The 57,671-nt window shown below is 63.0% G+C and carries 47 protein-coding genes and 1 pseudogene (1 of these 48 running past the window's edge); 18 read left to right on the plus strand and 30 right to left on the minus strand.

Annotated features, from left to right (window positions below; all coding sequences use genetic code 11):
• The 5 genes from J6497_RS41980 to J6497_RS18230 form a co-directional block, all read right to left on the minus strand.
• Window positions 1-218 (minus strand): transposase (locus J6497_RS41980; protein ID WP_225709250.1); only part of this gene is annotated, 218 nt, incomplete at its 3' end.
• An 85-nt stretch (window positions 219-303) separates the two neighbouring features.
• Window positions 304-1,347 carry a Holliday junction branch migration DNA helicase RuvB gene (gene ruvB, locus J6497_RS18215; protein ID WP_225705661.1) on the minus strand — a complete coding sequence of 348 codons (1,044 nt, stop codon included), beginning with the start codon at window positions 1,345-1,347 and terminating at the stop codon, window positions 304-306.
• Between the two features lie 34 nt (window positions 1,348-1,381).
• A complete protein-coding gene (ruvA, locus tag J6497_RS18220; protein ID WP_225705662.1) occupies window positions 1,382-1,999 on the minus strand; it encodes a Holliday junction branch migration protein RuvA in 618 nt (205 codons plus the stop codon).
• Window positions 1,996-2,523 carry a crossover junction endodeoxyribonuclease RuvC gene (gene ruvC, locus J6497_RS18225; protein WP_225705663.1) on the minus strand — a complete coding sequence of 176 codons (528 nt, stop codon included), beginning with the start codon at window positions 2,521-2,523 and terminating at the stop codon, window positions 1,996-1,998. The genes ruvA and ruvC overlap by 4 nt, the downstream gene beginning before the upstream one ends.
• 209 nt (window positions 2,524-2,732) lie before the next feature.
• Entirely contained in the window at window positions 2,733-3,479 is a 747-nt protein-coding gene (locus J6497_RS18230) for a YebC/PmpR family DNA-binding transcriptional regulator (protein WP_225705664.1), read from the minus strand.
• A gap of 200 nt (window positions 3,480-3,679) precedes the next feature.
• Here J6497_RS18230 and J6497_RS18235 point away from each other — a divergent pair, with 200 nt between their 5' ends.
• The 6 genes and pseudogenes from J6497_RS18235 to J6497_RS18260 all read left to right on the plus strand — a co-directional run bounded on the left by J6497_RS18235 (window position 3,680) and on the right by J6497_RS18260 (window position 10,917).
• Window positions 3,680-5,437, plus strand: a complete 1,758-nt coding sequence (locus J6497_RS18235) for a methyl-accepting chemotaxis protein (RefSeq protein WP_225705665.1) — start codon at window positions 3,680-3,682, stop codon at window positions 5,435-5,437.
• 204 nt (window positions 5,438-5,641) lie between these two features.
• Window positions 5,642-6,013, plus strand: a pseudogene (locus J6497_RS18240) (c-type cytochrome); the annotation flags it as partial.
• 119 nt (window positions 6,014-6,132) lie between these two features.
• Window positions 6,133-7,296, plus strand: coding sequence for a LysR family transcriptional regulator (locus J6497_RS18245; protein ID WP_312010315.1), 1,164 nt, complete (start codon window positions 6,133-6,135; stop codon window positions 7,294-7,296).
• Between the two features lie 115 nt (window positions 7,297-7,411).
• Window positions 7,412-8,605 (plus strand): CaiB/BaiF CoA transferase family protein, encoded by a 1,194-nt coding sequence (locus J6497_RS18250; protein ID WP_225705667.1) that lies wholly within the window; start codon window positions 7,412-7,414, stop codon window positions 8,603-8,605.
• Complete coding sequence (locus tag J6497_RS18255) at window positions 8,602-9,546, plus strand: hydroxymethylglutaryl-CoA lyase (RefSeq protein ID WP_225705668.1); 945 nt, start codon at window positions 8,602-8,604, stop codon at window positions 9,544-9,546. Before J6497_RS18250 ends, J6497_RS18255 begins: the two co-directional genes overlap by 4 nt.
• A gap of 42 nt (window positions 9,547-9,588) precedes the next feature.
• Entirely contained in the window at window positions 9,589-10,917 is a 1,329-nt protein-coding gene (locus tag J6497_RS18260) for an MFS transporter (RefSeq protein ID WP_225705669.1), read from the plus strand.
• Here J6497_RS18260 and J6497_RS18265 read toward each other — a convergent pair.
• The 9 genes from J6497_RS18265 to J6497_RS18305 all read right to left on the minus strand — a co-directional run bounded on the left by J6497_RS18265 (window position 10,902) and on the right by J6497_RS18305 (window position 23,352).
• Entirely contained in the window at window positions 10,902-12,485 is a 1,584-nt protein-coding gene (locus J6497_RS18265; protein ID WP_225705670.1) for a hypothetical protein, read from the minus strand. The genes J6497_RS18260 and J6497_RS18265 overlap by 16 nt on opposite strands.
• A gap of 99 nt (window positions 12,486-12,584) precedes the next feature.
• Complete coding sequence (locus J6497_RS18270) at window positions 12,585-13,820, minus strand: CHRD domain-containing protein (protein ID WP_225705671.1); 1,236 nt, start codon at window positions 13,818-13,820, stop codon at window positions 12,585-12,587.
• Between the two features lie 264 nt (window positions 13,821-14,084).
• On the minus strand, window positions 14,085-14,735 hold the full coding sequence (locus tag J6497_RS18275; protein ID WP_225705672.1) for a LysE family translocator: 651 nt from the start codon (window positions 14,733-14,735) through the stop codon (window positions 14,085-14,087).
• Between the two features lie 150 nt (window positions 14,736-14,885).
• Window positions 14,886-16,511 (minus strand): ABC transporter ATP-binding protein, encoded by a 1,626-nt coding sequence (locus J6497_RS18280; RefSeq protein ID WP_225705673.1) that lies wholly within the window; start codon window positions 16,509-16,511, stop codon window positions 14,886-14,888.
• 11 nt (window positions 16,512-16,522) lie between these two features.
• Window positions 16,523-17,701, minus strand: coding sequence for an ABC transporter permease (locus J6497_RS18285; RefSeq protein ID WP_225705674.1), 1,179 nt, complete (start codon window positions 17,699-17,701; stop codon window positions 16,523-16,525).
• The gene (locus tag J6497_RS18290; RefSeq protein ID WP_225705675.1) at window positions 17,701-18,810 is read right to left on the minus strand and encodes a microcin C ABC transporter permease YejB; all 1,110 of its coding nucleotides are present in this window, start codon (window positions 18,808-18,810) and stop codon (window positions 17,701-17,703) included. Before J6497_RS18290 ends, J6497_RS18285 begins: the two co-directional genes overlap by 1 nt.
• Before the next feature lie 3 nt (window positions 18,811-18,813).
• On the minus strand, window positions 18,814-20,685 hold the full coding sequence (locus tag J6497_RS18295; protein ID WP_225705676.1) for an extracellular solute-binding protein: 1,872 nt from the start codon (window positions 20,683-20,685) through the stop codon (window positions 18,814-18,816).
• A gap of 14 nt (window positions 20,686-20,699) precedes the next feature.
• Window positions 20,700-22,595 carry an extracellular solute-binding protein gene (locus J6497_RS18300; RefSeq protein WP_225705677.1) on the minus strand — a complete coding sequence of 632 codons (1,896 nt, stop codon included), beginning with the start codon at window positions 22,593-22,595 and terminating at the stop codon, window positions 20,700-20,702.
• Between the two features lie 205 nt (window positions 22,596-22,800).
• The gene (locus tag J6497_RS18305; protein WP_225705678.1) at window positions 22,801-23,352 is read right to left on the minus strand and encodes a c-type cytochrome; all 552 of its coding nucleotides are present in this window, start codon (window positions 23,350-23,352) and stop codon (window positions 22,801-22,803) included.
• 204 nt (window positions 23,353-23,556) lie between these two features.
• Between J6497_RS18305 and J6497_RS18310 the strand changes: the two genes are divergently transcribed.
• Window positions 23,557-24,297, plus strand: coding sequence for a 3-deoxy-manno-octulosonate cytidylyltransferase (locus J6497_RS18310; protein ID WP_225705679.1), 741 nt, complete (start codon window positions 23,557-23,559; stop codon window positions 24,295-24,297).
• A 31-nt stretch (window positions 24,298-24,328) separates the two neighbouring features.
• The gene (locus J6497_RS18315) at window positions 24,329-25,189 is read left to right on the plus strand and encodes a prephenate dehydratase (RefSeq protein ID WP_225705680.1); all 861 of its coding nucleotides are present in this window, start codon (window positions 24,329-24,331) and stop codon (window positions 25,187-25,189) included.
• A gap of 12 nt (window positions 25,190-25,201) precedes the next feature.
• Here the strand turns inward: J6497_RS18315 and J6497_RS18320 are convergent, their stop codons facing one another.
• Window positions 25,202-26,221: an LLM class flavin-dependent oxidoreductase gene (locus J6497_RS18320; protein WP_225705681.1), complete on the minus strand. Its 1,020-nt coding sequence runs from the start codon at window positions 26,219-26,221 to the stop codon at window positions 25,202-25,204.
• Window positions 26,222-26,617: 396 nt separating this feature from the next.
• Here J6497_RS18320 and metF point away from each other — a divergent pair, with 396 nt between their 5' ends.
• Both metF and metH read left to right on the plus strand, forming a co-directional pair.
• Window positions 26,618-27,514, plus strand: coding sequence for a methylenetetrahydrofolate reductase [NAD(P)H] (gene metF, locus J6497_RS18325; RefSeq protein ID WP_225705682.1), 897 nt, complete (start codon window positions 26,618-26,620; stop codon window positions 27,512-27,514).
• A 4-nt stretch (window positions 27,515-27,518) separates the two neighbouring features.
• Window positions 27,519-31,373 carry a methionine synthase gene (gene metH / locus J6497_RS18330; protein WP_225705683.1) on the plus strand — a complete coding sequence of 1,285 codons (3,855 nt, stop codon included), beginning with the start codon at window positions 27,519-27,521 and terminating at the stop codon, window positions 31,371-31,373.
• Between the two features lie 23 nt (window positions 31,374-31,396).
• Here the strand turns inward: metH and J6497_RS18335 are convergent, their stop codons facing one another.
• Window positions 31,397-31,585: a hypothetical protein gene (locus tag J6497_RS18335; RefSeq protein WP_225705684.1), complete on the minus strand. Its 189-nt coding sequence runs from the start codon at window positions 31,583-31,585 to the stop codon at window positions 31,397-31,399.
• Window positions 31,586-32,405: 820 nt separating this feature from the next.
• On the opposite strand from J6497_RS18335, the gene J6497_RS18340 reads away from it, so the two are divergent.
• From J6497_RS18340 to J6497_RS18360, 5 genes are all read left to right on the plus strand, one after another.
• Entirely contained in the window at window positions 32,406-33,209 is an 804-nt protein-coding gene (locus tag J6497_RS18340; RefSeq protein WP_225705685.1) for a crotonase/enoyl-CoA hydratase family protein, read from the plus strand.
• Window positions 33,210-33,228: 19 nt separating this feature from the next.
• A complete protein-coding gene (locus J6497_RS18345; protein WP_376708228.1) occupies window positions 33,229-35,094 on the plus strand; it encodes a feruloyl-CoA synthase in 1,866 nt (621 codons plus the stop codon).
• A 20-nt stretch (window positions 35,095-35,114) separates the two neighbouring features.
• Window positions 35,115-35,876: an SDR family NAD(P)-dependent oxidoreductase gene (locus tag J6497_RS18350; RefSeq protein ID WP_225705687.1), complete on the plus strand. Its 762-nt coding sequence runs from the start codon at window positions 35,115-35,117 to the stop codon at window positions 35,874-35,876.
• Window positions 35,877-35,886: 10 nt separating this feature from the next.
• Complete coding sequence (locus tag J6497_RS18355) at window positions 35,887-36,306, plus strand: acyl-CoA thioesterase (protein ID WP_225705785.1); 420 nt, start codon at window positions 35,887-35,889, stop codon at window positions 36,304-36,306.
• 95 nt (window positions 36,307-36,401) lie between these two features.
• Window positions 36,402-37,553, plus strand: a complete 1,152-nt coding sequence (locus J6497_RS18360; protein WP_225705688.1) for an ABC transporter substrate-binding protein — start codon at window positions 36,402-36,404, stop codon at window positions 37,551-37,553.
• 22 nt (window positions 37,554-37,575) lie between these two features.
• On the opposite strand, the gene J6497_RS18365 is transcribed toward J6497_RS18360, so the two are convergent.
• The 3 genes from J6497_RS18365 to J6497_RS18375 are packed head-to-tail and all read right to left on the minus strand — an operon-like array spanning window position 37,576 to window position 41,119.
• Window positions 37,576-38,307: an ABC transporter ATP-binding protein gene (locus J6497_RS18365; protein WP_225705689.1), complete on the minus strand. Its 732-nt coding sequence runs from the start codon at window positions 38,305-38,307 to the stop codon at window positions 37,576-37,578.
• Window positions 38,304-40,073, minus strand: coding sequence for a branched-chain amino acid ABC transporter ATP-binding protein/permease (locus tag J6497_RS18370; protein ID WP_225705690.1), 1,770 nt, complete (start codon window positions 40,071-40,073; stop codon window positions 38,304-38,306). Before J6497_RS18370 ends, J6497_RS18365 begins: the two co-directional genes overlap by 4 nt.
• A gap of 5 nt (window positions 40,074-40,078) precedes the next feature.
• Window positions 40,079-41,119: a branched-chain amino acid ABC transporter permease gene (locus J6497_RS18375; protein ID WP_225705691.1), complete on the minus strand. Its 1,041-nt coding sequence runs from the start codon at window positions 41,117-41,119 to the stop codon at window positions 40,079-40,081.
• A 174-nt stretch (window positions 41,120-41,293) separates the two neighbouring features.
• Here J6497_RS18375 and J6497_RS18380 point away from each other — a divergent pair, with 174 nt between their 5' ends.
• Window positions 41,294-41,812: a MarR family winged helix-turn-helix transcriptional regulator gene (locus tag J6497_RS18380; protein ID WP_225705692.1), complete on the plus strand. Its 519-nt coding sequence runs from the start codon at window positions 41,294-41,296 to the stop codon at window positions 41,810-41,812.
• 109 nt (window positions 41,813-41,921) lie between these two features.
• Here J6497_RS18380 and J6497_RS18385 read toward each other — a convergent pair whose 3' ends face one another.
• The 11 genes from J6497_RS18385 to J6497_RS18435 form a co-directional block, all read right to left on the minus strand.
• Window positions 41,922-43,202, minus strand: a complete 1,281-nt coding sequence (locus J6497_RS18385; protein WP_225705693.1) for a glycerate kinase type-2 family protein — start codon at window positions 43,200-43,202, stop codon at window positions 41,922-41,924.
• On the minus strand, window positions 43,202-44,434 hold the full coding sequence (locus tag J6497_RS18390) for an ABC transporter substrate-binding protein (RefSeq protein WP_376708229.1): 1,233 nt from the start codon (window positions 44,432-44,434) through the stop codon (window positions 43,202-43,204). The genes J6497_RS18385 and J6497_RS18390 overlap by 1 nt, the downstream gene beginning before the upstream one ends.
• 138 nt (window positions 44,435-44,572) lie before the next feature.
• Entirely contained in the window at window positions 44,573-45,799 is a 1,227-nt protein-coding gene (locus tag J6497_RS18395; RefSeq protein WP_225705695.1) for an ABC transporter substrate-binding protein, read from the minus strand.
• Between the two features lie 166 nt (window positions 45,800-45,965).
• A complete protein-coding gene (locus J6497_RS18400) occupies window positions 45,966-47,195 on the minus strand; it encodes an ABC transporter substrate-binding protein (RefSeq protein WP_225705696.1) in 1,230 nt (409 codons plus the stop codon).
• 172 nt (window positions 47,196-47,367) lie between these two features.
• The gene (locus J6497_RS18405; RefSeq protein WP_225705697.1) at window positions 47,368-48,594 is read right to left on the minus strand and encodes an ABC transporter substrate-binding protein; all 1,227 of its coding nucleotides are present in this window, start codon (window positions 48,592-48,594) and stop codon (window positions 47,368-47,370) included.
• A gap of 137 nt (window positions 48,595-48,731) precedes the next feature.
• A complete protein-coding gene (locus tag J6497_RS18410; RefSeq protein WP_225705698.1) occupies window positions 48,732-49,961 on the minus strand; it encodes an ABC transporter substrate-binding protein in 1,230 nt (409 codons plus the stop codon).
• Window positions 49,962-49,991: 30 nt separating this feature from the next.
• Window positions 49,992-51,008, minus strand: a complete 1,017-nt coding sequence (locus J6497_RS18415; protein WP_225705699.1) for a branched-chain amino acid ABC transporter permease — start codon at window positions 51,006-51,008, stop codon at window positions 49,992-49,994.
• A 2-nt stretch (window positions 51,009-51,010) separates the two neighbouring features.
• Complete coding sequence (locus J6497_RS18420; protein ID WP_225705700.1) at window positions 51,011-51,889, minus strand: branched-chain amino acid ABC transporter permease; 879 nt, start codon at window positions 51,887-51,889, stop codon at window positions 51,011-51,013.
• Between the two features lie 12 nt (window positions 51,890-51,901).
• The gene (locus J6497_RS18425; protein ID WP_225705701.1) at window positions 51,902-52,615 is read right to left on the minus strand and encodes an ABC transporter ATP-binding protein; all 714 of its coding nucleotides are present in this window, start codon (window positions 52,613-52,615) and stop codon (window positions 51,902-51,904) included.
• The gene (locus J6497_RS18430) at window positions 52,612-53,412 is read right to left on the minus strand and encodes an ABC transporter ATP-binding protein (protein ID WP_225705702.1); all 801 of its coding nucleotides are present in this window, start codon (window positions 53,410-53,412) and stop codon (window positions 52,612-52,614) included. The genes J6497_RS18425 and J6497_RS18430 overlap by 4 nt, the downstream gene beginning before the upstream one ends.
• Before the next feature lie 72 nt (window positions 53,413-53,484).
• A complete protein-coding gene (locus J6497_RS18435) occupies window positions 53,485-54,348 on the minus strand; it encodes an IclR family transcriptional regulator (RefSeq protein ID WP_225705703.1) in 864 nt (287 codons plus the stop codon).
• A gap of 187 nt (window positions 54,349-54,535) precedes the next feature.
• On the opposite strand from J6497_RS18435, the gene J6497_RS18440 reads away from it, so the two are divergent.
• Together J6497_RS18440 and pimA are read left to right on the plus strand one after the other, a co-directional pair.
• Window positions 54,536-56,632: a 3-hydroxyacyl-CoA dehydrogenase NAD-binding domain-containing protein gene (locus J6497_RS18440; RefSeq protein ID WP_225705704.1), complete on the plus strand. Its 2,097-nt coding sequence runs from the start codon at window positions 54,536-54,538 to the stop codon at window positions 56,630-56,632.
• 160 nt (window positions 56,633-56,792) lie between these two features.
• On the plus strand, window positions 56,793-57,671 hold the 5' portion of the coding sequence (gene pimA, locus J6497_RS18445; RefSeq protein ID WP_225705786.1) for a dicarboxylate--CoA ligase PimA. The gene runs 816 nt beyond the window's last position; only the first 879 of its 1,695 coding nucleotides appear in the window; its start codon is at window positions 56,793-56,795; its stop codon lies beyond the right edge, outside the window.

Genomic DNA, 57,671 nt, shown 5'->3' on the forward strand with positions numbered 1-57,671 from the left:
GACAGTCCATACCATTGCTGCAGCAGCAGCGCCTTGAACATCACCAGCCGCGGGTAGGGCGGCGCGCCACGCTCCGGTTCCGGAAGGCCGCGCAGCACAAGCTCCACAGCCGCCCAATCGACCAGCTCGCCGATCCGCTTCAACGCTGGATTGCCTTTTCCCCGCCGCGATACCAGCGCATCTGCGAAGCTCGGTTGTCCAACCCGCCGATATGTCACTCCAGCCCCCTCTCCGATCCTCTCTTAGAGAATCGCAGATTCGCCCATTATGCAAAGCTCTCGCAAGCGGGAGAGGTGAACAAAATCAATCGTCGTCGTTGCCGAACAGGCCGAATTGCGAGGGATCGCGGGAGGGTTCGGCGAGGCCGAGATGGAGGAAGGCGTGCGAGGTGAGCAGCCGGCCGCGCGGCGTGCGCTGCAGATAGCCGCACTGAATCAGATAGGGCTCGATGATGTCCTCGATCGCATCGCGCGGCTCCGACAGCGCGGCCGCCATCGTCTCGACCCCGACCGGGCCGCCGCCATAGTTCATCGCGATGGTAGTGAGGTAACGGCGATCCATGGCATCCAGGCCGGCGACATCGACCTCGAGCGCGCTTAGCGCGTGGTCGGCGATGGCGCGGTCGACCGACGACGCGTCCGCGGCTGAAGCAAAATCGCGCACCCGGCGCAACAGGCGGCCGGCGATGCGCGGCGTGCCGCGGGCGCGGCGGGCGATCTCGTTGGCGCCGGCAGGGCTCATGCCGATGTTGAGCACGCGGGCGCCGCGGGTGACGATCTTCTCCAATTCCTCCTCAGTATAGAAATTCAGCCGGATCGGAATGCCGAAACGATCGCGCAGCGGATTGGTGAGGAGCCCGGCGCGCGTGGTGGCGCCGACGAGGGTGAATTTTGCAAGCTCGATCTTCACCGAGCGCGCCGCAGGCCCCTCGCCGATGATGAGGTCGAGCTGAAAATCCTCCATCGCGGGATAGAGCACCTCCTCCACCGCCGGGCTCAGGCGATGGATCTCATCGATGAAGAGCACGTCGCGCTCTTCCAGATTGGTCAGGAGTGCGGCGAGATCGCCGGCCTTTGCAATCACCGGACCGGAAGTGGCACGAAAGCCGACGCCGAGCTCACGCGCGACGATCTGCGCCAGCGTGGTCTTGCCGAGCCCGGGGGGACCGACAAACAGCACGTGATCCAGCGCCTCGCCGCGCTTGCGCGCCGCCTCGATGAAGATCGAGAGATTCTTGCGCGCCTGCGCCTGTCCGACGAAGTCGGACAGCGATTGCGGACGCAGCGCCGTGTCGCCGACATCATCGGCGCGGCGCTCGGGCGTGACGATGCGGGAGGGCGGGTTCATGTCGCCGACTCCTTGACGATCGTAGGGTGGGCATTCACTTCGCGAGCTCCTTCAGGCCGAGGCGAATGAGCTGCGCGGTCTCGGCGTGCTCACCGGCGCTGCGCGAGGCGGCGGCGATGGCGGCTGCGGCCTGCGGCTGGCCGTAGCCGAGATTGATGAGAGCCGAGATCGCATCCGCCACCGGGCGCGGCGCGCGCTCGTTATCGATGGCGCCGGCGAGATGCACGACAGCGGGATCGACGTTGGCAAAGGCCGGCGCCTTGTCCTTAAGCTCGCTGACGATACGCTCGGCGACCTTCGGCCCGACGCCCGGCGTGCGCGCCACCGCGGCCTTGTCGCGCAGCGCGATCGCATTCGCGAGTTCGGAAGGCGGCAGCGTGCCGAGCACGGCCAGCGCGACCTTGGCGCCGACGCCTTGCACGGTCTGCAAGAGGCGAAACCATTCGCGCTCGTTGTCGGTGCGGAAGCCGAACAGCTTGATCTGGTCCTCGCGCACATAGGTCTCGATGGAGAGCACCGCGGCCTCGCCGGGCGACGGCAGCGCCTGCAACGTGCGCGCGGAGCAATGCACCTGATAGCCGACGCCGCCGACGTCGAGGATCACGTAGTCCTCGCCGTAGGAATCGATCAGGCCTTTCAATTTGCCGATCATAGGCTCGCGACCCTCAGCCGCAGCGCGGTGCTTTGGCGGTGATGGGCGTGTGTGATCGCGACCGCGAGCGCGTCCGCGGCGTCGGGCGATTGCGGCTCGGCCTTGGGCAGCAGGATCTTCAGCATCACGGCAATCTGGTTCTTCTCGGCGTGTCCGGCGCCGACCACGGTTTTCTTGACCTGGTTCGGCGCATATTCGGCGACCTCGATGCCGAACATTGCAGGCGCCAGCATGGCGACGCCGCGGGCTTGGCCGAGTTTCAGCGTTGCGACGCCGTCCTTGTTCACAAATGTCTGCTCGACCGCAGCCTCCGCCGGCTTGAAATCGCCGAGCACGGCGGCCAGTCCTTCATGGATCGCAAGCAGGCGGCCCGCCAGCGGCAGCCGGTCCGACGGCTCGATCGAGCCGCAGCCGACGAAAACCAGCCGGTTGCCCTCGACCTCGATCACGCCCCAGCCGGTGCGGCGGAGACCCGGGTCGATCCCGAGGATGCGGACGGGGTGGCGAATCGGCTGGACTGTCATGGGACAGTGATAGCCGCTGGGTTTCGAGAACGAAACACAAACGGAGAGGTCATCCCCTGCCCGGTCGTCATATCCTGCCTCGCCGTCAGACCCCGCGAAGGCGGGATATCCAGTGGTCGCCGGCGCCTGTGAGAATCTCGACCCTGAGTGATTACTGGATCGCCCGCCTGCGCGGGCGATGACAGCGGAGTATGAGGCTGAATGCGGCGTTACCCGCCCATCTTCGCCATCAGCGCGTCCGAGATCTCGAAGTTGGCGAACACGTTCTGCACGTCGTCGTGCTCGTTCAGCGCATCGATCAGCTTCAACAGCTTTTCGCCGGTCTCGTCGTCGACGGCGACGGTGTTTTGCGGCTTCCAGGTCAGCGCTGCCCTGCGCGGCTCGCCGAATTTCGCTTCCAGCGCCTTGGCGACCTCGCGGTAGGATTCCGGCGAGGCGTAGATCTCGTGGCCGCTTTCGCTCGAGACCACGTCGTCGGCGCCGGCTTCGATCGCAGCATCCAGCATGGCGTCGTCGGAGGCGACGCTGTGGTCGTATTCGATGATGCCGGTGCGGTCGAACATGAAGGCGACCGAGCCGGTTTCGCCGAGATTGCCGCCGGCCTTGGTGAAGTAGGAGCGGATGTCGGAGGCGGCGCGATTGCGGTTATCGGTCAGGGCCTCGACGATCACGGCGACGCCGCCGGGGCCATAGCCCTCGTAGCGGATCTCGTCATAGTTCTCGCCCTCGCTACCGAACGCCTTCTTGATGGCGCGCTCGATATTGTCCTTCGGCATGTTTTCCGCCCGCGCGGCGACGATCGCGGCGCGCAGCCGGGGGTTCATGGCGGGGTCGGGGGTGCCGAGCTTGGCCGCGACGGTGATTTCGCGGGCCAGCTTGCCGAACAGCTTCGACTTCTGGGCATCCTGCCGGCCCTTGCGGTGCATGATGTTCTTGAATTGGGAATGGCCGGCCATGCAAGGTCCCTTGGGAATCGTCTTTCAAATAGGGGGTGAGGCGCGGCCTTATAGGCCCCCGACGGGCCAAAATCAAAGACTTGCGGTCCGATCTGGCCTATCGACCGTGCCGTCTGGCGGAAAATCAGGCAGCCGTTAACCACGACTTCACGCACGAATGGGAGAATCCGGCAGGCCATTTCAACTTGCAAGAGAACCCCATGGCGGCGTTCGGTTTGTTTCGCAAGCGAGTGCCGGCGACGGCGGCCGAGCCGACCGTTCCGGCCGCAGCGGCGGCAGTGCCGGCCGATAGCGCCTCCCCGGATACCGGCTCAGCCAAGGAAATCCTGGAACTGCTGGAACTCGAACTCGGCGGCATGATCCGGCAGCTCGAACGCGCCGCCCAATCGGTGGCCGGCGGGGCGGAGGCGACCGCGGCGACGCTTGCGACCATCCGCGAGCGCACGGATGCGCTGACCGGCCGCACCAATGCGGCGCAGACCACGGCTCAGACCTTCTCGCAGGCCGCCGACAAGTTCACCGATTCGGCGCAAGGGATCGGCGCGCAGGTGCGCGACGCCGGCCGGCTCGCCGACGAAGCGGGCGCAGCGGCCCGCGAGGCCCGCGCCAATGTCGACCGCCTGCGCGAATCCTCCGCCGCGATCGGCAACGTCGTCAACCTGATCGCGCAGATCGCGCGGCAGACCACCCTGCTCGCCCTCAACTCGACCATCGAGGCCGCGCGCGCCGGCGCCGCGGGCAAGGGGTTTGCGGTGGTTGCGACCGAAGTGAAGGCGCTGGCGGTGCAGACCCAGGGCGCCACCGAAGAGATCGCCAGGAAGATCGAGGCGCTGCAGAAGGACGCCGCGGGCTCGGCCGATGCCGTGCACCGCATCGCGCAGGCGATCGAGGCGATCCGCCCGGTGTTCGAGCATGTCAGCGGCGCGGTAGCCGAGCAGCACCAGACCACCGGCGAGATCGTGCAAAATGCCGCCTCTGCCTCGAGCTTCATCGTCGCGGTCGGCGACAGCGCCGCCGAGATCAATCATGCGACCAGGGACGCCGAAGCGCATGGCAAGGACGTCGCCCAAGCGGGGCGCGCGGTGACCAGTTTTGCGCAAAAATTGAAGTCGCGCTGCGCGGTGCTGCTCCAGCAGGGCGAGCGCGGAGACCCGCGCGAGCGCGAGCGGCTGCCCTGCAACCTCAAGCTTGAGATTGCAACAGGCGGCGGCGTCAGCACGGCGCCGGTCTATGAGATCTCGATGGCCGGCATCCTGATCTGTGGAGCGGAGGCCGAACGGCTGCAGTTGCACCAGAGCCTTGCCGCCACGCTGGAGGATGTCGGCGCGGTCAAGATCCGGATCATTGACAAGACCAAGGCCGGTGCGCGGGCGCGTTTCGAGGCGTTGACGGCCGAGCTGCGCGAGAAGATCGAAGACAGATTGTGGGCGATCCGTGACGAGAACACCGAGTTTGTCATGCGCGCGATGGAAGCCGGCGTGGCGCTGACCAGGATTTTCGAGAACGGGATCGCGAGCGGCGCCGTCACCATCGAGGACATGTTCGACACGGATTATGTCGAGATTCCCGGCACCAATCCGGTGCAGCACCGCACCAGGATCCTGGATTGGGCCGAGCGCGCGCTGCCGCCGTTCCAGGAGGCTTTCCTCGCCAAGGATCCGCGGATGGCGTTCTGCGTCATGATCGACGGCAACGGCTATCTGCCGGTGCATAACAGGATCTACTCGCATCCGCAGCGGCCGGGCGATGTCGCCTTCAACACGGCTAGCAGCCGCAACCGCCGCATCTTCAACGACGCGGCGGGGCTCGCTGCCGGGCGCAACCAGCGGGCCTATCTGATCCAGAGCTACGCGCGCGACATGGGCAACGGCAACATGGTGATGATGCGTGAGATCGACGTGCCGGTCCGCGTGCGCGGCCGCCACTGGGGCGGCTTCCGCACGGCCTACAAGCTGTGACAGCCTCTTTTCTAAGCGGTCACTGCACTGCTCGACAGCTTCACATCGTCTTTCCAAATCGCACGGTTCTTTCGTGCGACCCTGATCGATCTTCGCCATCATACCCTAGAATAACGTGCACGATGATGTGATTACGATCATCATCCTATGCATGATTAGCACGATTTAGCATTGCGAAACATGTCTTCGCTTCCTAGCTCGTCGACCACGGCACCTGCCGCGCCCGCCTCGCACAAGGAAGGCGTGACGGCAGATGCTCGCGGCAAGATGGTCTTCGAGGGCGCCTGCGTAAGCTGCCACGGCTGGAGCGGCGAGAGCCTGGTGTCGTCGATGGCGACGCTGACCGGCTCGTGGGCGGTCAATGATCCCGCGGCCACCAACGTCGCGCAGATCGTCATATCCGGCACCAAGCGCTATACACCTGACGGCGCGCTCTCGATGCCCGCGTTCGGCAACGCCTATTCGGACGACGAGATCGCGGCGGTCGCCAACCACGTCACCGCGCGCTTCGGCGCCAAGGGCTCGAAGCTCACGGCAAAGGATGTGGCGGAGTTGCGGCAACAGACGGCGCAGTAGGTATTCGGGAGATCAGTGCCGCGCACTCGATCGCCTCCCCCGCACGCGTGGAGAGGCCGGATCGCATCGCAAGATGCGATCCGGCAGATTTGTCTTCGACGGGTTCGAGCCGGCTGTAGGTGATCACGCGCTGGATGCGCACTGTCTTCGATCACCGTGTCCAATGCAGATACTCCAGAAAAATTGGCTCACTTTTCGGTGTTAGAAGATTCTCGGCGCAATGTTGCACCAGTTGGTATGAGATTCTGGTATCTCTCGATTCTCCTGCAATATTTGAGAAATTGGCGGTCTTCTGTTGCGATAGAGTTGCGCAGCCTTGGACATTGGTGATGCAAAAGACACAGCCGGTTCCGTCAAGCGTACCGTACAAGATCGATCTCGTTCGACGTATTGACCTGACGACTTTGCAGTTGTTCATCGCGATTTGCGAAGAAGGTAATTTGACGCGTGCATCGCAAAGAGAGGCAATAGCGCCTTCCGCAGTCAGCAAACGCATGCACGACCTTGAGCAGGCGCTTCAGGTCGCCCTGTTCGAGAGACACCCAAACGGAATGACACTGACGCCGGCAGGCGAATCGCTGTTGCATCACGCGCGCGTCACACTGCTCAACATCGAGAAGATCGCGGTGGACATGGCGGAGCACGCGCGCGGCGTGCGTGGACATGTGCGAATGCTGGCAAACCTGTCGTCAATCGTCGAATTTCTGCCGGACGATCTGCCCGGATTCTTTCGCTCTCATGAGTTGGTGCGGCTCGATCTTCAGGAGCGCCCCAGCGCCGAGGTCGTTCGCGGTGTCGAGGAAGGCGTCGCGGATATCGGCATCTGCTCTGCGGACGTCTCTACGCGCGGACTGGAGCGGTATTCGTACCGAAGGGATCGCCTCGTTATCGTGGTCAGATCCGATCATCCGCTGTCGCGCGCAACGGAAGTCTCCTTTGCCGATACGCTGGACTACGATCATGTGGGCCTTTTCGCTACAAGCTCGATCTATCTTCGCTCGCAATACACGGCGCAACAAATCGGCAAGTCGATCAGGCTAAGAGTCCACGTCCCCGGTTTCGATGCTGTCTGCCGGATGGTGCAGGCTGGAATGGGTATCGGCTTGATCCCGAACCGGGCATTTGCCGTCTTGAGCCACGGCATGGATTTGTCCGCTGTCGAGCTGAGCGACGAATGGGCGGACCGTGAGCTGGTGCTGGTTGCCAGAGATCCCGCAGGGCTGTCGGCCACGAGTCAATTGATGCTCAATCACCTCAGACATTCCGGCAGTTCCGTGCATTAATATCGTTTGCTGCGCGCGTTCGTCATCTGCGAACGCGCGTTCATCAACGGATATTGGACTTAGGCCTGCCTGCTCGGCAACACCTCAACAAACAATCTGTCGAGGAGCGCGAGAGGTGGACGGGCCGTTATCCGGTATTCGAGTTGTCGAACTGGGAACACTGATTGCTGCGCCATTTGCCGCGCGGTTGTTTGCCGAATTCGGCGCAGACGTCATCAAGGTTGAACAGCCCGGGACTGGAGATCCCCTGCGCAAGTGGCGAAAGCTCCATCAAGGAACATCGCTCTGGTGGTATCTGCAATCCCGCAACAAGAAGTCGATCGCAATTGATCTGAAGTCGGCGGACGGGCGGGCGCTTGCCCGACGGCTGGCCGCTCAAGCCGACGTCGTGATCGAGAATTTCAAGCCTGGCACGCTTGAGAAGCTAGACCTCGGCTGGGACGTGCTCTCCGCACTCAATCCTAACCTGACCCTGGTCCGTATCTCCGGCTACGGGCAGACCGGTCCTTACCGCGACCGATCGGGGTTCGGCGCGATTGGCGAAGCCATGGGTGGATTGAGATTCACCACCGGTGATCCGGAGAACCCGCCGGCACGAGTCGGCATCAGCATCGGCGATAGTCTCGCTTCGCTGCACGGCGTGATCGGAGCGCTCATGTCGCTGCTTCGGGTCAAGACCGGCCAGGGCAAGGGGCAGATCGTCGACGTCTCGCTTTACGAAAGCGTGTTCAATCTCATGGAGAGTCTGGTTCCCGAGTATGATCTCATGGGCCATGTCAGGACCCGTACCGGTGGAGCACTGCCGGGCATAAGTCCCTCCAATACCTATCCAAGCTCCGATGGGCGCCATGTTGTCATCGCCGGCAACAGCGACGCGATATTCAAGCGCCTGATGCGTGTGATCGACCGGCCTGATCTCGGTGAAGATCCGACGCTCGGCAACAACGACGGACGCGTGCGCAGGAACGCGGTTCTCGATGCCGCCGTCAGCGCCTGGACCTCGCAACGAACCATGGACGAGATCCTTTCTCACCTTGACGCGGCCGACGTCCCTGCTGCTCGAATCTATTCGGTCGCCGATATCGTGGAAGATCCCCATTACGCTGCCAGAGACATGATCCTGCCGACCGAACTTCCCGGCGGCGTCACCGTGAAGATGCCGGGCATCGCGCCGAAGCTGTCGGATACACCGGGCGGCGTAAGGTGGCCAGGGCCGACACTCGGGCAACACACCGACGAGGTCTTGAAGTCACTCGGCCTGGACGAGGCCGACATCGTGCAACTGCGCCGCACCGGAGCGGTGCAATGACCGCCGAGCTGCCGGACATTTTGATCCAGGAAGTGGCGCCACGCGACGGATTGCAGATCGAGCCGCAATGGATCGAAACGGACGATAAGGTACGGCTGATCGATTCCTTGTCCGCAGTCGGCTTTCGGCGCATCGAAGTCTCGTCATTTGTGTCGTCAAAGGCTGTCCCTGCGCTTCGGGACGCAGGAGAGGTATTTGCCAGCATCAGGCGGCGTCCCGGAACGATCTACACGGCATTGATTCCGAATCGGAAAGGCGCCGAGCTTGCTTTGGCAGCGCGTGCCGACGAGCTCAATTTTGTGATGTCGGCAAGTGAGACACACAATCGCGCCAACATGAACATGACGCATGATCGCTCACTCGCGTCCCTTGCTGAAATCGTCGAACCGGCTTGCACGGCTGGCGCTTTGGTCAACGCCACGATCGCGACGGCGTTCGGCTGCCCATTCGAGGGAGTACAGCCCTCCGGAAAGGTCCTGGACATCGTCAAACGGTACCTCGATCTCGGTGCCGACGGCATAACGCTCGCGGATACCACGGGCATGGCCAACCCCAATCAGGTCTCGCGATTGGTGGCCGAGGTCCTGACAGTTCTTCCCTCGGACAAGCTCACGCTCCATTTCCACAACACGCGGGGTCTCGGGCTGGTCAATGTGCTCGCGGCCTACGACAGCGGTGCACGCCGCTTCGATGCGGCGCTGGGCGGATTGGGTGGTTGCCCATTTGCGCCGGGCGCGACCGGGAATGTTTGCACCGAAGACCTGGTCAATCTCTGCCATGAAATCGGCCTGAGGACCGGCCTGGACCTCGATCGCTTAATCGACCTTTCGAAGCGATTGCCCGCGTTGGTCGGACATGACGTGCCGGGCCAAGTCGCAAAAGCCGGGCGCCCGCTAGATCTGCACCCCATTCCAGAGCGGCTACAGCAGCATCCTGCCTGAACAACCTGCGATTACATTTCAAGAAAAATAACGGAGGAAATCATGACGGTCACTACGGCGCCTGATGCGGGCCTCGATACGACGATCAGCGAGCAGCAGGTCATCAGCAAGATAGGTTGGCGCCTGATGCCGCTGATCATCGTCTGCTATTTTTTTGCATTCTTCGATCGCGTAAATATCAGCTTTGCCAAAGCACCGCTCCAGGCGGATCTCGGCCTAAGCAACACGGCTTATGGGTTCGGCGCGAGCCTGTTTGTCGTCGGCTACGTTCTGCTTGAGGTACCGAGCAACATGCTTTTGTATCGCTTCGGCGCCCGACGCTGGATCGCCCGCATCATGATCTCTTGGGGGCTCGCGACAGCAGCCATGGTCTTCGTCCGTACCGAATGGCAGTTCTACGCGCTGCGCTTCGTGATTGGCGCCATGGAAGCCGGGTTCGCGCCCGGTATTCTCTACTATCTAACCCTTTGGTTCCCTAAATCCCACCGCGGACGCATGACTTCAGTCTTTTTTCTCGCGACCGCATTTTCGGGGATCATTGGAGCGCCGATTTCGGGCCTCATTCTCAACTATATGAGCGGGCTGCACGGTTTGGCCGGCTGGCAATGGTTGTTCCTGGCCGGAGGTCTTCCATGCGTCGTTCTGGGATTGGTTGTCCTGCTTCGATTTGACGACAGCATCGAGCATGCGAAATGGCTGCGCAGCGATGAGCGCCGTCTCATCTCAGCGCAATTGGACCGCCAGAAGAGCGAAATTGGCGAGCGCTCGGCTTGGCAAGCGTTGCTCATGCCTGGCGTGCTGCTGCTTGGGTTTATCTACTTCCTGATTCAGATCGCGTCCTATGGACTGAATTTCTGGGCGCCGGATCTCATAAAGACGGCTGGCGGGGGAAGTGCGAGCGCAATCGGCTTCTTGACCGCTATTCCCTATATTTGCGGCGCCATTTGCATGTTGATCGTCGGGCGGCTCTCTGACGCTTCCGGTGAACGTCCGAAGTTTGTTGCCGGGCTTGTCTTGGCCGCGGCGTTCGGTTTTTTTGCCACCGGCATTTTCGAGAAGAACGTTGCCTTCCTGGTTGGTGCGCTTGCCGTGCTCGGGGGCGGCGTGGTTGCATCAATCCCGACATTTTGGACATTGCCTCCAAAGATACTGACGGGCGCCGGTGCCGCGAGCGGGATCGCCCTTATCAACACGTTGGGTCAGCTTGGCGGTATCGTAAGTCCGGTCATGGTCGGTTCAGTCAAGGATCTGACGGGCAGCACGACGCCGGCGCTGTACGTCATCGCTGGTCTTTGTGTGCTTTGCGCAGTACTTTTGTTGACGGCGCTTCCTCGTGAGCTCAGATCCAAAGACTTTCACAAGCCGAGATAGGAACGCATCGCGCGCCTGGCCGTCGCGAAGGGAGCCGCGTGATCAGCCATCATCGTCTCGGTCAGTTCGACGACGAAAAGCGACAGCATGAGGCCCGCCATCGGCACTGCGGGAATCAGATATCGCGCGACATCGAGAGTATGGGCGCCGGCGGCGGTCGCGATCGAAGCTGCCCACATCACGATCACGATGCCTGCGCGCGCCACGAAAGCGCGATGCCGACGCCGCAGAGCGGCTACCGTCCAGAATGTCACAGCGATAACGAAGGCGGCGGACAACGCCTTGAACAGATAGGCTGAGATGGTTGGGAGATCGGACAGGAGGCCGATCCGAACTGGTCCGCCTTTTAGGTCGATCGCCTGAGCCACCCTGCCGTGCCGCGTCATGATCTCGGACACGTGCGGCACGTCATCGGTGGACACCGGTATCGCAGGCTCAAGTCCATAAGGCGGCCATGCCCAGGAGAGGCCATAGGCCATCTGACGGGCGAACTTGCCGGCATAGACGAGCGGCTGGTCGCGCACGGCGGCCAGGAAGATGCGCCAATAGGCTGGCGCGGCACTGCCGACATTGTCGGCGAGCTCTCGATCCAGTTCGGCGTCGAAGAGGCACGCATCGCCGAAGAACCCGAGTGCAGGCCAGCGGCCCGGCTCCGCGGCGAAGTCGGCGGCAAGCCGCGCCATCGCAGCATCAGCGCGGTCGCCCGCCGCCGATACGATCTCGGCTCGCGCGGCATCGCTTGCAAGCACGATGTTCAGGTGATTGCAGAACAGTGTCTTGGGAACGAACACCACTGAGGCCTGGTCGGAGTTGGAAGCTCCAAAGCGCGAACCGGCGAGAAGGAGCGCCAGCGCCGCCGCGACGGAGACGGCCACCACGGCACAGCGCGCAGGCGTTGTCGGCCGGACGAGGTAGGCGCCCATGAGGATGGCAACGACCGGGACGAGGAGTCCCTGCGATCGCAAGCATGCCGCGGATGCCGCGCACAAGATGGCGGCAACGACCGCGCAGCATCGCGCCGCCCCGTCGACGCAGGTGGCAACGAGCAATCCGGCCGTTGCCAGGTTGAGGAAGACTGCAAAGAGAAGGTCTGCGGTGACGACGTTCCTGAACAGCAACAGGCCCGGATACGCCGCAACCAGAATGATCGGCACGAGCCCACCGGCGTTGCGCGTGGCCAACTGCGCAGCCATCGCAAGCGCCAGCATCAGAACGACCCAGGCCGCCTGCTGCAGGCGCACCACCGTTCCAAGGTCGCCTCCCAATGCGAACGTCACGGCAAGGAACGTCGGGTAGCCCGGATCACGCCCACCCGTCACGGTCGGCTGTCCTGCCTCGAGCGTGCGGAGCGCAGATTCCACAAAGGACGGCGTATCGCCCCAAACGACGGGGACCGCCGGCCTGAACGACATGAGGATTGTCGCCAGCAGCGTGGCCCATGCCAGCACAGTCCAGGGCCGCCACGGCGACCCGACGCCACTCGGGGACGTGGCTTCGCCCCTTATACACGCTGGAGCTTCGCGGTCGGGCCGCACGGTCACCGCCGGCTTATTCGGTGCGCCGAACATGACTGCGTCTGCCCCATCGCGTCATTTCGCTGCTTGGGACTAGCAGCGTCGCTTTAGGAGCGACGCGTGACCAACAGCCGCGAGACCAGCGTGCTGTCTTTACACGAGTTGAAAGTCGTCGGCGCTGAACTCGGCTAAGGTGCGGCCCTGGAACAGCACGCTATTGCCGCCACCCAGATCCAGCTCGGTGCCAAGCGGCTGCGCGGTCAGCGCTGCCAAGGGGTCGAAACTCGCATCGAAGCCCTCCAGTTGGACAACGTCTTCAGATGGATCGAAGTCGGTGATGATGTCATCGCCGGTTTGATTGTCGCGGAACACGAACGTATCGGCACCATCGTTGCCCGTCAGGAAGTCATTACCGCGTCCGCCTTCGATGGTATCGGCAGCGTTCCCGCCGATCACGACGTCGTTGCCCCCATCGCCAAACAGCTTGTCGCTTGCGGTGGCCTCCTCCGGCGATGTCGCGAACGCCCGAATGAGGTCGTCTCCGGCGCCACCGTGGATCTCGTCGGCCGCAACGTTGCCGCCCAGAATGGTATCATTACCGCGACCACCGAACACGACATCACCAGTCGGGTCATTCCACGCGATAAAGTCGTCGCCGGCACCGCCCTGTACGATATCCCTGCCAGCCATGCCGCCGATGCTGTCGTCGCCTGCTCCGCCGAGCACGACATCGTTGCCTTGTCCGGTGTTGATGTTGTCATTTCCCCGTCCACCGGACAGGAAGTCGTTGCCGTCGCCGCCTTGGATCGTGTCATCCCCGGCACGGCCCAGGATGACGTCATCGCCACCCAGTCCAGGTAGCAGGTCGTTCCCTGCCGTGCCTTCTATGACGTTCGCGTTGTCATCGGCGATGGCGACCAGCTGACCCCGGATTTCGCCACCGGGGAATGGTGCCGAATGCACGTTGAAATAGATCGGAACTTCGGATCCCACCGCGGCCGAACCGAGTGTGGCAGCGAAGTCGGCGATGGAAGCGTTGGCGGGGTCCGTTGTTTCCCAGATGCCGCTCACCATCCAGGAGCCATCCGCGTTCTGCGTGATAGCAAGATCGTCGTTATCCTGGGCCGGGTGGATCTGCCCAAACACAATAGGTCCGTTTACGCCTCGCACCTGATTGTGAAAATGCATGCCTTCGACATCGTCGTCGGTCGACGGCGTCTGGCCCGGACCACCTGTAACGGGGCCAAAGTCGAGGCCATCGATCTGAAAGGAATAACTCGCAGTTATCGCCGCGCTGTCGAAGATGACAGTGCCTAGGCCGCTTGCCGTCGAGCCGGTCGGGGGTACTTCCTGGGTGCCTTCGAGAACCACGCGGAACGCTGTGGACATGAGATCCTCCCTGAGGGCGTTAAGGATCTACTCTGGCCGCCAGCGGCAAATGACACTGGCTACGCCGACGGCGCTCAGGCTGCCTTAAACAACAGCAAAGTGTTGTAAAATAGGCAAACCGACAATTACGATCTTTGTTTCGGCGCATCTGCCGACACCAATTCTTGGATCGGCGAACACCGGGAACTGGAATCGATCAGCTTGACGGCGGATGGCCTTTCGACCCTGAGCGGTGGCAGGTCGTGAAAACGGCATAGCCAGCAATCAGTTGGCAGGGCGCTTCGCCAGAACGAGGCCGATGCCTAGCGCGATCATCGCAGCTCCCGACGCCTCTCGCAGGCGGCGAATTAACACAGGACGCGCTGCTGCGCTTTCGCGGATGCGGCTCGCTGCAAAGGCGACCACGATGTCGGCGAGGGTGTTGAGCGCAACCGACACGAGGCCAAGCACCACGAATTGCAATGCGACGTGGCCTTCGGTCGGGTCCACGAACTGCGGAACGAAAGCAAGGAAGAAGGCTGCGGTCTTCGGGTTCAGCGCCTCGACCAGCACGCCTTCACGAAACGCCCGCCGCGGGCCGATCGGCAGTGCTGCGGGACCACCCTTCAGACCTGTCGACGTGTCCCGGCGGGCGGACAGGAACGTGCGAAGGCCTATCCAGATCAGATAGGCAGCACCGATCAACTTCAGCGCGGTGAACAGCTCGGCGCTTGCGAGCACGATGGCGGAAACGCCCAAGCTGCCGGCGAGGACGTGGACCACGCCGCCCAGCCCGGTGCCAAAGCTGGAAGCCACGCCTTCCACACGACCGCCGCCGAGCGTGCGTGCAGCGACGTAGAAAATGCCCGGGCCGGGCGTGATAGCGAGCACTAGAGCCGTGGCGAAGTACAGCGCGAGTTGGGTCATGTCCGGCATGATACCGCGGGAGCCTTTCGTGTGGAGAGAGCCCTCAGCCGGCGCTGCGCCATCGCCGAAGCTCTGCTTCCGCGTTCTCTAGGGACGCCGCCGAGGACAGGCTATGCCTCTCCCGCAAGCAGGCGGGAGAGATGAGTCCAAGCTCATCGCCTACGTCGCCACCGCGCCGTTGCCTGCCGTCTCCAGGCGGAAAGCGGCGGCGAAGAGGGCGCGGGTGTAGTCGCTCTTCGGGTTCTTGAACAGTACGGAGGCCGGCCCCTCCTCCTCGACCTTGCCGGATTTCATCACGATCAGATGGCTGGCGAGCGAGGCCACCACGCGCAAATCGTGCGAGATAAACATGTAGGTGAGGTCGCGCTTGCGCTGCAATTCGCGCAGCAGATCGACCATCTGCGCCTGGAACAGCATGTCGAGCGCGCTGGTCGGCTCGTCCAGCACCACGAAATTCGGCTCCAGCACCACCGCGCGCGCGATCGAGATGCGCTGGCGCTGTCCGCCAGAAAATTCATGCGGATAACGGAAGCGCCATTCCGGACTGAGGCCGACATCCCTGAGCGCCTTGATCACCCGCGCTTCGCGCTCTTCGGCCGACAGATGCGGCTGATGGACGCTCAAGCCCTCCGCGACGATATCGCCGACCGACATGCGCGGGCTCAGCGCACCGAACGGATCCTGGAACACGATCTGCATGTCGCGGCGGAACGGGAGCATCTGCTTGAAGCGCAAGCCCTGGATGTTGCTCCCTAAGAACACGATCGGCCCGTCGGAAGAAATCAATCGCAAGAGCGCGAGCCCGAGCGTGGTCTTGCCGGAGCCGGATTCACCGACCACGCCGAGCGTCTCGCCCTTGCGCACCGCGATGCTGACGCCATCGACCGCGCGGATATGGCCGACGGTCGAGCGCAACAATCCGCGCTTGATCGGGAACCAGACCTTCAGATTATCCGCCGAGATCACCACCGGCTGGTCCGGCCGCGGCGGCGCCGGATCGGGCTTCGGCTCGGCGGCGAGGAGATCGCGCGTATAGGGATGCTTGGGCGCGGTGAAGACCTGCTCGACCGGGCCATGCTCGACGATCTTGCCGCCGTTCATGACGCAGACGGTATCGGCGATGCGGCGGACGATACCGAGGTCATGGGTGATGAACAGCATGCTCATGCCGAGCCGGGTGCGGATCTCGGCCAGCAGCGCCAGGATCTGCGCCTGCACGGTGACGTCGAGTGCCGTGGTCGGCTCGTCCGCGATCAAAAGGTCCGGCTCGTTGGCAAGTGCCATCGCGATCATCACGCGCTGGCGCTGGCCGCCGGAAAGCTGGTGCGGATAGCTCTGCAGCCGCGTCTCAGGCTCGGGAATGCCGACCTGCGTCAGGAGCTCGAGGGTGCGCGCCCGCGCCCGCGCGCCGCGCACGCCGCTGTGCAGCGAAAGGATCTCGCCGATCTGCGCCTCGATGGTGTGGAGCGGATTGAGCGAGGTCATCGGCTCCTGGAAGATGATCGAGATGTCGTTGCCCCTGATCTCGCGCATCTCCCTTTCGGACGCGGTGAGGAGATCGCGGCCCTTGAAGCGGATCGAGCCGGAAGGATGCGAGGCCGGCGGATAGGGCAACAGCCTCAGGATCGACAGCGCGCTGACCGATTTGCCCGAGCCGGATTCGCCGACCAGCGCGACGCATTCGCCGCGCTTGATCGAGAAAGAGACGCGGTCGACTGCGATCGAGGAGCCGAAGGCGACGGAGAGGTCGCGGACATCGAGCAGCGGCTGGTTGATAGCGTCCATGATGCTGCCCTCTACCTGAACGTCTTGCGCGGGTCGAAGGCGTCGCGCGCGGCCTCGCCGATGAAGATCAGAAGCGAGAGCATGATCGCGACCGAGAAGAAGCCGGTGAAGCCGAGCCACGGTGCCTGCACATTGGCCTTGCCCTGCGCCAGCAATTCGCCGAGCGAAGGCGAGCCCGGCGGCAGGCCGAACCCCAGGAAGTCCAGCGCGGTCAGCGTCATCACCGAGGACGAGACGATGAACGGCAGGAAGGTCATGGTCGCCACCATCGCGTTCGGCAACAGGTGGCGGAACATGATCACCGCATTGGAGACGCCGAGCGCACGCGCCGCCTGGATGTACTCGAAGTTACGACCGCGCAGGAACTCCGCGCGCACCAGGCCGACCAGCGATACCCAGGAGAACAAGAGGAGGATGCCAAGCAGGATGAAGAATCCCGGCGGCAGCACCGCGGAGATGATCAGGAGCAGATAGAGCGAGGGGATCGCGGTCCAGACCTCGATCAGGCGCTGGAAGGTGAGATCGATCCAGCCGCCGAAATAGCCCTGCACGCCGCCGGCGGCGACGCCGATGATCGAGGACAGGATGGTCAGCGTCAGGCCGAACAGCACCGAGATCCGGAAGCCGTAGATCAACCGCGCGACCACGTCGCGACCCTGGTCGTCGGTGCCGAGCCAGTTGTATTCGAGATCTCGGCAGCCGCTGAGGTGCTTCCTCTCGACAACCTCCTTGCACTGCGCTTCGGTCAGGAGCCAGGTAGGCTTCGACGGCGCCGGCGTCGGCAGATCGAGATTGTGCGTGTCATAGGAATAGCGGATCGGCGGCCAGATGATGGTGCCGTCCTTGGCCGCGATCTGCTTCTGCAGGTAAGGATCGCGGTAATCCGCCGTGGTCTCGAAATCGCCGCCGAATGTCGTCTCCGCATAATTGAAGAGTACCGGCCAATAGAGCCGGCCGTCATATCTGATCATCAACGGGCGATCATTCGCGATGAAATTGGCGAACAGCGAGAGCACGAACAGCACCAGGAAGATCCAGAACGACCAGTAGCCCCGCCGGTTGGCCTTGAAATTCTGCCAGCGGCGCTTGTTCAGCGGCGACGGCTCGAACGGATGGCGGCTCGGGGGTACGGCTTCGCCGAGCGGCGACTGCGTCTTGGTCTCGATCGGCTGGGGCGCGAGCATCGTCATCAGACTTCCCTCGCTTCAAAATCGATCCTGGGATCGATCCACATGTAAGCGAGATCGGAGATCAGGTTCACGACCAGGCCAACCAGCGAAAAGATGAAGAGCGTGCCGAACACAACAGGATAGTCGCGGTTCAGCACGCTCTCGAAGCCAAGCAGGCCGAGCCCGTCGAGCGAGAAGATGGTCTCGATCAGGAGCGAGCCGGAGAAGAAGGCGTGGATGAACGCGCTCGGGAAGCCGGCGATCACGATCAGCATCGCGTTGCGGAAGATGTGACCGTACAGGACCTGCCGCTGGCTGCAGCCCTTGGCGCGCGCGGTCATGACATATTGCTTGCGGATCTCGTCCAGGAACGAGTTCTTGGTCAGCAGCGTCATGGTGGCAAACGCGCCTAGCGCCATTGAGATCAAGGGCAGCGTGATGTGCCAGAAATAGTCGAGGATCTTCCAGTACCAGGGGAATTGCGACCAGCCGTCGGAGGTCAATCCGCGCAACGGGAACAAGTTGAAGAACGAACCGCCGGCAAACAGGATGATGAGCAGAATCGCGAACAGGAAGCCGGGAATCGCGAAACCGACGATGACCACCGCCGACGTCCAGGTATCGAACCGCGAGCCGTCATGCACGGCCTTGCGGATGCCGAGCGGGATTGAGATCAGATAGGTCAGCAGCGTCATCCAGATGCCGAGCGACATCGAGACCGGCAGCTTCTCCTTGATGAGTTGGATCACGCTGACGTCGCGGAAATAGCTCTTGCCGAAATCGAAGCGGGCGAAGTTCCACACCATCAGCAGGAAGCGCTCGGGCGCCGGCTTGTCGAAGCCGAACTGCTTTTCGAGATTCTTGATGAAGGCGGGATCCAGGCCCTGCGCGCCGCGGTATTTCGAGTTGACGGCATCCGCCGAGGCGCCGCCCGGCGCACGCGCGGCAAAATCGCCGCCGGAAGAACCGGAAACCCGCGAAGAGCCGCCGGTATCGGCGCCGGAGAGCTGCGCAAGCACGCGCTCGACCGGTCCGCCCGGCGCGAACTGCACGACCACGAAGGACACGAAGAGGATGCCGAGCAGCGTCGGGACCATCAACAGAATGCGGCGGGCGATATAGGCGGTCATGTCTTATTTCGCCTGTTCGGCGTTGGCGCTCTTGGCCGGATCGGCCCACCAGTTCTCCGGCGCTCCCACGCCTTGCGCGTAGCGCGCCGGCTTCGGCGGATGGGCAAACAGGTCCCAATAGGCCACCTTGTGCGTGTTGGCGTACCATTGCGGCACCCAGTAACGGCCGGCGCGGAAGGCACGGTCGAAGGCGCGGCAGGCGGTGGTCAAATCCGCCCTGGTCTCGGCGGCGATGATCTTCTCGATCAGCGCATCGATCACCGGGCTGGAAATGCCGGCGAGGTTATAAGACCCTTTGGTGTTGGCAGCATGCGAGGAAAAGAACGCACGCATGCTGTCGCCCGGCGTCGCCGACATCGAGAAGCGCTGGATGGTCATGTCGAAATCGAAATCCTCCAGCCGCGCACGGTATTGTACGGCATCGATCAGCCGGAAGCTGGCGTCGATGCCGAGCGTGGCGAGGTTCTTGATGTAGGGCCCGTGGTGCGGCTGGATCGATGCTTCGTCGTTAAGGAACTCAATGGTGAAGGGCTCGCCGTTCGGCAACAGCCGCTTGCCGTCCTTGACAACGCAACCGGCCTCGCTCAGCAGTTGCACCGCCTTGCGCAGCAGCGTGCGGTCCTGCCCCGAGCCATCGGACACCGGCGGCACGAAGGGCTTGCCGAACACCTCGTCCGGCACCTGGCCGCGGAACGGTTCGAGCAGCGCCACTTCCTCCGGCGAGGGCGGACCGGACACCATCATGTCCGAGTTCTGGAACGGCGAATGGGTGCGGGCATACGCGCCGTACATGATGGTCTTGTTGGTCCACTCGAAATCAAAGGCGTAGATCAGCGCCTCGCGCACGCGCGGATCCCTGAACTTGTCCCGGCGCAGGTTGATGAACCAGCCCTGCGCGCCCGACGGCGTCTCGTCCGGCAGCAGCTCGCGCTTGACGCGGCCTTCCTTGATCGCGGGAAAATCATAGCGTGTCGCCCAGATGCGCGCGGTGAGTTCCTCGCGGTAGAGATAGTTCTTGCCCGTGAAGCCTTCGAACGCGACATCGCGGTCGCGATAGAATTCGTAGCGGACGGTATCGAAATTGTAGCTGCCACGGCAGACCGGGAGATCGGCCGCCCACCAGTCCTTGACGCGATCATACTCGATGAAGCGATTGACCTCGAACCGGCCGACCTTGTACGGCCCCGAGCCGAGCGGCGTATCGAGGGAGGATTCCTCGAACGGCCGGTTCGCGTAATAGGCTTTGGAGAAGATCGGTAGGCCCGCAACATAAAGCGGTACGTCACGCGCGCGGTTCGGTGCGAAGCTGGCGACGACAGTGGCATCGTCCACCGCCTCGGCCTTGATGAAGTCGCGAAGCTGCACCACGATCAGCGGGTGTCCCTTTTCCTTCAGCGTGTTCAGCGAGAAGGCGACGTCGTTGGCGGTCAGCTTCGAGCCGTCATGGAACCGTGCCTCGGGCCGGATCGTGAAAGTGTAGGTGAGCTTGTCTGGCGAGATCCGCACCGACTTCGCCGCGAACCCATACATCGCGTCCGGCTCGTCACCCGCGCGCGCCATCAGCGCCGCAAACGTCATGTCCATGCCCTGCGCACCCTCGCCCTTCAGGACGTAGGCGTTGAGCGAATTGAACGTGAAGTAGGATTGGTTATAGGCACGAACCGATGGGATCAGCGAGAACATGCCGCCCTTCGGCGCATTCACGTTGACATAGTCGAAATGGTGGAAGTCGGCGGGATATTTCAGATCGCCGAACGCCGACATGCCCTGCATCTCGACGCCGTTGTCGGCGGCTGCCGGACGAAGCCGCGTCGCGCAGAGCGCACCGATGCCGAGGCCGAGGCCGAGCGCGTGCCGGCGGGTGAATAGCGCCATGCGCGAAAAATCCCTCAAGACCGTTTGCCGATCCGGTTTGCCTTGTCCACGTCATACCACCATAGCGAGGGCAGGCCGGAGCGCGCATATTTCGGCAGTTCCGCATGGCCAAAGCGATCCCAGAGCGCATAGCGCGCATAGGGATAGCTGAACTGCGGCACCACGTAGAAATTCCAGAGCAGCACCCGGTCCAGCGCCTTGGTCGCGGCGACGAGGCCGGCGCGGTCCTTGGCGAAGATGACTTTGTCGATCAGCGCGTCCACCGCCGGGTTCTTAATGCCGATCGTGTTCTTCGATCCCGGTTGATCTGCAGTTTGCGAACCCCAGAATTCGCGCTGCTCATTGCCAGGCGAAAGCGACTGGCCCCAAACATCAGTGATGATGTCGAAATCGAAACTGCGAATCCGATTCTCGTACTGCACGTCGTCAACGACACGGACCGACGTGGTGACGCCGATGCGCTCCAGCGAGGGCTTGAAGAACAGCGCGATCCGCTCGGACGACGGATCCTGCACCAGGATCTCCACGCTCACCGGCTTGCCCGAAGGATCGACCAGCTTGCGCTCGCGCACCTCGAACCCGGCCTCTTTCAACAGCTTCATGGCCTCGCGCAGGTTCGCGCGCACCGCTTCGGGATTGCCGCCGACCGGGTTGGTATAAGGCGTCGTGAAAACCTCCGGAGGCACCTTGTCGCGGACGGTCTGCAGGATTTCGAGTTCTTGTCCCTCCGGCAGGCCCGAGGACGCCAATTCCGTGCCGTAGAAATAGCTGTCGATGCGCTTGTACTGATTGTAGAAAAGCTGCTTGTTCATCTCCTCGAAATCGAACGCGAAGTTGAACGCGCGCCTGAGGCGGGTATCCCTGAACTGCTCGCGGCGCAGGTTGAGCACAAAGCCCTGCATGCGACCGAGATCGTTGATCGGAAACTCCCGCTTGACGACGCGCTTCTCAGTCACGGCCGGAAAATCATAAGCGGTCGCCCACTGTTTCGCCGAGTTCTCGACGATCCAGTCGGCCTGGTCGGCCTTGAAAGCTTCGAGCGCGACGTTGTTGTCGCGGAAGTATTCGGAACGCAACTCGTCGAAATTGTTCTGGCCGATCCGGACTGGAAGGTTGGCGCCCCAGTAATCCTTCACCCGTTCGAGCCGGACTGAACGGCCGGCGACGAAGTCGGCGATCCGATACGGGCCTGAGCCGAGCGGCTTTTCCAGTGTGGTCGCTGAGATATCGCGCTTGCGGCCCTGGTCGTCGGTGCCCTCCCAATAATGCTTCGGCAGCACCAGCAGTTGGCCGACGATGTGCGGCAATTCACGATTGCCCGGCACATCGAAAGTGAATTTGACGTCGCGTTCGCCGCTCTTCTCAACCTTGGTCACGTGCCGGTAATAGGCTCCGTAGAACGGGCTTTGCTTCTTGAGCGTCTCGAGCGAGAAGATCACGTCCTCCGGCGTCACCGGCTTGCCGTCATGCCAGCGCGCCTCCTTGCGCAGCCGGTAGATCACCCAACTGAAATCGTCGGGGTGAGATGCGCCTTCGGCGAGCAGGCCGTATTCGGTCGAGACCTCATCCTGCGAGGCTGACATCAATGCGTCGTAGATCATCGTCGCGGCCTGTGCGATCGAGCCCTTCACGCCCATCACCGCGATGTTGAAATTGTCGAATGTGCCGAGCGAGATGATCCGCGCGACGCCGCCCTTCGGCGCATCCGGATTGACATAGTCGAAACGCTGGAAGCCGGCCGGATACTTGATGTCGCCGAACAACGACAGCGCGTGGCGCCACGCCGGCCCCTCGCTTCCCGATTGCGCCTGTGCGCTTGATATCGCCGGAATGCCGGCTGCCGTGCCCATCACGGGGGTCAGCGCGGCCACCGCGCCGGTCTGCAGAAGATGTCGTCGGGTAATGGCCAAAGGGAGCTTCCTGTCGTGAACCGGGGGTTACGCACTAAGTGCGTAATATAGGACAAGGTTTCGACCGATTATGTTGCTTTTTCCTCATCTTGGAAGCCTGGGGACCATCACGTGTGCGGCGAAACGTCCCGCTGACAATGATGCGGTCCATACGGAAACGGCCAGGCAATGCCTGGCCGTTGCGATTGAATCTGCGGCGGAAATTCTATTTCTGCGCGGTCGGCAGCGGCTGGGGATGATCCGACAGCGAATTCAGGTAGGCGATCACGTCTGCGCGTTCGCTGTCCTTCGGAATGCCGGCGAAGCCCATCGCGGTGCCCGGGATGAAACCCTTCGGGTTGGTGAGGAACTTGTTGAGGTCGTCGAAGGTCCAGGTGCCGCCCTTGGCCTTCATCGCGGCCGAGAAGTTGAACCCGCGTCCTTCACCGCGCGGCTCGCCCACGATGCCAAAGAGATTCGGGCCGACGCGGTTCGGGCCCCCCTTCTCGAAGGTGTGGCAGGCCTGGCACTTCTTGGCAGCCGCGGCGCCCTTTTCCACAGAGGCGGTCTGCAGCAGCTTCTCGATCGGCTCGGATGGTGCCGGAGCAGCGCCACCGCCGCCACCGCTCGGCGCTTCTTCCTTCACGGCAATCTCAAAACCCGGCTTCTCCAGCGGCTTCGGCGTGAACACCGCCTGCGCGGCAAAGCTCGTCACCAGGACAATGAGGCAGGTGCCGAGGATCGCACCGAGAATCTTGTTGAGTTCGAAGGAGTCCATTTCGGATCAGGCTCCAAGCCTAAAATGTCGAATTCAGGCGGGCCGAACGGCCGCGGGGGGTGAGCCTCGGAATCAGCCCTCATCGCGCCTCCCCCGAGCGACTTTGAGATATCGGTTTGCCTGCGCTCTGGCAACCCGTATAAACGCGCCGACTTTTGTCCCCTCCCCACCCCTGATTCCTGCCGCCGGCAGGGTTTCGTTACGATGGCTGACCCGCGGATTTTGGTGCTGATTCCCGCCCGCATGGCGGCCACGAGGCTGCCGGGCAAGCCGCTCCTGGACATCGCCGGCCAGCCGATGATTGTCCACGTATTGCGCCGGGCGGAAGAAGCCAACATTGGCCGGGTCGCGGTCGCGACCGACACGCCGGAGATCGCCACGGCCGTCAAAGCGGCCGGCGGCGAGGTGGTGATGACCCGCGCCGATCACCCTTCCGGCTCCGACCGCATCTTTGAGGCCGCAACCACGCTCGATCCGCAAGCCAGGGCCGAGATCGTGGTCAACCTGCAGGGCGATTTCCCGACCATCACGCCGGAAACGATCCGCGCCGTGCTGCCGCCGCTCGATGATGGCGCGGTCGATATCGCGACGCTCGCCTCCGAGATCCACACCGAGGAGGAGAGCCTCAACCCGAACGTGGTGAAGGCGGTGGGTTCGCCGATTTCGCCGCGGCGGTTGCGTGCGCTCTATTTTACCCGTGCCACCGCGCCGTTCGGCGACGGCCCGCGCTACCACCATATCGGCCTTTACGCCTATCGCCGCGCCGCGCTGGAGCGATTCGTCCGGCTGCCGCCCTCGCCCCTGGAACTACAGGAGAAGCTCGAGCAGCTCCGTGCGCTGGAGGCGGGGATGCGGATCGACGTCACCATCGTGGGTACCGTGCCGCGCGGCGTCGACACCCCGGCCGACCTCGAAACCGCCCGGCAGATACTGGCCAAAACCTGAACCGCTGCTAAAAGGTCGCCAGGAAAACGATATGACCAAGAAGCTGAAAATCGCCTTCCAGGGCGAGCCCGGGGCCAATTCCCACATCGCGATCGTCGAGGCCTATCCCGACGCCGAGCCGCTGCCCTGCGCAACCTTCGAAGACGCGCTGTCGGCGATTTCGTCCGGCGAGGCCGATCTCGGCATGATCCCGATCGAGAATTCGGTCGCCGGCCGCGTCGCCGACATCCACCATTTGTTGCCGGCCTCCGGCCTGTTCATCGTCGGTGAATGGTTCCTGCCGGTCCGGCATCAGTTGATGGCGGTGAAGGGTGCCAAGCTCGCCGAGATCAAGAGCGTGGAGAGCCATGTGCACGCGCTCGGCCAGTGCCGGCGCATCATCCGCAAGCTTGGCATCAAGCCGATCGTCGCCGCCGATACCGCCGGCAGCGCCCGCGACATTTCCGAGCGCGGCGACAGAAGCGTCGCCGCCATCGCCTCGCGCCTTGCCGCCGACATCTACGGCCTCGACATCCTGGCCGAGGATATCGAGGACGAGTCCCACAACACCACCCGCTTCGTGCTGCTGGCACGCGAGGCCAAATGGGCCGAGCAGGGTTCGGGTCCGCTGGTGACCACTTTCGTATTTCGGGTGCGCAACCTGCCCGCCGCGCTCTACAAGGCGCTCGGCGGCTTCGCCACCAACGGCGTCAACATGACCAAGCTCGAAAGCTATATGGTCGACGGTAATTTCTTCGCGACGCAATTCTATGCCGACGTCGACGGCCACCCCTATGACCGCGGACTGGCGTTCGCTCTGGAAGAGCTGAAATTCTTCTCGCGCGAATTGCGTATCGTGGGCGTCTATCCCGCCCACCCCTTCCGCGCCACCTTCAGCGAGAAGGCGGATTGACGGCGTGTAAGATCAGGCTGCTGCTTTGCTGTGAAGCCCGAACGCGTCCGCCAGCAGGCTGTACGATTTCTTTCTTGCCTCGTGGTCATACACCGCGGTGATGATCATCAGCTCATCCGCCTCAGTCGCCGCGATCAGCGGCTGCAGTTTTGCCATCACCGTCGCCGGACTGCCGACAAAGAAGCGCGACCGGTTGCGGGCGATGGAAGCGCGCTCAGTGTCGGTATAGGGATAGGCCAGCGCCTCCTCCACGCTCGGCAGCGGCAGATACTGGCCGCGATCCCGGCGCAGGCGATTGAGGTCCATCGACAGCGCCAGCTTTTCTGCTTCATCATCGGTCTCGGCGGCGACCGCCGCGACCCCGAGGATCGCTTGCGGGGTCTGGCGCCAGCCCGACGGCTTGAAGTGCGCCCGATAATTCGTCATCGCATCGACTGCGTCATGGGTCGCGAAATGATGCGCGAAGGCGAAGCCCATGCCGACCTGCGCCGCGAGCTCGGACGAATAGCCGCTGGAGCCGAGCAGCCAAATCGGCGGCAGCGGCGAATCGTCGGGCATCGCCACCACATTGTTGAAGGGATGGCCGGGCGGAAAGTCGCGCGTCTCCCACAGCGTCAATTCCTGCAGCCGCTCCAGGAAATCGTCGCCTTCGCGGCGGTCGAGCCGGCTCCGCAGCGCGTAGGCCGTGGCGCCGTCGGTGCCGGGCGCCCGCCCGAGGCCAAGATCGATGCGGCCGGGGAACAGCGCCTCCAGCATCTTGAAGCGCTCGGCAACCACCAGCGGCGCGTGGTTGGGCAGCATCACGCCGCCGGAGCCGATGCGGATGTTCTTCGTCACCGCGGCGATCTGCCCGATCATCAGGTCCGGCGCGGGGCTCGCGACGGAGGCGAGGTTGTGGTGCTCGGCGAGCCAATATCTGACATAGCCGAGCCCATCGACATGGCGCGCCAGATCGATGCTGTTGCGCAGCGCCGCGGCGGGCTTTGTGGCTGTCGTGACGACCGAAAGGTCCAGGACGGAAAGCGGGATCATCGCGCTAAACTAGGGCGGCGCATTGAAACCACAAAGCCCCTCAGCGCGCAGATCAGCTCCGCTGACATCCCCGAACGTGAAGCTGCGCCACCGCATCAAGTGTGGGACAGAATGTCATTAATCCACAATAATCCTTTGGTGCCCATGCTCATGTAGGGGAATCGATTTGACCCAATAATCAGAATAATTAGCTGTTTTTGCTAGGATTTCGAGATAAGATGGCGGAGCCTATGCTCTTGCCCACTTCGCATTGAAATTGTCGCATACAGCCAACAAATTTACCTAAAGTGGGCAAATTCCCATTGCTGATGGGCTGTTTGGCCGGCCCGCTTTGCCCTATCTTACCACCTCGACTGCCCAGCCTGTGCCGATTGTCCCGTGGAGCTTGTGAGAGCCATGACCGAGGTTGCCGCCCCGCCGTTCAGGACTCCCGCCATTTCCTTCGAGTTCTTCCCGCCGAAGACCGAGGAGATGGAGCGCAATCTTTGGGACACGATCAACCGACTGGCGCCGCTGTCGCCGACCTTCGTCTCCGTGACCTATGGCGCCGGCGGATCGACCCGCGAGCGCACCCATTCGACGATCGCCCGCATCCTGAACGAAACCAGGCTGTTGCCGGCGGCGCATCTGACCTGCGTCAGCGCCTCACGCAGCGAGATCGACGAGATCGTCGACCGCTATCATGAGGTCGGTGTCCGCCACATCGTGGCGCTGCGCGGCGATCCACCTGGTGGTATCGGTACGCCCTATTTCACGCATCCGGACGGCTACCAAAGCTCGCCCGAACTGGTCGCTGGCATCAAGAAGCGCCATCTCGATATCGAGATTTCGGTCTCGGCCTATCCGGAGAAGCATCCGGAGAGCCCGAATTTCGACGCCGATATCGACACGCTGAAGGCCAAGGTCGATGCCGGCGCGACGCGCGCCATCACCCAGGTGTTCTTCGACAACGATCTCTACTTCCGCTACCTCGACCGGGTGCGCTCGCGCGGCATCGAGATCCCGATCGTGCCGGGCATCATGCCGATGCACAATTTCAAGCAGGCCCGCAATTTCGTCACGCGCGCCGGCACCACGGTGCCGGACTGGTTTGCCGCGAAATTCGAAGGCCTCGATGACGATGCCGAGACCCGCAAACTGGTAGCCGCCACCGTCGCCGCCGGCCAGGTGCAGAAGCTCGCAAAACACGGCGTCGACACCTTCCATTTCTACACCATGAACCGCGCCGATCTCGTGTTCGCGATCAGCCATCTGCTCGGCATCCGTCCGAACGGCGCGAAGAAAGCTGCCTGATCAAATGACCGTACCCCTCTCTGCCAAGCGTACCGCCCTCATCGCCGCCGCGCGCGAGCGCATTCTCGTGCTCGACGGCGCCATGGGCACGATGATCCAGGGCCTGCAGTTCGATGAGGCCGCCTTCCGCGGCGAGCGTTTCAAGGATTTCCATCGCGATATCAGAGGCAATAACGACATCCTGATCCTGACACAAGCGAAGGCGATCGAGGACATCCACGCCGCCTATTTGCGCGCGGGCGCCGACATCGTCGCGACCAACACCTTTTCCTCGACCTCGATCGCGCAGGCCGACTACGAGATGTCGGATCTTGCCTACGAGCTCAACCGCGAGGGCGCCAAGCTCGCGCGCGTCGCGGCCGAGAAGGTGAGTGCCGAGGATGGCAAGCCACGTTTCGTCGCAGGCGCCCTGGGTCCCACCAACCGCACCGCCTCGATCTCGCCCGACGTCTCCAATCCCGGCTATCGCGCGGTGACTTTCGACGATCTGCGCAAAGCCTATGGCGAGCAGATCAATGGCCTGCTCGACGGCGGCGCCGACCTGCTGCTGGTCGAAACCATCTTCGACACGCTGAATGCGAAGGCCGCGCTCTATGCGATCTCGGAGATCACGGAAGCGCGTGGCATCGATGTGCCCGTGATGATCTCGGGCACCATCACCGACAAGTCCGGCCGCCTGCTCTCCGGCCAGTTGCCGGAGGCGTTCTGGAATTCGGTGCGGCACGCCAAGCCGATCACGATTGGCTTCAACTGCGCACTCGGCGCGGAGGACCTGCGCAGCCACATTGCCGATATCGGTCGCATCGCCGATACGCTCGTGTGCGCTTACCCGAACGCCGGCCTGCCAAACGAATTCGGACAGTACGACGAGACGCCGGAATATATGGCGCGGCTGATCGGCGAGTTCGCGGCAGCCGGCCTCGTCAACATCGTCGGCGGCTGCTGCGGCACCACGCCGGACCATATCGCGGCGATCGCCGCGGCGGTGGCGCCGCACAAGCCACGCGCAATCCCTGAGATCGCGCCGCGCCTGCGGCTGTCAGGCCTCGAACCCTTCGCGCTGACCGACGCCATTCCTTTCGTGAACATCGGCGAGCGCACCAACGTCACGGGCTCGGCACGCTTCCGTAAGCTGATCACCGCGGGCGACTACACCGCGGCCCTTCAGGTCGCGCGCGACCAGGTCGAGAACGGCGCGCAGATCATCGACGTCAATATGGACGAGGGTCTGCTCGATTCAGAGAAGGCCATGGTGACGTTCCTCAACCTCGTCGCCGCCGAGCCGGATATTGCCCGCGTTCCGATCATGGTGGACTCATCGAAGTTCGCCGTGATCGAGGCCGGCCTGAAATGCATCCAGGGCAAGCCGGTCGTGAACTCGATCTCGATGAAGGAAGGCGAGGAGAAGTTCATCCACGAGGCCAGAATCGCCAAGCGCCACGGCGCGGCCGTGGTGGTGATGGCCTTCGACGAGACTGGCCAGGCCGACACCTTTGCGCGCAAGACCGAAATCTGTAAGCGCGCCTACGACATCCTGGTCAATCGGCTCGACTTTCCGGCGGAAGACATCATCTTCGATCCCAACATCTTCGCGATCGCGACCGGCATCGAGGAGCACAACAATTACGGCGTCGATTTCATCGAGGCCACGCGCTGGATTCGGGCGAACCTTCCGGGCGCGCATATTTCCGGCGGCGTCTCCAATCTCTCCTTCTCGTTCCGCGGCAACGAGCCGGTGCGCGAGGCGATGCATTCCGTGTTCCTGTATCATGCCATCAAGGCCGGCATGGACATGGGCATCGTCAATGCCGGGCAGATGATCGTCTATGACGACATCGATCCCGAGCTGCGGCAAACCTGCGAAGACGTCATCCTCAACCGCGACCCCGGCGCCTCCGAGCGACTGCTCGCTCTGGCCGAGAAATTCCGCGGCAAGGAGAAGCAGAGCAAGGAAGCCGATCTCGCCTGGCGCGAATGGCCGGTCGAGAAGCGGCTCAGCCACGCCCTGGTGCACGGCATCACCGAATTCATCGAAGAGGATACCGAGCAGGCGCGGCAGGCGGCGCAGCGTCCGCTCGACGTCATCGAAGGCCCGCTGATGGCCGGCATGAACGTGGTCGGCGATCTCTTCGGCGATGGCAAGATGTTCCTGCCGCAGGTGGTGAAGTCGGCGCGCGTCATGAAGCAGGCGGTCGCCTATCTGATGCCGTTCATGGAAGAGGAAAAGGCGCGCAATCTCGCCAATGGCGTGACCGGCGATGGCCGCAATGCCGCCGGCAAGATCGTGCTCGCTACCGTGAAGGGCGACGTCCACGACATCGGCAAGAACATCGTCGGCATCGTGCTGCAATGTAACAATTTCGAGGTCATCGATCTCGGCGTGATGGTGCCGGCGGCAAAGATCATCGAGACCGCGAAGGCCGAAGGCGCCGACATCATCGGCCTCTCCGGCCTGATCACGCCCTCGCTCGACGAGATGAGCTTCCTTGCCGGCGAATTGGAGCGCGAGGGCCTGAACCTGCCGCTCCTGATCGGCGGCGCCACCACCAGCCGCGTCCATACCGCCGTGAAGATCGATCCGAACTATCCCGGCGGACCGGTCGTGCACGTCAATGACGCCAGCCGTGCCGTCGGCGTCGCCTCCTCGCTGCTCTCGCCCGAGAAACGCAAGGCCTACGCCGCGGACATCCGCGCCGAATATGCAAAAATCTCCGCGGCGCATTTCCGTGCGCAGCAGGACAAGAAGCGGCTGACGCTTGCGCAAGCCAGGGCCAATGGCGTCAGAATCGACTTCGCCAAGGCGCCGCCAAAGAAGCCAACCTTCTTCGGCCTAAGGAGCTTTGACGCCTACGATCTGGCGGAATTGGCAAATTACATCGACTGGACGCCGTTCTTCCAGACCTGGGAATTGACCGGACGCTTCCCGGCGATACTCGACGATCCCAAGGTCGGAGAGGTCGCGCGCTCGCTCTATGATGATGCGCAGAAGATGCTTAAGCGCATCATCAAGGAGAAATGGTTCAAGGCGCGCGCCACCATCGGCTTCTGGCCCGCCAATGCGGAGGGCGACGATATCGCCGTCTATGCCGACGAGACCCGCAAGAAGAAGATCGCGACCTTCCATACGCTGCGCCAGCAGCTCGAGAAGCGCGAGGGCCGCTTCAATGCCGCGCTGTCGGACTTCATCGCGCCGATATCATCGGGCGTGCCTGATTACATGGGCGGCTTCGTCGTGACCGCGGGCATCGGCGAGGATGCGGTCGCCGACCGCTTCAAGAACGCCAACGACGATTACTCCTCGATCCTGTGCAAGGCGCTCGCCGATCGCCTGGCCGAAGCCTTTGCCGAGCGCATGCACCAGCGCGTGCGCAAGGAATTCTGGGGTTACGCGCTCGACGAGGCGCTGTCGTCGGACGAGCTGATCCTGGAGAAATATCAGGGCATCCGCCCGGCGCCCGGCTATCCCGCGCAGCCCGACCACACCGAGAAGCAGACGCTGTTCGCGCTGCTCGATGCCGAGAACACCGCCGGCGTGAAGCTCACAGAAAGCTATGCGATGTGGCCGGGCTCTTCGGTCTCCGGGCTCTATTTCAGTCATCCCGAGAGCTTCTATTTCGGCGTCGGCAAGATCGAGCGCGACCAGGTCGAGGACTACGCCAAGCGCAAGTACATGACGGTCACTGAGGTCGAACGCTGGCTCGCGCCGGTGCTGAACTACATCCCATCGCAGGACGCCAAGCAGCCGACGTCAGCGCTCGCGCCAGTCGCCGCCCCCGCCAACGACGTCACCTCGCACCCACCCGGCTGCACCTGCGCGGTGCACCTCGCCTGGCGCAAGAAAGCCGTCGGCGCGGGTTAGTCGCGCGGTGCCCACCACCGCCGTCATTCCGGGGCGCGCGCGGCGCGAGCTATGATGTGCAATTGCACATCAGAGAATCCATCAAACCGCAACGTCGGTGGAGAAATGGATTCCGGGCTCATCGCTGCGCGATGCCCCCGAATGACGAGTGCAATTGGCGCGAATTTTTTCAATCCAATCAAGGTGATTTGCCCCATCCAGCCCTCGCGCAAGAAATATTCCGCTTCCGTCGTCGGGCAAATCAGTGATTTAACTCCGCGCGTCTCACCCGAAATGAGGGGCGGGTCGCGATCGTCACGAACGTTGCGGTGAGATGCGGTGGACGCGGGTGTTGCGACTGACGAGCGTGACTATCCGTGGACGGCGAAGTCGTGTGGTTCTGGCGCCCCGACGCTGGCGCTAAGTTCGCGAGCAGCAAGAGCTGCCGCGGATGACGGTGGCAAGAAAGCCCGGTCACCGGGAAGAGCACGAAGTAAGCCGTAAACCACTGCGCAGGGAAAGCCGGTGTTGCTTCGGTTGACCTGTGGTCCTACCCCCGTGCTTTTTGTTGCACGGGGCCCACGGGTGCAACCGGCACCCGGCTTTCCCTGCGCCCTCACGTCGATGAGAGGGTGGAACGAGACGCAAAGCTCGGGCGGAGCACGCCGCGAGAACGCGAACCCACATCCTCGTGCTATTTGAAAATTGAATCATGACTCGCGACGATGTCGTAGGGTGAGCAAAGCGCAGCGTGCCCACCTTTCTTGCACCGTACGTGGATGGTGGGCACGCTGCGCTTTGCTCACCCTACACCTCTCCAACCGCTTGCTCGCGCCGCAACAACTCCCTGTGGTTATGGGTCCCTGCGTTCGCATGCGTTCGCAGGGACTACATCGTAGGATGGGTAGAGCGCAGCGAAACCCATCATCGCGCGGCTTGCTCCATCGCGATGGGTTTCGCTGCGCTCTACCCATCCTACGAGACCTCACTCGTATTGACTCTCGCGCCACTCGTTATACTGTATAACTATTCTGGGAAGGAAACAAAAAGGCCATGGGAAACGCCGCCTCCGCCGCGCCTGACGAGCGCGCGGCGCTCTTGAAGATCGAGAACAACGGCGCGGTTCTGACCGTGGGCCTCAACCGGCCGGCCAAGCGCAATGCGCTGAACGACGGCATCATGCTGGCGATCCAGGATTGCTTTTCCGATATTCCTGACGGTGTCGGCGCCATCGTCGTCCACGGTGTTGGCGACCATTTCTCCTCCGGCCTCGATCTCTCCGAACTCTCCGAGCGCGACGCAACCGAGGGCCTCGTGCATTCGCAGATGTGGCACCGGGTATTCGACCGCATCCAGTACAGCCGCGTGCCGGTGATCGCGGCGCTGAAGGGCGCGGTGATCGGCGGCGGGCTTGAGCTTGCCTGCGCAGCGCATATCCGCGTTGCTGAACCCTCCGCCTATTTCGCCCTACCGGAAGGCCAGCGCGGGATCTTTGTCGGCGGCGGCGGATCGGTGCGGCTGCCGCGCTTGATCGGTGTGCCCCGCATGATCGACATGATGCTGACGGGACGGGTCTATTCCGCGACCGAAGGCGCGGCCTACGGCTTCGCGCAATATCTGACCGACGCAGGCGGCGCATTGCCGAAGGCGATCGAGCTCGCCGAGCGGATCGCCAAGAACGCGCCGTTGACCAATTTTGCCGTGCTGCAGGCGCTGCCGATGATCGCCGAAGCCAATCCGCAGACCGGGCTGTTGATGGAATCGCTGATGGCGACGGTGGCGCAGAGCGACAAGGAAGCAAAACGCCGAATCCGCGAATTTCTCGAGCACAAGACCGCAAAAGTGAAGCCGACCTGAGATGAGCGCGAGCGCAGAGATGTCAGCGTCAGTCAAAGATGCCACCGCGCATCCGCTGCGCGCGATATCGTTCGGCAATCCCGAGGTCGCGATCGAGCGGCGCGACGATGGCACGATCTATCTTCGGCCACGAAGCAAGCTGCTCGATTATCCCCAGCGCATCACCGATCGGCTGCATCATTGGGCCGCTGTCGCGCCCAACCGCGTCTTCATGGCGGAGCGGGCAGCAGGCGGCGCCTGGCGGGAAGTTACCTACGCTGAGCTGCTCGATGCTGCGAGGCATATCGCCTCGGCGCTGATCGCGCGCGGGCTGTCGGCGGAAAAGCCGCTTGTGATCCTCTCCGGCAATTCGATCGATCACGCGCTGCTCGCGTTCGGCGCGCTCTATGCCGGGGTGCCGTTCTGCCCGGTATCGCCGGCCTATTCGCTGGTATCGCGCGATTTCGGCAAGCTCGGTTTTGTCATCAAGCTGCTGACGCCCGGCCTGGTCTTTGCCGATGACGCCGACAAGTTCGCCGAAGCACTATCCGCCAATGTTTCACAAGAGGCCGAGATCGTCGCCTCGCGCGGCGACCTTCCCGGCCGCGCTGTGACGAGACTTTCTGAATTGCTGGCAACGCCGGAGCATCCGCTTCTCGACGCCACGCACGAGGCCGTCGCACCAGACACGATCGCGAAATTCCTCTTGACCTCGGGCTCGACCGGCAATCCCAAGGCGGTCATCAACACCCAGCGCATGCTCTGCGCCAATCAGGTGATGCTGCGCGAGACGCTGGCGTTCCTGAAGGACGAGCCGCCGGTGATTGTGGACTGGCTGCCCTGGAATCACACCTTTGGCGGCAACCATAATGTCGGGCTGACGCTGTTCAACGGCGGCTCGATGTATCTCGACGAGGGCAAGCCGATGCCCGGCGGCATCGAAGACACCGTGACGAACCTCCGCGAGATTTCGCCGACGGTCTATTTCAACGTGCCCAAAGGCTATGAATCGCTGCTGCCTTATCTGCGCGACGATTCTGGCCTGCGCGCGAAATTCTTCGGCCGCCTGCACGCGATGTTCTTCTCCGGCGCGGCGCTGTCGCCCTATGTCTGGAACAGCCTCGACGAGCTTGCGGTGCGCGAGACCGGTTTTCGCGTGCCGATGCTGACTGGGCTGGGTGCCACCGAGACTGCGCCGTTCTTCATGTCGGTGCGGCCGGATACCAGCCGCTCCGGCCATGTCGGCCTTCCCGTGCTTGGCAACGAAGCCAAGCTGCTGCCGAACAACGGCAAGCTCGAAGTGCGCGCCAGGGGACCGAACGTCACGCCGGGCTATTGGCGCCAGCCGGAACTGACCGCCGCGGCGTTTGACGAAGAGGGCTTCTACAAGTTCGGCGATGCGCTGAAGCCGGCCAAAGCAGACGATCTCGACGCCGGGTTCGATTTCGATGGGCGCATCGCCGAGGATTTCAAGCTCGCCAGCGGCACCTGGGTCAGCGTCGGCCCGCTCCGCGCACGCTTTATCGCCACCTGCGCGCCGCTGGTGCGCGACGTCGTCATCGCCGGCATCAACCGCGACGAGATTTCCGCCATCGTGATCCTGGATCTCGACGGCTGCCGCGTCGTCAACCCGGCGCTGTCGGCCAATGATATCGCAGCGGCCGCGGCCGATCCCTCCGTTCGTGCCGCTTTTCGCGAGCGCTTCGCGCGCTTCCTGGCCAGCGCCACCGGGTCGTCGACCCGGATCACACGCGCGATCCTGCTCGATGCGCCGCTCTCGATCGATCGCGGCGAGGTCACCGACAAGGGCTCGATCAACCAGCGCGCGGTGCTCGAATATCGCGCGGCGCTGATCGAGACGCTATATACCGAAGCGCCGCCCGCGCACGTCATCACATTGAGCTGAATTCTGTAAAGGAGAAGACCATGCAGTTGAAGGATCAGGCCGCCATCGTCACCGGTGGCGCATCGGGACTGGGCGCCGCGACCGCGCGCCGGCTCGCCGCGCAGGGCGCCAAGGTTGCAGTATGCGACCTCAACGCAAAGCTCGCCGAAACCGTCGCAGCCGAGATCGGCGGCGTTGCCGTGATCTGCGACGTGTCGGATGCTGCCTCCGCCGAAGCCGCGGTCGCGCAGGCTGCGAAAGCGCATGGCCCGGCGCGCATCCTAATCAACTGCGCCGGCATCGGCGTGGCAAAGCGCGTGATCGGGCGCGACGGTCCGATGCCGCTCGGTGATTTCGACAAGGTGGTCAAGGTCAACCTGCTCGGCTCCTTCAACATGCTGAGGCTTGCGACCGCGGCGATGTCGAAGCTGGAGCCGCTACCAACCGGCGAACGCGGCGTCGTGATCTCGACCGCGTCGATCGCCGCCTATGACGGCCAGATCGGCCAGGCCGCCTATTCGGCTTCCAAGGGCGGCATCGTCGGCATGACACTGCCGATTGCGCGCGAGCTCGCGCAGTTCGGCATCCGTGTACTGGCGATCGCGCCCGGCTTGTTCCTGACACCGCTGCTTGCGGGCCTGCCGCAGGAGGCACAGGACTCGCTCGCCGCCTCGATCCCGTTCCCGCACCGGCTCGGCGACGCGGGCGAGTTCGCCTCGCTGGCACTGCACATGATCGACAACCCCTACCTCAACGGCGAGGTGGTGCGGCTCGATGCCGCGCTTCGCATGGCGCCGCGCTGAGGTCCGGCGCATGTTCGTGCACCGGCGCGATGTGCAGATTCAGTGGGGCGATTGCGACCCCGCCAACATCGTCTACTACCCGCGCTATTTCGCGATGTTCGACGATTCGACCTCGATCATGTTCGAAGCGGCCGGCTTCTCGAAACAGGACATCATCCGCAACTATGGCCTCGTCGGCATTCCCATGGTCGACACGCGGGCGAAGTTCTACATCCCCTCGACCCATGGCGACTGGATTACAATTGAAACGCGGGTGGAGAGCATCAAGCGCTCGAGTTTCGAAGTGACGCACAAGGTGTTCAAGGGCGAGGCGCTGGCGATCGAAGCGTTCGAGACCCGCGTCCTCGTCGGCCGTGATCCGAACGATCCCTCAAAATTGAGGTCGGCGCCGTTTCCGCAGGAGATCATCGACCGCTTCATGAAAGGCTGATTTGAGTGCCGCTGCCTTATTGATCTAAAGAAGGGCCCGGCTCGGTTTTGCGATACTGCTTTAGACAACCAAGAATACTTCCAAGGGAGGAATGAATGAGGAAGGCTTATCTCGCCGCCGCTGCGCTGGGTGCGGCGCTGGCACTGCCCGGCTCACCGGCGTCCGCGCAGACCAACGAGATCGTCATCGGCATCTCGATCTCGACCACCGGGCCCGCCGCAGCGCTCGGCATCCCCGAGCGTAACTCGCTCGACTTCGTGCCGAAGGAGATCGGCGGCGTGCCGCTCAAGGTGATCGTGCTGGATGACGGCGGCGACCCGACGGCGGCCACCACCAATGCGCGGCGCTTCGTCACGGAATCGAAGGCCGACATCATCATGGGCTCCTCCACCACGCCGCCCTCGATCGCAGTCTCCACCGTCGCCAACGAGGCCGGCATCCCGCATTTCGGACTGGCGCCGTTTCCGATCAACGAGGCCCGCACAAAATGGTCGGTCGACATGCCGCAGTCGATCCCGATCATGGGCAAGGTCTTGTACGAGCACATGAAGGCGCACGGCATCAAGACCGTCGGCTATATCGGCTATTCCGATTCCTACGGCGATCTCTGGTTCAACGACTTCAAGACCCAGGCGGTGCCGATGGGCCTGCAGATGATCGATGAGGAGCGCTTTGCCCGGCCCGATACCTCGGTTGCAGGCCAGGTGCTGAAGCTCGTCGCCGCCAATCCCGACGCGATCCTGGTTGGCGCCTCCGGCACCGCGGCGGCGCTGCCTCAGACCACGCTGCGCGAGCGTGGCTACAAGGGCCTGATCTACCAGACCCACGGTGCCGCCAGCATGGATTTCATCCGCATCGCGGGCACTGCAGCCGAGGGCGTCATCATGGCATCGGGCCCGGTGATGTCGCCGGAGAGCCAGCCGGACAGCGCGCTGACCAAGAAGCCGGGGCTCGCGCTCAATGCCGCCTATGAAGCGAAATATGGCCCCAACAGCCGCAGCCAGTTTGCAGGCCACTCCTACGACGCCTTCGAAGTGCTGAAGCGCGTGATCCCGGTCGCATTGAAGGCCGGCAAGCCCGGCACGCCGGAGTTTCGCGAAGGCATCCGCCAGGCGTTCATCAGCGAGAAGGAAATCGTCGCGAGCCAAGGCGTCTACAACTGGACTGAAAAGGATCGCTACGGCCTCGACGACCGCTCGCGGATCCTGCTCACGGTGAAGGACGGGAAATACGTCCTGGCGATGTGACGATATCAGGCGGGAGCGTGGATCAAACCGCGCTCTCGCCTTCATGCTGGAAGCCAAGATAGCTCGCGGCGACGCGCTGGTTGTTGGCGATATCGCCGGCGGCTCCGCTGAGCACGAACTCACCGAGCTCCATCACATAGGCGCGGTCGGCGATCCGCAACGCGGCCTGGGCGTTCTGCTCGACCAGCAGCACCGACACGCCGGCAGCGCGAAGCTCGCCGATGGTGCGGAAGATGTCGGCGACGATGATCGGCGCCAGCCCGAGGCTCGGCTCGTCCAGCATCAGAAGCTTCGGTGCGCCCATCAGCGCGCGCCCCATCGCCAGCATCTGCTGCTCGCCCCCGGAAAGCGTGCCGGCGAGCTGCTTGCGCCGCTCCTTCAGCCGCGGAAACAGGCTGTAAACGCGCTCGAACGAATTTGCCGCAGTCGCCTTCGGAATCCGGAACGCGCCGAGCTGCAGATTGTCCTCGACATTCATGGTCGCGAACAATTCGCGGTGCTCCGGCACGAGGCAGAGGCCCGCTGCGACGCGGTCCTCGATGTCGAGCGCCGCCATGTCCTGGCCGGCGAAGTCGGTGCGGCCTTTCAGCGGCAGGATGCCCATCACGGCATTGAGCAGCGTGGTCTTGCCGGCCCCGTTGGCGCCGATGATGGTCACGATCTCGTTCTCATTGACCTCGAGCGAGACGCCTCTGATAGCCTCGACCTTGCCGTAGGCGATATGGACGTCGGAGACCGATAGCAATGCACTCATGCCGCGGCTCCGAGATAGGCCTTGATGACCTCGGGGTTCTTCTTGATCGCCGCCGGCGCGCCTTCGGCGATCTTGGTGCCGAAATCGAGCACGACGATGCGGTCGGCGAGGTCCATCACGAAACCCATGTCGTGCTCGACCAGCAGCACCGACATGCCGCCGTCGCGCAGCTGCCGAAGCAGCGCCGCGAGCCGCTGCTTCTCCATGTGTCGCAGGCCGGCGGCAGGCTCATCGAGCAAGAGCAGCATCGGATCGACGCAGAGCGCGCGAGCGATCTCGACGATGCGCTGCTGGCCCAGCGAGAGCGAGCCCGCGAGCTGATCGATCTGGTCGGTGAGCCCGACGCGCTCGATCTGCCGTGCTGCTTCTGCGAGCAGTCTGGCCTCATCTCCGCGGTCGAGTCGGAACATGCTGGCGACCGCGCCGGAATGCCCGCGCAAATGCGCGCCGATCGCGACATTCTCCAGCACGGTCATGTCGGGCACCAGCTTGACGTGCTGGAAGGTACGGGCTACGCCGAGCTTCACCACCTCCTGCGGCGGAGCGTTCTCGACCTTTCTGCCGAGCACGGAGATGGCGCCGCTGGTCGCGGTCAATACGCCCGTGATCAGGTTGAAGGTCGTGCTCTTGCCGGCGCCGTTGGGACCGATCAGCGCCACGATCTCGCGGGCCTTGACGTCGAAGCTGACGTCGTTGACCGCGGTGACGCCGCCGAATTGCTTACGCGCCTTGTCGAGCTGCAGGAGCACGGCAGAGGTCGTCGGCGCGCCCTCGCGGGCCGGCAGCGTCAGCGAGGTGTCCGGCGTCTTGCGGGCTGCCTTGAACGGCAGCCGCGCCATCAGCCATGGCCAGACGCCGGATGGCGCGAGTTGCAGCAGCATCACCAGGAGGATGCCGAACACGATTGTCTCGAGCTGGCTCTGGCCGCCGAAGATGTAGGGCAGATAGCTCTGCAGCACTTCCTTCAGGATCGCGACGATGCCGGCACCGAGCACCGCACCCCAGACATAGCCGGCGCCGCCGACCACGGCGATGAAGAGATATTCGATGCCCGCCTGCGGGCCGAACGGCGTCGGGTTGGCGGCACGCTGGAAATGCGCATAGAGCCAGCCGGAGAGGCCTGCCAGCACCGCAGCGTAGATGAACACGAGAAGCTTGGCGCGCGGCGTTTGCACGCCGAAGGCTTCGGCCGCGATATGGCCGCGGCGCAGCGCGCGGATGGCGCGGCCGGTGCGCGAGTCCAAGAGGTTCATCGTCAGCACCGCCGCGATCAGGACCGCGATCCAGATCGCGTAGTAGATCGCGCCGGGGCTCAGCATCTTGTAGGAGCCGATCGCAAGCGGGGGGATGCCGGAGATGCCGTCATTGCGGCCGAGGAATTCGAGCTTGCTGAAGAGATAGAACAGGCCGATGCCCCAGGCGATGGTGCCGAGCGGCAAATAGTGGCCGGACAGCCGCACCGTGACGATGCCGAGCAGCACCGCGGCGATGCCGCTGACCAGGAGCGAGGCCGGCAGCGTCAGCCAGGGCGAGACACCGTAAGCGGTCGTCAGCACCGCCGTGGTGTAGGCGCCGAAGCCGCAGAACGCCGCCTGCCCGAACGAGGTGAGGCCGCCGACGCCGGTGAGCAGCACCAGCCCCATCGCCACCAGCGCAGCGAGGCCGATATTGTCGAGCAGCACGATCCAGAATGGCGGGATGCCCGGCACCATCGGGATCAGCGCCATCACGAGAGCGAAGATGATGAAGGGCAGTCGCTGCGTCATCGCGCTCAATCCTTCTCTTCTTCGACCTCGGGCGCTGCGAGCGAGCGCAGCACCAGGACGGGGAGGATCAGCGTGAAGACGATGACTTCCTTGAAGTTGCTGGCATAGAACGAGGAGAACGCCTCGACGGTGCCGACGAGAATAGCTGCGACAGCCGTCAAGGGGTAGCTGACGAGACCGCCGATGATCGCTGCGATGAAACCTTTCAGGCCGATCAGGAAGCCGGTGTCGTAATAGAGCGTCGTGATCGGCACGATCAGGATTCCCGAGATGGCGCCGATCAGCGACGCCAGCAGGAAGGCGATCTGGCCTGATAACGTGGTGCGGATGCCGACGAGGCGGGCGCCGAGCCGATTGACGGCGGTGGCGCGCAGCGCCTTGCCGGTCAGCGAGTAGCCGAAGAACAGCCAGAGCGCGACAATGAACGCAATGGTGAGGCCGTAGACTGCGAGGCTCTGGCCGGTGAAGCGGAGTGAGCCCGCCGTCAGCGCGACATTGGAGAGCGCCGGTCCGCGCAGGCCTTCGGCGCCGAAGAAGACGAGCCCCAGGCCCTGCAGCGCGAGGTGGCAGCCGACGGAGGCGATCAACAGCACCAGCACGGAAGTATGCGCGATCGGCTGGAACGCGATGCGATAGAGGAACAGCCCGATCGCCGCCACGATCAGAAGCGCAAGCGCGATGTTGACGGCGATCGGCGTCTTCGGCCCGGCGAGTGCATAGGTCAGCAGACAGACGGCCAGCGGAAAGACGATGTCGACCGCGACGGCGCGCGCGACCAGGCGTGCATGCAGCGACTTCCGCGCAACGAACAGGTCGAGGCCGAACGCCACCAGGCCCATGGCGACTGCGAGCTTCGCGGTGCCCGGCACCTGGCCGGTCGCCAGCATGGCATAGCTCAGCGCGCCATAGGTGACGAACTCGCCCTGCGGGATCAGGATCACGCGCGTGACCGCGAACACCAGCACCAGGGCCAGCCCCAGCAAGGCGTAGATGGCGCCGTTGGTGATGCCGTCCTGCAGCAGGAACAGCATGATCGTCGTGTTCAAGGCCGAGCGCTCCCCCTCACGCGGCGGGCCGATCGACGCGTGCAACGTTCGATCGTCCGGTGTCGGCTGTTGAAAGCTGCCGACGTTTGATATAACTGATAACAATTATCGAATATAATCTCAAGGGCCGAAGCTTCGGCCACACCTTTCTATCGGGATTGCGAGCTTCGAGCGATGACTGTTTCCAAGACCGCCGCCGATGCCGTCAAGGTTTCCCGCCCCGTCGCCAAGCAGGATCTGGACGCTTCGAGCGACGACGGCCTGCTGCAACTAGGGGAACTGTCCGGGCTATTGGGTTATGCGCTGAAGCGTGCACAGCTCAGGGTGTTCGAGGATTTCCTGCGCTGCGTCGCACCCTTGCAGCTCACGCCGGCGCAGTTCTCGGTGCTCTTGCTGCTCGACCAGAATCCCGGCCGCAATCAGACCGAGATCGCGAGTACGCTTGGCATCCTCCGGCCGAATTTCGTGGCGATGCTCGACGGGCTTGAGAGCCGCGAACTCTGCGCACGCATGCGCTCCACAAGCGACCGCCGCTCGCACATCGTCGTGCTGACCGACAAGGGCCGCGCCGTGCTGGCGCGCGCGAAGAAGCTTGTCGCCAACAAGCACGAGACGCGGCTGATCGAATTGCTGGGACCCGAGAACCACGCGGCGCTGCTCGATATGCTGGCGAAGATCGCGCACGAGTTTTGAGGTCGGAGCTAAATAGGATGGGTAGAGCTCGATCGTGATGGGTTTCGCTCCGCTCTACCCATCCTACGACTGTCGTCACCGTGAAAGCGGGACCTAACCGATCGTAACGTCAGTCCACCAAGATGACGCGGACGTCATTGACGTTGGTGAGCGTCGGGCCGGTCAGGAGCAGGTCGCCGGTTTGGGCGAAGAAGCCGCTGGCGTCGTTGTTTTCGAGATAGGCGTGGGGATCGAGGTCCTGCGATTTCATCTTGGCGAACGTGATATGGTCGATGACGGCACCGGCCGGATCATGGGCGTTGCCGGCACCGCCATCAGCGCCGTCGGTGTCCGCGGCAAGCGCCGAGATGTCGGTCATGCCCTTGAGCAGGTCGGCGAGCGCCAGCGCATATTCCTGGTTGGGACCGCCGTGGCCATTGCCGCGCACGGTCACGGTCAATTCGCCGCCGGACAGGATCGCGACGCGCCTGCCCTCGCTGCGGGCCGCCAGCGCGAGCTGCGCGTGTGCGGCGGCAACCTCGCGCGCTTCGCCTTCAAGATCGGCGCCGAGATCGATGGTTGCATAGCCCGCCTCGCGCGCGACCTTGACCGCGGCCTCGATCGAGGCCTTCGGCTTCGCGATCAGCTCGAACGTGGCGCGTGCAAAGGCGGCATCGCCTGTTTTGCAGCTTTCATTGCCGGGATCGTCGAGCGCGCGGCGCACGGCATCATCGACGGCAAGGCTGTATTTGGCGACGATGGCGCGTGCATCCGCAAGCGTGGTCCGATCGGGCACCGTGGGGCCGGATGCGATCGCGGAAGGATCGTCCTGCGGCACGTCGGAAATCGCGAGCGTCACGATCTCGGCGCGCCGGCCTGCCCGCGCCAAGCGGCCACCCTTGATCCGCGACAGATGTTTCCGCACGGTGTTGACCTCGCCGATCGGCGCCCCCGAGCGGAGCAGCGCGCGGTTCACCCGCTGCTTCTGCGCGAAACTGACACCTTCAACTGGCGCGACCCAGTTGGCGGAGCCGCCGCCGGAGAGCAACACCAGCAACAAATCATCCGCGCTCGCCGTCGCCGCCAGCCGCAGCGTGTCGTCGGCGGCCTTCAGCCCGGCCTCGTCAGGGACGGGATGGCCGGCCTCGACCACCCTGATCCGGCGGGTGGGCACGCCATGGCCGTGGCGGGTGGTCGCGATCCCGGTCAGGAGCGCTGGATCGAGCTCGAGCGCGTCGAGATAGTGTCGCTCGGCCGCCGCCGCCATGGCGGCGCCGCCCTTGCCAGCGGCAAGCACGATCACCCTCCCCTTCGGCACCGGACGCAGGTGCGGCGCCAGCACGACATCCGGATGGGCGGCAGCTACCGCCGCATCGAAGATCGCGCGCAGGAGAGGGCGTCGGTCCGTCATCAGTTGCCGGTGATCTCGCCGCCGATGACCTCGCCGAACAGCTGCCAGCGCTCACCCTTGAACTGCATGAGCTGCAACTGCTCGATCGGCATGTAATCAGTCGCGCTCGTGGTCAGCGTCACGCCCGGTAACAGTCCGCCTTGCGCGAATTGCTTCAGGCTTTGCGCCTGCTTCATGACATTCTCCCGGGTCAGGTTGTCGCCGCAGCGACGGAGCACCTCTACCATGGTAGTCGCAAGGTTGTAACCGGTCATCGCTGAAGAGTCGATGCGGTTCATCTCGGGAAGATATTTCGCGAGCAGATCGTCGAACGCCTTGATGCCGGCATCGTTGGCCCACTGCGGATCGCTGACGTCCTTGGCATAAGCCGCCGAGATCACGCCCTGCGAGTTCTCAACCCCCGCCGGCTTCATCACGGCCGCGGTCGAGGCGCTGACGTTGGAGATGATCGTGAGCGGCTTCCAGTTCATCTCGCCGAGCTTCTTGATCGCCTGCGCGCCGAACTTCGGCGTGGTGTAAAGCACCAGAACGTCGGGATTGGCAGATTTGATCTTCACCACGTGCGAATCGATGGTCGGCTCCGAGACCTCGTAGCTCTCCTCCACGACGATCCGCGAGGCGTCTGCGCCGAACCCATCCTTCAGGCCCTTCAGATAGTCCTTGCCCATATCGTCATTCTGATAGAGCACGGCCACCTTGGCGCCCGGCTTCTCCTTCATCAGGTATTTCGCGTAGATGCGCGCTTCGCTCTGGTAGCTCGGCAGCCAGCCCATGGTCCAAGGGAAGGTCTTCGGCTCGTTCCACTTGGTCGCGCCGGTGGCGACGAAGAGCTGCGGCACCTTCTTACTGTTGAGATATTTCTGGATCGCGGTGTTGGGCGCGGTGCCGAGCGTGCCGACCAGCAGCAGAACCTCGTCGCTTTCCACCAGCTTGCGCGCCTGCTCGACCGTCTTCGGCGGGCTATAGGCATCGTCATAGCTGATAAAATTGATCTTGCGGCCGTTGATGCCGCCCTCATCGTTGACCTTCTTGAACATCGCGGCCATCGCCTTGCCGACGCTTCCGTAGGCGGAGGCCGGGCCGCTATAGGGTACGATGTTGCCGATCTTGATCTCGGTGTCCGTCGCACCGGTGTCATATTGCTTCTGGGCGAGTGCGGCAGAGGCAGCCGTGGCGGCTACGGCAAAGCTGAGGAATGCGGTTGCAAGGCGACGTCGGGTCGACATAGGCATAAGACTCCTTCGGAGCAAAAGCTCCCAGTTCTGGTGCGTCGCATTGATAGCGCGGAAAATCATGTTCGCAACAAAAAGCCCCTGCGACTCCGTCGCAGGGGCTTTGCGTGCTTAACTTCGGGTAACCGCAGCAGACCTTTAGCCGCCGACGTCAGCGCTGATGACGTCGCCGAACAGCTCCCACTTGTCGCCCTTGAATTTCATGAGCTGAAGCGAGCTGATCGGAGCAAAGTCGTTTGGTCCGGTGTTGATCTTGATGCCGGGCAGCAGGACTTCGGTACGGAAATCCTTCAGGCTCGCCGCCTGCTTCATGACGTTCTCGCGCGTCAGGTTGTCGCCACACTGCTTCAGCACCTGAACCAGCGTCTGCGCCACGCCGTAGCCGACCACGGTACCGCCGTCGAGCTTGTCGCCTTCCGGAAAATCCTTGGCCATGAAGGCATAGAATTCCTTCATGCCGGGATCGTTGTCCCACTGCTTGTCGGAGGCGTCCTTGAGGTAGGCCGCTGAGATGATGTCCTGGGCGTTCTCGAATCCGGCCGGCTTGAGCACGCTGCCCACGGAAGCCGAGACGTTGTTGAGGAAGTGCAGCGGCTTCCAGCCAATCTCAGCGTTCTTCTTGATCGCCTGCGCCGCAAACTTCGGCGTCGTGATATTGATGAAGATGTCAGCGCCGGTGGCCTTGAGCTTGACCATATGGGAATCGATAGTCGGCTCGGAGGTCTCATAGCTTTCCTCGGCGACGATCATGCTGGAGGCCTTGGACCCGAGCCCGTCCTTCAGACCTTTCAGATAGTCCTTGCCGTAGTCGTCGTTCTGGTAGAGCACCGCGATCTTGGCGTTCGGGTGGTTCTTGAGGATGTATTTGGCGTAGATCTGGGTTTCGCTCTGGTAGCTGGGCTGCCAGCCCATGGTCCACGGGAAATCTTTCGGATCGTTCCACTTGGTGGCGCCGGTGGCGACGAAGAGCTGCGGCACCTTCTTCGAGTTCATGTACTTCTGGATCGCCGTGTTCGGCGGTGTGCCGAGCGAATTGAAGATGAACAGCACCTCATCGCTTTCGACCAGCTTGCGCGCCTGCTCAACCGTCTTCGGCGGAGAATAAGCGTCGTCATAGGACACGAAATTGATCTTGCGGCCATTGATGCCGCCGGCGTCATTGATCTTCTTGAAGTAAGCGGCCTCGGTGCGGCCGATCACGCCATAGGCGGAGGCCGGTCCGCTATAGGGCATGATATTGCCGATCTTGATCTCGGTATCCGAGGCGCCGAGACCATATTTCTTCTGCGCCGAAGCGGTGCCGGCAGTGGCGGCAAGCAAGCCAAATGCGGCCGAAAGAATCGCAAGTTTTTTGATAACGGACATTCCGTCTCTCTCCCTTTTGTATGACATGGATGCTGTGTCATGGCCTTCTTGATCTGAAAGCTCTTGGTATTAGCGGTATTGCTTACCACCTTGCCGACATTGCCTCAACAAGAAGCCCCTGCGGCAAAGCCGCAGAGGCTGCTCCTTTAGTAGTCAGCGTCGGCTGTCAGCCGCCGACATCACCGCTCAGGATATCGCCGAAGCGCTCCCAGGTGTCGCCCTTAAATTGCATGAGCTGCAGTTGCGCGAGTGGCGCGAAATCAGTCGGTGACGTGTTAACCTTGATGCCGGGCAAAAGCCCGCCGAGCTCGAGGTCACGGATGCTGGCGGCCCGCTTCATGACGTTCTCGCGGGTGAGATTGTCGCCGCAAGCCTTCAGCACATGCACCAGACCCTGCGCCACCGTGTAGCCGTACATCACGGCGGAGTCCGAGCGATTGGCTTCGGGATAATACTTATCCAGGAATTCGTTCCAGGCGATCATGCCGGGATCGTTCTTCCACTGTGGATCGGTCGGATCCTTCAGATAGTTCGAGGAGATGATATCCTGCGCGTTCTCGAAGCCGGCGGGCTTGAGCACGCTGCCCACGGAAGCCGAGACGTTGTTGAGGAAGTGCAGCGGCTTCCAACCGATCTCGGCGTTCTTCTTGATCGCCTGCGCCGCAAATTTCGGCGTGGTGATGTTGAAGAAGACGTCGGCACCCGTCGCTTTCAGTTTGACGATATGGGTGTCGATGGTGGGCTCGGAGACCTCGTAGCTCTCCTCGATCACGATCATTGACGCCGCCTTGCTGCCGAGGCCATCCCTGAAGCCTTTCAGATAGTCCTTGCCGTAATCATCGTTCTGATACAGCACCGCGATCCTGGCGTTCGGGTGGTTCTTGAGCATGTACTTGGCGTAGATGCTCGCCTCGCTCTGGTAGTTGGGCTGCCAGCCCATGGTCCAGGGAAAATCTTTCGGATCGTTCCACTTGGTGGCGCCGGTGGCGACGAAGAGCTGCGGCACCTTTTTCTGGTTCATGTATTTCTGGATCGCCGTGTTCGGCGGCGTGCCGAGCGAATTGAAGATGAGGAGCACCTCGTCGCTCTCGACCAGCTTGCGCGCCTGCTCGACCGTCTTCGGCGGGCTGTAAGCGTCGTCATAGGAAACGAAGCTGATCTTGCGGCCGTTGATGCCGCCCTCGGCGTTGATCTTGTTGAAATAGGCCGCCTCAGTCTTGCCGATCACGCCATAGGCGGAGGCCGGTCCGCTGTAGGGCATGATGTTGCCGATCTTGATCTCGGTGTCAGTGGCGCCGACGTCGTATCTCTTCTGGGCGAGCGCATGGCCGCTGCTCACGGCCAGCAATGCGAGGGCGGCCGCAAGGGCCCCCAGCCGCAAATGGATGGCAGACATTGTGATCTCCTTGGGATCATGGTGGATGTGTCATGTTTTTGGATTGGGAGCACTTTCCGGCTCCTCCCGGCATTGAATACCTTTGACTTGGTCCCGGCAACAAAAAGCCCCCGCGACGAGACGGCGGGGGCTTCAGAGTTGCTCCAGACGGGCGGATGCCGCCGAGGCGCTGTCAGTGCCCGAGCTTGCTGCTCATGACGGCCCCGAACAACTCCCACTTGTCTCCCTTGAAACGCATCATCTGCAGTTGCTTGATTGGCGCGAAGTCGGTCGGCGATGTGTTGATGGTGATGTCGGGCAGCAGCGTGTCGGGCGCGAAATCCTTCAAGCTCGCGGCCTGCTTCATGATGTTGGCACGGGTGAGATCGTCGCCGCACATCTCGAGCACCTTCACCATGGTTTGCGCCGCGCCGTAGCCATACACCACCGCGTCATCGCGCCGATCGGCTTCCGGATAATATTCTTGCTGGAACGCCAGGAATCGCTTCATGCCGGGATCGTTGTCCCATTGCGGGTCGGCGCCATCCTTGGTGTAGGTCGCCGACAAGACGCCCTGCACGTTCTCAAAGCCCGCCGGCTTCATCACGCCGCCGACGGACGTGGCAACATTGGACACGATCTGCAGCGGCTTCCAGTTGAGCTCCGCCATCTTCTTGATCGCCTGAGCTGCAAATTTCGGCATCGCGACGTTGATGAACACGTCGACGCCGGCGGCCTTCAGCTTGGCGAGGTGGCTCTCCATCGACGGCTCCGACGTCTCATAACTTTCTTCGGCGACAATCATCGCCGCCTTCTCGCCAAATCCGTCCCTCAAGCCCTTCACGTAGTCCTTGCCGAAATCGTCGTTCTGATAGAGCACGCCGACCTTGGCGTCCGGCTTCTCCTTCATGATGTATTTGGCATAGATGCGCGCCTCGCTTTGGTAGTTCGGCTGCCAGCCCATGGTCCACGGAAACTCCTTCGGATGGTCCCACTTGCTGGCGCCGGACGCGACGAAGAGCTGCGGCACTCCCTTGCCGTTCAGGTATTTCTGGATCGCGAGGTTGGTGATCGTGCCGAGCGAGTTGAAGATCAGAAGCACGTCATCGCTCTCCACCAGCTTGCGCGCCTGCTCCACCGTCTTCGACGGGTTGTAGCCGTCGTCGTAGCTGATGAACTTGATCTTGCGACCGTTGATGCCGCCCTCGGCGTTGATCTTGTTGAAATAGGCCGCTTCGGTCCTGCCGATCACGCCATAGCCGGACGCCGGTCCGCTATAGGGCATGATGTTGCCTATTCTGATCTCGGTGTCGTTGGCGCCGGTATCGTAGTTCTTCTCCGCAAGCGCGCCGCCGGTGGTGACGGTGATCAGGGCAAGCGCGGCTGAAAGGGCAGTCAATCGCAAACGCAGGGCCGTCATTCGTTTCCTTCATCCTCGAGTGGATGCGTTTCTTGGAACTCCCGGGGTGCATTGAATGCGGTTCTCGCACCCTCAGTCAACAAAAAGCCCCGCGGCTTGCGCCGCGGGGCTTTTCGCTCGTTTCTTGCACCGCAACCTTAGTCGGCGAGGACGTCGCCGCTGATGATCTCGCCGAACAGTTCCCACTTCTGTCCCTTGAACCGCATCATCTGAAGCTGGCTGATCGGGGCGAAGTCGGTGGCGCTGGTGTTGATCTTGACGCCGGGCAGCAACGTGTCCGGCGTGAAATTCTTCAGGCTCGCCGCTTGCTTCATCACGTTGGCGCGGGTGAGATCGTTACCGCACATCTCAATCACCTTCGCGAGCGTTTGTGCAGCGCCATAGCCGTAGACCAGGGCACTCTCGGTCTTGTCGGCGCCCGGCATGTACTTGTCCAGGAATTCATTCCACTTCTTCATGCCTGGATCGTTGTTCCATTGCGGGTCGCTGCCGTCCTTGGCGTAGGCCGCCGAGAGCACGCCCTGGGCATTCTCAAATCCCGCCGGCTGCATCACGCTGCCGACCGAGATCGAGACGTTGGTGACGATCTGCAGCGGCTTCCAGCCGAGCTCGGCGGTCTTCTTGATGGTCTGGGCAGCAAATTTCGGCGTGGCATAGATCAGCAGCACGTCCGGATTCGCCGCCTTGATCTTGACGATGTGGGAATCGATCGTCGGCTCGGAGATCTCGTAACTCTCCTCGAGCATGATCATCGAGGACGCCTTGGCGCCAAGTCCGTCCTTGGTGCCCTTGAGGTAGTCCTTACCGAAATCATCGTTCTGGTAGAGGATTGCGATCTTGGCGTCCGGCTTCTCCTTCATCAGCCATTTTGCGTAGATGTGCGCTTCGCTCTGGTAGCTCGGCTGCCAGCCGATCGTCCACGGGAAGTTCTTCGCATCGTTCCACTTGGTCGCACCGGTGGCGACGAACAATTGCGGGATCTTCTTGGAGTTGAGGTATTTCTGGATCGCGGTGTTCGAGGGCGTGCCGAGCGGATTGAAGACAACGAGCACTTCGTCGCTCTCGACCAGCTTGCGCACCTGCTCGACCGCCTTCGGCGGCGAGTAGGCGTCGTCATAGCTGATGAAATTGACCTTGCGGCCGTTGATGCCGCCTCGATCGTTGATCATCCGGAAATAGGCGGCCTCGGTCTTGCCGATCGAGCCATAGGCGGACGCGGGTCCGCTGTAAGGGATGATGTTGCCGATCTTGATCTCGGTGTCGGAAGCGCCGGTATCGTATTTCTTCTGGGCAAAGGCGCTGCCGGAACTGGCAGCAAACGCGATGACCGCCGCCGAAAGCACGGCGGTCCGTAGTTTAAAGGGCATTGTCTCTCCTCGGTCTCTCTTCTTGGTTCTTCAGTTCTTCTTGAGTTTGGCCGCCAGTTGCTGGGCAACGAGGGCGACCTGCCTGGCGCCATGCGGCACCAGGAAGATGACGAGGAACAGGAGCACGCCGAACACGGCGCCCGAAAGCCCCTTCGAGATGCTTTCCGCCATGTTCGGCACGAAGATGATGAAGGCGGAACCTACGATCGAACCCGGCAGCCAGCCGACTCCGCCGACGACCATGCCGAGGAACAGCGAGATCGCGAGCGTGATGGTGTAGCCGTCGGGCGCCACGAACTGCACCGCGATGGCCCCTAACCCGCCGGCGACGCCGGTGATGCCGGCGCTGACGCCGAACGCCAGCGTCTTGTACAGCGAGACGTCGATGCCCATGGCGGAGGCCGCGATCTCGTTGTCGCGGATCGCCATGAAGGCGCGCCCCGAGCGCGAGCGCAACAGGTTCACCGAGGCGATATAGATTCCGATCGTGATCGCCAGCGTGAAGTAATAGAGCCACATGTCCTGCGACAGCGGCAGGCCGAACGGCGCGTCCGGCTTGGTCACCACCAAGCCCTGCACGCCGCCGGTCCAGTGCTCGAAATAGCCGAGCTTCAACAGCTGCGGCATGGCGGTGGCGAGTGCAAAGGTCGCCAGTGCCAGGTAGACGCCGGAGAGCCGCAGCGCCGGCTGGCCGAACAGGAACCCGAAGGCGAAGCAAATGATGCCCGCGACCGGCAGAGTCAGCGCATAGTTAATGTTGGCGTGTTCCATCAGGATCGCCGAGGTATAGGCGCCGACGGCGTAGAACGCGCTCTGGCCGAGCGAGAACTGCCCGCTGCCGCCGGTCAGGATGTTCAGCGCCAGCACCGCGAGCCCATAGATCAGGACCATCGTCATCTGGAAGATGATGAAATTCTTGACGAACAGGGGCGTCAGGATCAGGGCCGCCAGCACCACCAGCGAAGTGCCGTAGCCGAGCGTCATGGCACGCTTCGGAACCGCCTCGACGGCCGGGGCTTCCGTTACAACTTCTTCAGCCGCGCTCATGATCAGACTCGCTTCACGATGGGCCGGCCGAACAGCCCAGCCGGTTTGACGACCAAGACGGTGACGATCAACGCAAGCGCGATCGGGAGTTTCAACTCGTTGCCGACGCCGGGAATGTAGGTGCCGACGAGGTTCTCGAAGACGCCGACCAAGAAGCCGCCGACCACGGCGCCGAGCGGCGAGGTAAGCCCGCCGAGCACGGCGGCGGCAAATCCATAGATCAGCACGCCCAACATCATGTTCGGCTCGAGGAAGACCACCGGCGCGATCAACATGCCGGCGATGGAGCCGATCGCGGCCGCCATGCCCCAGCCGAGCGCGATCATCCAGCTTGTGTTGATGCCGACCAGCCGCGCCGATTCAGGCAGCGAGGCCGCCGCGCGCATGGCCAAGCCCATTCGCGTGAAGCGAAAGAAAATGAACAGCAGAATGAGCAATAGTATCGTGACGCCGATCATACCGGCCTGATGGGTCGAGATCAGCTGGCTGCCGAGGAAGGGCGAGGATCCGAACGGGGTCGGATATTGCTTGATGGTGAAGTCCCAGATCAGCCCGGCGACGCTGTTGATAATGGCGTACAGCGCGATGAAGCCGGCGACGTTGGTCAGGATCGGCGCCTTGGCAAGCGGCTTGAACAGCAGCCGCTCGATCGCGATGCCGGCAACGAACGAGAATCCCACCGTAAGCACGAACGATCCCCAGTAAGGCACGCCCCATTGCATCAATTGCCAGGAGATGAAGGTCGAGAACATCGCCATTTCGCCCTGCGCGAAATTGAGATGGTCGATCGCCTGGTAGATCATCACGACGGCGAGCGCCATGCAGGCGTAGATCGCGCCAGTGGCGATGCCGGCCAGGACTTGGTTGGCAAAAAGCTCCATGGTCCCGCTCCCTCAGTAGCCCAGATAGGATTTACGGACGTCTTCGTTGTTGGCGACGTCCTTGGCGTTGCCGGACATCACGATGCGCCCGGTTTCGATCACATAGGCATGGTCGGCGAGCTCGAGCGCGAGCTGCGCGTTCTGCTCGACCACCAGGATGGTGACCTTGTCTTCGCGGTTGATCTTGCTGAAAATGCGGAACAGGTCGCGCACCACCAGCGGCGCCAGGCCGAACGACGGCTCGTCCAGCAGCATCAGCCGCGGCCGCAGCATCAGCGCGCGCGCAACCGCAAGCATCTGCTGCTCGCCGCCGGACAGCGTGCCGGCCTGCTGGGTGTAGCGCTGCTTGAGCACCGGGAAGTGGTCGTACATGCGCTCGATGTCGGTGACGATGTTCTTCTTGTCGCCGCGCGTGATGGCGCCGAGCTGCAGATTTTCCTCCACCGTCATGTTGGTGAAGGTGCCGCGGCCCTGCGGCACATGAGCGATGCCGAGGCGGACGACGTTCTCAGTGGTGCGGTTGCCGAGCGGCTTGCCCTCGAATTCAATGGAGCCCGTCGAGCGCACCATGTTGCAGATCGCCCGCAGCGTGGTGGTCTTGCCGGCGCCGTTGGCCCCGAGCAGCGTGGTGAGCGAACCTTCGTTCAGCGAGAAGCTGAGGCCGTGAAGTGCCTGGACCTGGCCGTAATAGGCGCGCAGGTCCTTGACGTTGAGCATTGGCGTCATTGGTCCTTGCTCCCGAGATAGGCCTTGATGACGTCGGGATCGGCCTGGACCTGGCTAGGGGTTCCCTCCGCGAGCTTGCGGCCGAAATTGAGCGCGACGACGTGGTCGGCGGTCGACATCACCATGCCCATGTGATGCTCGACCAGAAGCACGGTGATCTTGCGCTCGTTGCGGATCTTGCGGACGAGGTCGCCGAGCACATGGACCTCTTCATGGTTAAGGCCGCCGGCTGGCTCGTCGAGCAGCAGGATCTTCGGATCGGCCGCGAGCGCCCGCGCCAATTCGACGCGCTTCTGGGTGCCGAAGGGCAGGCCCGAGACGATGCTGTGCGCGACGGCCTCGAGGTCGAGATAGGCCAGGATGTCGTGCACCTTCTTATTGACCGAAGCCTCGGAGCGCCTGATCCAGGCGAGCTTGAGCGAGTCGCTGATGATGTCGCTGGAAGTGCGCGCATGCGTCCCGACGCGGACGTTGTCGAGCACCGAGAGATTGGGAAACAGCGCAACGTTCTGGAAGGTGCGGCCGATGCCGATCTCGGCGATCTTGTGCGGCGGCCGCGTCAAGATGCTCACGCCTTCCATCAGGATGTCGCCGGAGCTCGGCTGATAGAGCCTTGAGAGGCAGTTGAAGAGCGTCGTCTTGCCGGCGCCGTTCGGCCCGATCAGCCCCAGGATCTGGCCCTGATGCATGTCGAAGGAGACGCCGTTGAGCGCGACGATGCCGCCGAACACGACGCTGACGTCGCGAACCGCGAGCAGGGGCGCATGACCCTGCGCGAGTTGTTGTGCCTGCGTCATCTCGTCTCGCCTGCCCGTTTGAGAGGGCGGAGAGCGCCGCGCGAGTGATCGCGCCGGCGATGAAGAAGGCGATCAGATGCCTTCGGCCACACGTGCAACTTTCCCTCCTGATCTCGACTTTTTGCTTTCGACTTTTCTGGATTGCGGCGCCACCCCACCTAGCGCCTGCTCGATGTTCCTTACCATCGCGACAAGGCGAGGTCCAATATCGTTGAGCAACCGGTCTTCCGTAAAGCGGAACGCCGGCGCGCCGCAATTGAAAGCATACGGACCGGTTCCGTCGTTGAGCTGTAATGCCACGCCAATAGCGTGAACATCGTCCTGCCATTCACCAGCAGAAATTGCAAAACCACGCTTCGCCACCAACTCGCCCGAGCGTTCGATGCCATCGCGCATCTTCGGCCAGCGGCTGGCATAATGGTCGCGAAGCTCGCGCAGCAAGGCGGCACGCTCGTCGTCGGGCAGCGCCCAGATATAGGCGCGCCCCATCGCGGTGGTCGCTATTGGTATCCGCGAACCGACATCGAGCTGAACGCCGAGCGTCAATCCGTTCCGGCTCTGTCCGAAATAGATCATGCTGAGCCGGTCGCGCCCGCCGACTGCGACCGCGCCGCCGGTCGCGCGCATCACTTCCTCACGATACGGCTCGGACAAATGCCGGACGCCGAGGTTGGCAAGCGCGGCATAACCCAGCGCCATGGCAGACGGTGCGAGCTGGTACTTCTCGAAACGCGGGACGGGTGTAAGGTAACCGAGCTTGGTCAACGTGTAGGTCAACCGCGAAATGGTTGGCTTCGGCAGATTGGTGCGGGCCGCAATCTCCTGATTGCCGAGAAGCCCGTCATTGGGACGGAATGCGCGCAGGACCTCCAATCCGCGGGAAAGCGCGACCACAAAATTGCGATCGGTCGCCGCCTTCTTTCCTGAACGCTTCATTCCCCGTCACTTTGTCGATCTCGTTGACAAGGGACGTGCTTCAAAATAACCCTCCCTGTCAAGATGTGGAATTTAATTTCGCACTGCGAAATTAGCCACTAAACGCAAGAACCGCAAGAACGCCTTGCAAAAGAACACACTGCAAAAGAACACACTGCAAAAGAACACAGCATCCAAGGAGAGTCTCGTGAGCGAAGTCGTAAAACTCGAGCGGCATGACATCATTGGCATCGTCACGGTTAACAATCCTCCGGTCAATGCGCTGAGTGCCGCAGTGCGCGGCGGCATCCTGGAATGCATCAAGGGCGCGATCGCCGATGGCGAAGTGAAGGCGATCGTGCTGACCTGCGCCGGCCGCACCTTCATCGCCGGCGCCGATATCACTGAATTCGGCAAGCCGCCGAAACCCCCCGGCCTCAACGAGGTGCTGGAGGTGATGGAGAATTCGCCGAAGCCGATCGTTGCCGCGATCCATGGCACCGCGCTTGGCGGCGGCCTTGAGGTCGCTCTGGCATGCCACTATCGGGTGGCAACCAAGGACGCCCGGCTCGGCCTGCCCGAAGTCAAGCTTGGCCTGTTGCCCGGCGCCGGCGGCACCCAGCGGCTGCCGCGCGCGGTCGGTCCCGAGCTTGCGGTCAAGATGATCGTCAGCGGCGATCCGATCGGCGCCGCAGAAGCGCTGAAGAACGGCTTGATCGAAGAGATCGTCGAGGGGCCGGCTGCCGGCGGTGAAGCTTTCGCGCGCAAGGTGCTGGCGGAGAAGCGCCCGTTGCGCAAGTTGCGCGACGACGACTCCAAGCTCGCCGCGGCCAAGGCCGATCGTTCGATCTTCACCAATGCGGTCGCCGCATTGACCAAGCGCGCGCGCGGCCTGGAAGCGCCGTTCGCCGCCGCCGACGCGGTCGGCGCCGCGATCGACCTGCCCTTCGATGAAGGCCTGAAGAAGGAACGCGAGACCTTCCTGAAGCTGGTCGCGAGCGACCAGTCCAAGGCGCAGCGCTATGCCTTCTTTGCCGAGCGCGAGGCCGCGAAGATCGCTGGTGTACCAGATGGCACGAAGTCACGCCCGGTCGCGCGCGTCGCCATCATCGGCGCCGGCACCATGGGCGGCGGCATCGCGATGTCCTTTGCCAATGCCGGCATTCCGGTGACGCTGATCGAGACCGGCGAGGAGCAGCTCAAGCGCGGCATGGGCGTGATGCAGAAGAACTATGAGGCGACTGCCGCCCGCGGTGGCATCCCAGCGGATGCGCCCGCCAAGCGGATGGCGCTGATCAACGGCGTGGTCGGCCTGGAGAACGTCAAGGACGCCGACCTCGTCATCGAGGCCGTGTTCGAGACCATGGCGGTCAAGAAGGAAGTGTTCGGCAAGCTCGATCAATATGCCAAGCCGGGCGCCGTGCTGGCTTCCAACACGTCCTACCTGAACATCGACGAGATCGCGAAGGAGACCAAGCGGCCGCAGGATGTGCTGGGCATGCACTTCTTCTCGCCCGCGAACGTCATGAAGCTGTGCGAGATCGTGCGCGCAGAGAAGACCGCGCCCGATGCGCTGGTCACGGCTGTCTCGACCGCGCGCAAGATTGCGAAGGTGCCGGCCGTGGTCGGCGTCTGCGACGGCTTCGTCGGCAACCGCATGCTGGCGCAACGCGGCAAGCAGGCCGAGAAGCTGCTGTTCGAAGGCGCGCTGCCGCAGCAGGTCGATGCCGTCGTGACGAAGTTCGGCATGCCGATGGGGCCGTTCGCGATGGGCGACCTCGCCGGCCTCGACATCGGCTGGCGCTCGCGCAAGGACCGCGGCATCAAGTCGGAGATCGCGGACGCGCTGTGCGAGGCCGGCCGCTTCGGCCAGAAGACCGGCAAGGGCTATTACAAGTATGAAGGCGGATCGCGCGCGCCGCTGCCCGATCCGGAAGTCGAGAAGCTGATCGACGAGACGCTCGCGCGCCTCGGCCGCAAGAAGCGCGTCGTCAGCGACGACGAGATCCTCGAGCGCATGATGTACCCGATGATCAACGAGGGTGCGCGCATCCTCGACGAAGGCATCGCGGCGCGGCCTTCCGACATCGACGTGGTCTGGCTCTATGGCTATGGCTGGCCGATCTATCGCGGCGGCCCGATGTTCTGGGCCGACACGGTGGGCCTGAAGCACATCGCCGATCGCCTCTCCTTCTATGCCAAGGAGACCAACGATCCCTCGCTCGAGCCGGCACCGTTGCTCAAGCGCCTCGCCGACGAAGGCAAGACGTTTGCCTCGCTCGCCGCGCCGTCGAAAGCGGCTTGATGCTTGGCTTCCGCCACGTGTCATTCTCCGGTGCGCAATTGCGCACCGTAGATGCGCCGCAAGGCGCAGGCCCGGAATCCATTTCTCCGCCTGAGTATGTGGCCCAATGGATTCCGGGTTCGCGCTTCGCGCGCCCCGGAATGACGGCCCAGTGAGTACCATGACCCATCCCGGCGAACAGTTTTATCCGAAGGGCGTCCGTTGGGACGACCCGATCGCGCGCGGCACATTGCCTGACCTGCTGTCGACCGCGGCGGCCGCCTACGGCCCCCGGACGGTGATCGAATTCCGCGACCGGCCTATCACCTATGCAGAGCTGGAGGCGCTGGTCGAAACCGCAGCTTCTGCGTTCCTGCGGGCCGGGTACGGCAGGGACACTTCGGTGGCGCTGTTCCTCGGCAACACGCCCGATCATCCCATCAACTTCTTCGGTGCGCTGAAGGCCGGCGCCCGCGTGGTGCATCTCTCGCCGCTCGACGGCGAGATCGCGCTCTCGCACAAGCTCGCCGATTCCGGCGCGCGCATCCTCATCACCAGCAACCTCTCGGCACTATTGCCGACCGCGCTGAAATTCCTCGACAAGGGCCTGCTCGACCGGCTGATCGTCTGCGAGGATGATCATTGGGGCAAGATCGGCACGTCTCAGACGGCCCTGCCCGACAATCCCGCCGTCATCACCTATCGCCAATTCATCGACGGCGTGACCAAGCCCGCCAAATGGCCTGAAGTCAGTGCCGACGACGTCGCGCTGCTGCAATATACCGGCGGCACCACGGGCCTGCCGAAGGGCGCGATGCTGAGTCACGGCAATCTGACCGCGGCGGTGTCGATCTATGAGGTCTGGGGCAAGGCCGCCCGCGCGGAGCGCGATGCGATCGAGCGCGTGATCTGCGTGCTGCCGCTGTTCCACATCTATGCGCTGACGGTCGTGCTCTTGTCCTCGATCCGGCACGGCCACTTGATCTCATTGCACCAGCGCTTCGACGTCCAGGCCGTGATGCGCGACATCGAGGAGAAGCGCGCCACCGTCTTCCCCGGC

Origin of the sequence: Bradyrhizobium cenepequi, assembly GCF_020329485.1 — a bacterium.
GTDB classification, from domain to species: domain Bacteria; phylum Pseudomonadota; class Alphaproteobacteria; order Rhizobiales; family Xanthobacteraceae; genus Bradyrhizobium; species Bradyrhizobium cenepequi.

Coding starts and splice junctions, on each gene's coding strand:
- ruvB (WP_225705661.1), bottom strand. CDS start 1,347: ATGAACCCGCCCTCCCGCATCGTCACGCCCGAGCGCCGCGCCGATGAT.
- ruvA (WP_225705662.1), bottom strand. CDS start 1,999: ATGATCGGCAAATTGAAAGGCCTGATCGATTCCTACGGCGAGGACTAC.
- ruvC (WP_225705663.1), bottom strand. CDS start 2,523: ATGACAGTCCAGCCGATTCGCCACCCCGTCCGCATCCTCGGGATCGAC.
- J6497_RS18230 (WP_225705664.1), bottom strand. CDS start 3,479: ATGGCCGGCCATTCCCAATTCAAGAACATCATGCACCGCAAGGGCCGG.
- J6497_RS18235 (WP_225705665.1), top strand. CDS start 3,680: ATGGCGGCGTTCGGTTTGTTTCGCAAGCGAGTGCCGGCGACGGCGGCC.
- J6497_RS18255 (WP_225705668.1), top strand. CDS start 8,602: ATGACCGCCGAGCTGCCGGACATTTTGATCCAGGAAGTGGCGCCACGC.
- J6497_RS18260 (WP_225705669.1), top strand. CDS start 9,589: ATGACGGTCACTACGGCGCCTGATGCGGGCCTCGATACGACGATCAGC.
- J6497_RS18265 (WP_225705670.1), bottom strand. CDS start 12,485: ATGTTCGGCGCACCGAATAAGCCGGCGGTGACCGTGCGGCCCGACCGC.
- J6497_RS18270 (WP_225705671.1), bottom strand. CDS start 13,820: ATGTCCACAGCGTTCCGCGTGGTTCTCGAAGGCACCCAGGAAGTACCC.
- J6497_RS18275 (WP_225705672.1), bottom strand. CDS start 14,735: ATGCCGGACATGACCCAACTCGCGCTGTACTTCGCCACGGCTCTAGTG.
- J6497_RS18280 (WP_225705673.1), bottom strand. CDS start 16,511: ATGGACGCTATCAACCAGCCGCTGCTCGATGTCCGCGACCTCTCCGTC.
- J6497_RS18285 (WP_225705674.1), bottom strand. CDS start 17,701: ATGACGATGCTCGCGCCCCAGCCGATCGAGACCAAGACGCAGTCGCCG.
- J6497_RS18290 (WP_225705675.1), bottom strand. CDS start 18,810: ATGACCGCCTATATCGCCCGCCGCATTCTGTTGATGGTCCCGACGCTG.
- J6497_RS18295 (WP_225705676.1), bottom strand. CDS start 20,685: ATGGCGCTATTCACCCGCCGGCACGCGCTCGGCCTCGGCCTCGGCATC.
- J6497_RS18305 (WP_225705678.1), bottom strand. CDS start 23,352: ATGGACTCCTTCGAACTCAACAAGATTCTCGGTGCGATCCTCGGCACC.
- J6497_RS18310 (WP_225705679.1), top strand. CDS start 23,557: ATGGCTGACCCGCGGATTTTGGTGCTGATTCCCGCCCGCATGGCGGCC.
- J6497_RS18315 (WP_225705680.1), top strand. CDS start 24,329: ATGACCAAGAAGCTGAAAATCGCCTTCCAGGGCGAGCCCGGGGCCAAT.
- J6497_RS18320 (WP_225705681.1), bottom strand. CDS start 26,221: ATGATCCCGCTTTCCGTCCTGGACCTTTCGGTCGTCACGACAGCCACA.
- metF (WP_225705682.1), top strand. CDS start 26,618: ATGACCGAGGTTGCCGCCCCGCCGTTCAGGACTCCCGCCATTTCCTTC.
- metH (WP_225705683.1), top strand. CDS start 27,519: ATGACCGTACCCCTCTCTGCCAAGCGTACCGCCCTCATCGCCGCCGCG.
- J6497_RS18340 (WP_225705685.1), top strand. CDS start 32,406: ATGGGAAACGCCGCCTCCGCCGCGCCTGACGAGCGCGCGGCGCTCTTG.
- J6497_RS18345 (WP_376708228.1), top strand. CDS start 33,229: ATGTCAGCGTCAGTCAAAGATGCCACCGCGCATCCGCTGCGCGCGATA.
- J6497_RS18350 (WP_225705687.1), top strand. CDS start 35,115: ATGCAGTTGAAGGATCAGGCCGCCATCGTCACCGGTGGCGCATCGGGA.
- J6497_RS18355 (WP_225705785.1), top strand. CDS start 35,887: ATGTTCGTGCACCGGCGCGATGTGCAGATTCAGTGGGGCGATTGCGAC.
- J6497_RS18360 (WP_225705688.1), top strand. CDS start 36,402: ATGAGGAAGGCTTATCTCGCCGCCGCTGCGCTGGGTGCGGCGCTGGCA.
- J6497_RS18365 (WP_225705689.1), bottom strand. CDS start 38,307: ATGAGTGCATTGCTATCGGTCTCCGACGTCCATATCGCCTACGGCAAG.
- J6497_RS18370 (WP_225705690.1), bottom strand. CDS start 40,073: ATGACGCAGCGACTGCCCTTCATCATCTTCGCTCTCGTGATGGCGCTG.
- J6497_RS18380 (WP_225705692.1), top strand. CDS start 41,294: ATGACTGTTTCCAAGACCGCCGCCGATGCCGTCAAGGTTTCCCGCCCC.
- J6497_RS18385 (WP_225705693.1), bottom strand. CDS start 43,202: ATGACGGACCGACGCCCTCTCCTGCGCGCGATCTTCGATGCGGCGGTA.
- J6497_RS18390 (WP_376708229.1), bottom strand. CDS start 44,434: ATGCCTATGTCGACCCGACGTCGCCTTGCAACCGCATTCCTCAGCTTT.
- J6497_RS18395 (WP_225705695.1), bottom strand. CDS start 45,799: ATGTCCGTTATCAAAAAACTTGCGATTCTTTCGGCCGCATTTGGCTTG.
- J6497_RS18400 (WP_225705696.1), bottom strand. CDS start 47,195: ATGTCTGCCATCCATTTGCGGCTGGGGGCCCTTGCGGCCGCCCTCGCA.
- J6497_RS18405 (WP_225705697.1), bottom strand. CDS start 48,594: ATGACGGCCCTGCGTTTGCGATTGACTGCCCTTTCAGCCGCGCTTGCC.
- J6497_RS18410 (WP_225705698.1), bottom strand. CDS start 49,961: ATGCCCTTTAAACTACGGACCGCCGTGCTTTCGGCGGCGGTCATCGCG.
- J6497_RS18415 (WP_225705699.1), bottom strand. CDS start 51,008: ATGAGCGCGGCTGAAGAAGTTGTAACGGAAGCCCCGGCCGTCGAGGCG.
- J6497_RS18420 (WP_225705700.1), bottom strand. CDS start 51,889: ATGGAGCTTTTTGCCAACCAAGTCCTGGCCGGCATCGCCACTGGCGCG.
- J6497_RS18425 (WP_225705701.1), bottom strand. CDS start 52,615: ATGACGCCAATGCTCAACGTCAAGGACCTGCGCGCCTATTACGGCCAG.
- J6497_RS18430 (WP_225705702.1), bottom strand. CDS start 53,412: ATGACGCAGGCACAACAACTCGCGCAGGGTCATGCGCCCCTGCTCGCG.
- J6497_RS18435 (WP_225705703.1), bottom strand. CDS start 54,348: ATGAAGCGTTCAGGAAAGAAGGCGGCGACCGATCGCAATTTTGTGGTC.